Source organism: Pararobbsia alpina, from assembly GCF_902859895.1.
In the GTDB taxonomy this organism is placed as follows: Bacteria; Pseudomonadota; Gammaproteobacteria; order Burkholderiales; family Burkholderiaceae; genus Pararobbsia; species Pararobbsia alpina.
The window spans coordinates 1-55,472 of sequence record NZ_CADIKM010000033.1 but is presented as its reverse complement, the minus strand read 5'-3'; the positions used below and the strand labels follow the sequence as shown (position 1 = coordinate 55,472).

The following is a 55,472-nucleotide window of genomic DNA, read 5'->3' as shown; positions in this document are numbered from 1 at the left end:
CGGTTCTTCAACACTGCGTGAGCGGTAACCCGTTAGAGACAAAACTTTCAACCTTAAAAACACGACATTTCTATGTAGCCCCACCCCCGACATTTAAGAATGGCCTCGACAAAAGCTCCACAAGATGCATCGACATTCGTGCGTATCTGTAGCAGATGCTTGTGCTTCTCGCGCTGAACTGATGTCGAAAGGTAACTCGAAGTCTGACTTTCTCCGGTTTGCAATCTAACGCTTACCAGGCTTCTGGTCCGAGGATGGCAAAAGCCGCGAGACCGAGAGCTGCCTACCGAGCAGATTGACATTCGACGGCCTGGTCCCCGCAGGCCAACCTGACGAACCGTCGAACGAGGCACCGATTCAGAAGTTCATGTGGTGGGATTCAATGCCCGCTTCTGTCGCACGCCAGCGGCTCGTCATGCTGGGACTGAGCGTTATGCTCATGAACGGGCTCGAGACAGGCTGTTACCTCCGCGCCGAGGAAAAACACCGCTGCTGAGAAATACAGCCACATCATGAGTACAGCGAGCGACCCGGCCGCTCCGAACGACCCTGCCGTCCCCGCGTGGGCAAGATAAAGACCGAACAGATGCCTGCCGACGGAAAACAAAATCGCTGATACCAACCCGCCAATCAGCGCATGGCGCAGGCCAACCCTGACGTCGGGCAACCATTTGATGAGCGCGCCAAAGCCGGCGGTCATCACCACCAGTCCAAAAATCAACTGAGCAACGGCCGCGACAACCGTCAACGTAATGCTGCCCAAAACCGCGTGCCCCACTGTCTGTATCGCGGCGTCGAGGACTAGCGAGACGACGAGCAGGAAACCGAAGCCCATAACCAGCCCGAACGAAATCACGCGGGCGCGCAAGAGCAGTGCTAGACCGGAAATACCCTTCGGCGATTTGACCTTGAATACAGTATCCAGCGCGGTGTTTAACGAGGAGAAGGTGGCTGACGCACCGACCACCAAGAGCACGAGTGACAGCGAAGCGGCGATGCCGCTACCACTCGCTCGATGAGCGTGCTCAACGATAGCTTGCATGGCGCCCGCCGCTTCCGGACCGGTAATGTCCTTTATTTGCCCAAAAAGCCGACCCTGGGCAGCGTCCGCTCCAAAGAACCAGCTTGCAACCGCGAGGACGATGAGGAGTGTCGGAGCAAGAGAAAAGGCGGAGTAGAAGGCAATGCTGGCACCAAGCGTGGTGCACCGGTCATCTAGGAAGCCCGTAACTGCCCCGCGTGCAACGGGCATGAAACCTCGCTGGGCTGAAAAACCACGAGAGGCGCGTTCCGAGCTATCCATTTCGGCTCCTTCATCCAGAGTTAGGACCGAAAGCGCAGGCACATTCCCGAGATGGGCAGCGCGAGGTCGCACCGCGCTGTCGTTTGTTTGAACTGGCAACGGCATGTTCGGTAGTGCATGCGACCATGCTGCGCCTGAAGCTTTGTCGATCTTCCGCCCGCAAGACGCGCTCAGGCTTTAAGCCCCTCGGGTACTTTGCCGCCATTTTCCGCAAGCTTTTGCATGACCTGACGATGCAACCAGACGTTCATGGCGGCAGAATCTTCCGTGTTTCCGGTGTAGTGAAGTTCGGCGGCCAGCTGCTTGCGTGCATCCAAACTACTGTCCAGCTTGAGAAGCTTGAGGAGGTCGACAATGGATGTGCGCCAGTTCAGCTGTTGGCTGTTACCTTCCTGCATACGGGTAAGAACTGCTTCGACGTCGACCGTCGGCATCGGCGTGGCCGACGGCTGTGAAGGCTGCGCCGCAGCGGTGGATGGCGTCGACGGGGTGTTAGCTGGCGCTGCTGAGGGTGTTGACGTGGCGGCCGCTACCGGAGCAGCTGTGGAGGCTGAGGCTGCAGTGGCAGGATGGTCGTGAGGAAAAATCTTGTTCAAGATAGTTGAGAAGATACTCATTTTTCACTCCTAAGTATAAGGCCCCTTGCTCGGGCGCAATGGGCATGCCTGGCAATCCGTCGTACCGTTGTTTCGCGCGCTTGTAGCGCGAGGAGCACCCTGTGTTCAGCGTGACGAACCGATAGTTTTTAAAGGGCTGATTTTGCAGCGCAATCGATGTCGGCTCCCCTCTCCCGCTACACGACACTTTCGCTTCATCACTGGCGCACTTTTCTTGCAGTCGCACATGGTTGAGCCCGCACCGGCGAGCGCTTTCCGAGCATGCATTCCGCTTTTCGGTTTCCTGTTTAGCTGACGCCGCTTTGCGCGACTTGGTCGCGACCGCGCAGGCGTGGGCATTATTTTTGCGCGGCTACGAGGGGAATGGGGCGGAGTCGCTCGGGGGCGACACCGCTTTCCGAAAGCAGCATGGCCACGGGACGTCCGAACGTACGGGGGAAATCATGATAAGGATATTTGTCATACTGGCTTTAGGGGCCGGCCTCGCGGGCTGTGTTGCCCCCCAGCCGGACGGTTATGGCTACGGTGATCCCGGGTACAGATATGGTCCCGGCTATTACGCGCCGCGCACCGGTATTGGCATCGGCGTTGGCGGCGGCAGCATAGGCGGCGGTGTCGGTGCCGGTGTCGGCGTCGGTTTCTGAACCACCGCACCGGATACCGATTCGGCACGCCTCCCACCGATATTGTCACTAGCGGGGATGAGGTATCCAAAACAAAAATCCGTCGCCTACATTCAGGTGTCGGTTTGGACTCCCCTCTGCCTTATTGGCTGGAAATTTGCGCGCTTTCCCTTGAGGTTGGATCCACTGGTGGGCGATATGCGCCCCTGAGCCTGTTGATGTCGCTCGAGACGCGAATGTTTCCCCTATTGCACCGATTCGATCCGGGTTGCCTCGACGATGGTAGTGGATGACGCACGAGAGCAGACGACGGTGGACCAGTCGACGGCAGATACGCGAGACTGGGAAGCTTCTAGCCGACATCTTGTCGGCCCTTGCGTCCTTCCCAGATCAGACTCGCGTCGCCCGTCTGAGCAAAGCCCGCGTCATCATTTCTTCTTTACGACGCTGATCTGTCCATCGGACTCGAGGTACATTCGTTCCACCTCTTCGAGTGAGCTCGCTCCATTCTCTCTTAGCTTGGCCTCGAGCTCCTCATCGGTAATCGCCTCCCGGCGCATACTATCGTGCACCTTTCTTCCATGCGAAACCAGGAGCACTTTTTTGGCATTCGCGAACCGGTTGAACGCCGGCCAATGAAAGGCGGCTGCGTCAATAAGACGGTTCCACGCTATGAGGGTGGCAACTAATAGCCCGGCGTCAGCAAGACTATCGCCGTCGCCGGCCATTCCATTCTGTGCGGCGTCTGCGACGATGACGATAATAAGCAGATCGGCGATGCCAACGGAACCGATGTCCCGCCTTGCGACGAAGCGAAAAAGCAGAAAGAGCAGCCAGTACATAAACGTACCGCGCAGGATGATCTCGAGCGGCGATATGCCAAACGAGAAGAGTTCCTGCCAATATAGTGAGTCCATGGCCGTCTCCTGGTTTTGGCGGACGCGCGGCGCGAAGCACATCACTTGCTCGTGACCGTGGCTTGCCGCACCGACGGCTGGTTCACGCCATCAATATTGCATATGCGTGTTCCAGCAAGTTCTGCACCAAGACCGGAAGTCCAAAGGCTGCACTGTTCGCCCCCCAGGATTCTGATGCGCGAAGACAGTAGTATTGATACCGAATACCTCGGCACAACAGCATGGGCGGGCGCGATCCTCGGCATGCACCACGCACCTGCGCTTTACCGCTGCATAGGTTCACGATCCTTCAGCTACGGTCTATCGACAACGCAGGTACGTACCGGGGCCTTCTACAGCTCAAGCCGGTATGCGTACGCAGTATACGTGCGTGGTATTCCGGCTCGCGACGCGCGCGAAAGGCTATCCTGACACGCTGGGCTATGGCCCGCAGTTCGAGGCGGTCGTGCGCGCCTGGCGTCCCGAGCTCCTTATAGAGTACGGAAGTTCCCGCTGCCGCGTTTCCTTCGATGTCGCCCAAGTCAGCGCTGCAGCGAAGGCCGGCGGTGGCCGGCAAACACCACGCGTTGCAATTGGCTTTGCCCTATTGCCCGCATGACCGCGCAAAACTGCAAGCGACGGTGCTGCTGTTCTAGCCGCTTCGGGAGAGCGCCGCACCGAGTTCAAATGATCGGTTTGCCACCGGTCACCGCGATGGTCGCGCCAGAAACATAACTCGCTTCGTCGGAGGCGAGCATCACGTACGCGGCAGCGAGTTCGGCCGGCTGGCCGGGGCGCTTCATTGGCACCTGCAAGCCGAAATTTTTGACTTTCTCGGGTGGCATTGTCGAGGGGATAAGCGGCGTCCAGATCGGGCCTGGCGCCACGCAGTTCACGCGAATGCCCCTTTCTGCAAGCAGTTGCGCGAGACCGCCGGTGAAATTCTGAATTGCGCCTTTGGTCGTCGCATATGCGATCAGGCCAGGATTAGGCGCGTCGGCGTTAATCGATGTCGTATTCACGATCGCGCCGCCCGCCTTCATGTGCTTCAGCGCCGCCTTCGTAATGCGGAACATCGCACCGATATTGGTCGAAAACGTCTTGTCCCACTCGTCGTCGCTGATGTCTTCAAGACTGTCGTAACTCATCTGGTACGCCGCGTTGTTGACGAGCACGTCTATGCGCCCGAACGTCTCGATCGTGTTTGCCACCAGATCGCGGCAGTGCGTGGGGTCAGTGATGTCGCCAGCTAAGAGCAGCGCGCGGCGCCCCGCTTTCTCGACCCAACGCGCAGTTTCCATGGCATCGTTCTCCTCATCGAGATACGAGATGGCGACGTCCGCTCCCTCGCGCGCGTACGCGATTGCCACGGCGCGGCCAATCCCGCTGTCCGCGCCCGTGATCAGTGCGACCTTGCCGGCGAGACGCCCGCTGCCCATGTAGGTGTTCTCGCCGTGATCGGGTTGGGGGTCCATTGGCTCGGTGAGGCCGGGCTGTCTGTTCTGCTGTTGCTCGGAGAACGGCGGCGCAGGATAGGTGCCTTGGGTCATGGCGATTTCCTCGCGTGAATGGATTGGATACGCATCTACCAGCAAGCGACGGGCCTATCACGCCCGCAGGGTTTGGCCCCCTGAAAGCGGAGATACTCGCATTTGATGGCGGGCCAAATGTAAACGTGTGTATCGAGAAGCAGGCGCATGGACGGTCCTCCAATGACGCAGACCCTAAGGCAGTGGCGCATCGAGCAACGAGCGGTTTATCCGATTTACCGACGCCGACAAGGTTGAGACAGCAGATGGCATCCCCGTCCTTGGATCCATCCCATCGCTTAGTCGACGCTCACAATCTTGTCTTTCCCCGTGGGGAGCTCAAGCGGCGACTCCGCGTATGTCGGACGCGGGTGCCAGCAACAGGCCTGGTTGATCGGACCGGCCGGCACAATTCGCCGTGCGGCCGACTACAGAGGAAGCGCAAACTGGCCGAAGAACCGAACAATCGCCTGGGTCGCATGCGGACCTCGAACGTCGGTATGGCTACCAGCAGGGTGGCCTCCAGACCACGCATGACCGGGCCCGTGCACGAGCCACTGCTCGCCGGTTGGAACGCCTTCATGATCGCGAAAGACGCGTCGCGTATAGGCGTGGCCGTTCTCTGGGTTACCAGTGTGGGTCGACGCAGGCGGCTGCGTCTCGGGCGCGCTAGGCAGCTGCTGACTCATTGCGATGATCTGGTCGCTATTACGCGGATGCACGGTGTCGTCAGCATCGCCGTGAAAGACGATCAGAGGCACTGCGCGAGGTCGAACCCCATCGGTCAGCGTTTCGGGCAGGCGGGCCTTGACCATGCCGTCTTTCATCGCGCTGAGTGCCGAAAGGGGCTCGTCGGCGACCCCGAAGGCCACGCCCGAATGAATCGCGCCGGCTGCATAGAGGTCCGGATGTGTCACCGCGAGATTGACTGCCATGGCACCGCCGGCCGACATACCCGCGATATAGACTCGAGTTCGATCGACGTTGCAGGCCGCCATGACTTCACGCGTGAGGGCCGCGAGCATCGCCGTTTCGCCCGATCCGCGCATCTGGTCCGCGGGACGAAACCAGTTCCAGCACCTGAGCGGATTGGCACTTTCCGACTGCAACGGATAGACGACGATATAGCCCTTCGCTTCGGCGGCGGCGTTCATTTCGGTTCCTGCCGCGAAGTCGTCTGGGTCCTGTTGCGCGCCGTGTAGCATGACGATCATCGGTAGCGGCTCGCCAGTGTAGCCGCCTGGAACATAGAGTTTGAAGAGGTGCGTATCCTCCCCGTGCTCGAAGTGGCTGCTCAACCATCGAGGACCATCGGCGTCCGGCAAGAGCCGCTCGACAGTGAACTCATCCGCGCGCAATTGCACATCCGAGGCATCGCTGTCGTGGGGGGGCGCCTCCTTACGTACCGGCCGCAGTCGCACTTTCAGCGCGGGGCTGGCAACGGTCGTCTGTGGGTCGATAAAGAACGGCGCCACGAGCCGTAAAGGTCCAAGCATCAAAAGCGACCAGAATGTGTCGTTCGACGACTCGAGCGGATCGAAAGGGTTCATCGGTTTTCCTTAGGCGCGTCGGAGCGCAATAAAAAAACCGCCTGAGGCGGGCCCCGAAAACAATGGTGATGCACACAAAGGCGAGACGTTCATAATTGACGCTTCGGGCCGGCTTTGACAGATCTTGGCGCTGCCTCGGATGCCGCTCCTTCGGCAGTCGAAGCGCTTGCGTTGGTCGTCCTCTGAGAAGTTGCCCCGCTCGCTTCAAGTGCGCTCTCAGCCGTTTCGCTGGCAGCATCCGTCGTTTCGCTGGCAGCATCCGTCGATGCTGCGATAAGGCTCGAGACACGCTCGACCGGTTCCTGCAACGCCGACTGGCTCTGGCGTAGCGCCGATTCGAGTACGCTCTTCATGTCGATGCCGTACTGCTCGTAATAGCTGCGTGTCTCATTCAGGATATCGATTTCCGTCGCGCGGATGATTGACAGAAAATGCCGCGTATAGGCCGCCGCTTTCTCCGGAAGTTCGGCCGACAGGGTCGACTGCCAGCCCAGAAACTCGACGGGTTTCGCGCCAGAGCCTGCCTTCAAAATCGAGGTATTTTCTTCATACACCGTCCTGAGTGTCTGCACATTCAACTCGGTGAGTTGCTGGAGGCCGTTCATATATCGATTCGTCACGTTCATATATGTCTGGAAATTCGATCCTAAACCCGAGGAAGCCTGCTGAGAAAAATAAGGGAACATTTACCACTCCTAAAAATGTTTGTGCCGTGGCCAGGTAATTTCAGAACCCGAACGATGCACTTGCTGCGATGCAGCATGAAACCATCATACGGCAGTTTCCGGGATCGTCAAGCGCATTTTCAAAGTGTTTTGGATAACGAATTAGCGAAAAGTCCAGTGGGGCAAGAAGCCAATCATTCCATCAATACAATCGCGCTCCCGCAATGCTTCAATGTGAACTCGTGGAGCGCTTTCCGCACGCTGGAGCTATCAGCAGATGCGTGAATTGGGATTGAGTACAGCAGTTGCTCTAAGCATCATGCGGTCTAACTTATCAAGAAAGGGATTATGAAGACGGACAGCAAAATCACCTGTGCACTCGGCGCAGGAGCACTGGCTATCATGCTTGCCACTGCCCCGCTCGGTGCGTCCGCGCAAAACAACACTGGGGGCACGGCCAACGCATCGGGCACCATGTCTTCGGATAGTGGAGACACCGGAGCGATGCAGAAGAAGTTGTCGCCGGCGATGGGCAATAAGACGGCCAATCCCAATGATCCGAACACCGGCAATATCGGAAACGCGGGGGGTAGCGGCAAGGGCGGCGCCAACTCCGGCGGCGGGACCGGTGGGACTGGTGGCGGCGCGGGCGGGGCCGGGGGCGGTACAGGCGGGGTCGGTGGCGGCAAGTAAGGCTGCTTGATATCGGGTACCTCGGAGTAACACATCGAGGACCCCTTACTACAGGCTGTGTTATCAGAACGATCGTCAGGTTGGGCGAATTGCCGCGCACATGCTCGGCGAGATTGATGCCAGTCGCGCTGTTGGGCATATGTATGTCCGACGGTATCAGAGCGAAGAGATCGCCTTCGGCCCGCAGCTGCAGCGCCTTGTGCGCGCATCGACGGCATGTGTGACATCGCAGTCTATGAGATCACGGGCTTTCGCCAAGCGTCCCTTTCGCGCGGCGGTCTACTCGCTGCGCGAGCGGTGCCCTTCTATCCGTCCGCGACTAAGTCGATCGCATCTGAACGATCTTCCGTCGAAATGCGAGCGATCATCGACAAGCTGCGCGCGATGGGACCTGAGAATGCCGCGTACGACGAGCTATTTCTGCAACTGATGCGAGAAGTCATGCATCACGTCGCCGACGAGGAAACGGTGCTGCTACCTGCGGCCGAGCGCGCGCTAGAGCACGAGCTTCGTCCGCTGGGCGCGAAGATGACACGGCGCAGGCTTCAGCTATTGGGCCAACGCCCGCGGGAAATCGCTTTAAACACGGCGGGCACGTTACCGCTCGCAACGTTTTAATCGGATCGATGCTGCTGTACGGCGTCACGCATTGCCTACCGAAGTCGCGCAGATAGCGGCAGCCCCCGATTGATCACATGCCACCCAGCTTGGGCCCTGGCTTGGCTTGTCATGCGCGGACGCTCATCCTGGCGGCATCAACGCCGCCCGCCCCAGCAAGGGTTCACCACGAACAAGAGCCGTCGCTATGCCACTCATGTCAGATTGTTGTGCATTTAGGAGCCTTGCCAGTGTTATGGGGAGGAGAACCTGCATCTCGGCAAATAGACTTTTCGATTTTGAGCCCAATTTTTGTAGGCAGGGTTTGTGGGCGAATCGAAGATTCGTTAGGATTGGAGGTGACGCAACCTCAGTATATAAAATAACTAGTTTATGAAATTCGACGCTTCACCTTGGCACACGAACCCCGCTCGAGCCTTCAGGGTGTGGCAAGAGCACGAGGCTGCCGGCGCCGATCGAAGACCCTTTGCTGAGCGTTCGATCATCCAGCATTGCGCCATGTTCGATCGGTTCGCCCGCTATCTTGTCGAGCATGGAGTATCGCTGACCACGTTCGGCAACGATCACGTTGACTCCTTTCTGGCCCCGGGCGGGGGCTTCGCCGAAGACACGACGACGCGCATCCGGTACGCGAAACTGATCGACCGTCTGTGCCGTCATCTCGTAGACCTCGGCATCCGATCTGATAATCCGGGGTTTGACCTCTTGCGTCGTCTGCAGTGGCCAGACGAACCTGAGCCGGTATTCTTGCGGGAAGATGCCGACGCTCGCCTTCAGCTATCCATTCAGCCGGGAGTCACGGACGACGTCCGTCAGGTACGCAACAAGGCCGTTGTCGCCTTTCTGCTTGGCACCGGTGTTACAGCGACCGAGTTTCTGAGGGTGGCAACCGCAGATGTGAGGCTAGTAAGTTCACAACCCTATGTGACCGTGATCGCTCACGGCCCGCGACCGATGAGGACGGTCCAGATCGAACCGTTCGCTCTTCCGACCCTCGAGACATGGCTTCAAGTTCGAAGTGCAATCAACACCGACAGCCCCCTGCTCTTTCCAAACAAAAGCGGCAAACCTTATACCGTCGCCATGGTTGGCAATATCGTCCGCGACGCGTTGCTTGCTATCCACGTCCAAGCGGAAGAGATGAGTCCGCGCCTTCTGCGCAATACGGACTGCCGCCGGCGACTGCTGGCAGACTGCCCTCCCGACGAAGTGAGCTACCGGCTTGGTCTCGTATCATCGCGCACGGTCGAGCGGATGATTGCAACGCTTAAGGCCCGCCCTCATGACTCGTAGACCGCATTGATACTGCCAATCCTGTGCCACCTCTCGCCAACTGTGCGGCCTCGACCGCCGATCGCTTGCGGGTGAATCAACAGGCACAACCGATCCTTGGGAAATCAGTGTCGGCGAGCGAAGGGTCGCATGTCGGCCAAGTATGATCGGAGCCTGTGTGTCCGGAGCGCATCAACGTGCTGGATGACCAAGCTGAATTGCGGAACATGCACCGGCTGCTCGGTGACGTATCAGGCCTTTGTTCCTCGCCGCACCGAACGGTATCTTGTCGAGCAGTCCGCCATAGACCCCGGGCACCGATAACACGCCCGCGGGGCGGCACACTAAATCATCTCCCGCAGCGACCTGCGTAACGCATCATGAGCGCTATTTGCCACAAGGCAGATGTACAGAGAACACCGTTTCCGTCTCGTCGGATCGCGCGTCGATCTCGCTCCCATGGGCCTTGGCAATCTCGCGCGCGATATATAGTCCGAGCCCCAGGCTGCTGACGGAATCTCTGCCTTGATGGTACGGGCCACGCTGGAGTGGATCAAAGACGCGGTTGAGCGTCGAGCGATCGATGACGGCGCCAGCGTTCCTCACCTCCAGGAGGACTTCCGTGTCGCTACCGGTCGCTGTCACACGTACCGGCGCGTCTTGCGCTCGCGCTCCGTACTTAATCGCATTCAGAACCAGATTGCCAAGCAACTGCTGTAGACGTCGGCCATCCCAAACACTTTGCAGTTACCGGTCACGTCCAGATAGACCTGACGGTCCGGATGCACTACTCGCAACGGGTCCAGCTCATCGGCAAACAGCTGGACTAGGTCGATACTAGTCGGAGCGACGCTCCAAGAAAGTTCGACTTCGGGCGCTTCGCTTAGATCACAGTCACCATCTGTGGCTCAAGGTTGAGACTGGCCGCAGAGGTGCCGCTAGAACAGGACCAACGGTGGCACCGCCGGACGGCTCGCTCGCGAAGGGCCTTTTGACCATTGGATCCATCTTGTGATCCGCGCAGTGGTCTCAGCACTGAGTAGCGGGCCGACGGAGGCCGGACGCCTGTTGCGTCCTCGCGCGCCTGAGTTCTTCGACTCGCAGGAGGCGCGGGCACATGGCTTGCTTGTCGTCTGAGAGGACGCGCACCCAGCGGGCCCTCCAGCACGCCTTGAGAGGAATATGCCGTGAACGCAACACTTGCCTCCAGGCGGCCTGCCGAATTCCGCGAACCGGCGCGGGTTCCACCTGAAGCGGCCCATGCCGCACTGACGGGCAGCCTGTCCGCCCTGCCGGCGCACAGTACGGCGCCATCGACCGAAAACTCGCCGCGACAACACGGCACGGACACGCCCGTCAAACCCGTATTTACCGAGCCTGTCACGCAACTTGGCGGCGTCCTCGCGAATCTTGCCTTCGAACGCGACGATCCGGCCTCGGTCGGCAACGCATTGGCCACGCTGGTCGACGGTGGACTCGACTGTCTGCCGCTGCCCGGCCAGGGACGTACGCTCGAGCGCTGGCGTCTGCTTGCCGCGGTCGCCGAGCGCGATCTCGGACTCGTCAAACTGTTCGAAGGCCACACTGACGCGCTCGCGATCCTCACCGAACTGCGCGCAGTCTCGCCACCGTCCGGCAGCCGCTGGGGCGTCTGGGCGGCGGAAGCCCCCGACATGCGCGTGCGTATCGAGGCGCGCGACGGTCCCGCTGGCGGCGCCCCAAGCCTGGAGCCCGGCGAGGTTGACTTGTTCGGCACCAAGGGCTGGTGCTCGGGCGCGGTCTCGCTCACGCACGCACTCGTCACTTGTCGCGACCGCGCGGCGCGCCCGCAACTCGTCGCGGTCGCGCTTGACCAGCCCGGCGTCCGGATGTCGACGCGCAACTGGCATGCAGTCGGCATGGCCTCGACCGCGAGCGCCGAGGTCCACTTCGAACGTGTGCGTGGTCATCTGGTCGGCACACCCGGCGCCTACGTGTCGAGACCGGGGTTCTGGCACGGCGGCGCGGGTATCGCGGCCTGTTGGTTCGGCGCGGCGCGCATGCTTGCGCGCCACCTGCAAGCGGCCGCCAAGGAGAAGCGCGACGGGCATCGGGCCGCCCATCTCGGTGCGGTGGACGTCGCGCTCGACGGCGCCGCCGCCGTGCTGCGCGAGACCGCCGCATGGATCGACCGCACCCCGCGCGCGGATCCGATCCGGCACGCGCTGCGCGCGCGTCTGCACGTCGAACAGGCGACCAGCACGATCCTCGACCACGCGTGCCGCGCGCTCGGCGCAGGCCCCCTCTGCCGTAACGAAGCTTTCGCGCATTGCGTCGCGAACCTGCCGGTCTTCCTACGGCAGAGCCACGCGGAACGCGATCTCGCCGCGCTCGGCGACCTGCTCACACAACGGGAATCGGCCACGCTCGGATGGACACTCTGAACTCGCACATCCTCCCGGAACGCGACACGCCACAAGCCAAGTGGCAGGCCTGGGAAAGACTCGCCGCGTTGCCGGTAATCGCCCCAAGCCAGGTCGTAACGCCCGGTTCACGCGAGCCGCACTTATGAACGCCGGCCCCCAGCATTTCGATGCGCTGTTCGCGGCCAGCGATGACCCGTGGCGATTCCGTTCGTGCTGGTACGAACAGCGCAAACGGGTGCTGACGCTCGCGATGCTGACTCACTCGCGTTACCGGCGCGCGTTTGAGCCCGGCTGCGCGAATGGCGAACTCAGCGCCGAACTTGCGCTGCGCTGCGATTCGCTCCTCTCTTGGGACCTGAGCGAACGAGCCGTCGCGCTCGCGCGGCACCGGCTTACCGCGCATGGGCACGTGACAGTCGAACAAGGGGTGGTGCCCGACGAATGGCCGTCGGGTCGTTTCGACCTGATCGTCGTGTCGGAGATGGCGTACTACCTTTCGCCGGCCGATCAGGAAGTCCTTGCACGCCGTGCCGCCGATAGTCTCGAATATCGCGGCATCCTGCTCGCCTGCCATTGGCGGCGTCCGCTCGAGGATGGCACGACGCAGGGCGCTCCCTTGCATGCGGCGCTGCTGGCGGCCGGTGCATAGATCGGTGTAGAAATAGCGTCCCTGGATCTCAGGTACTGCGGCGCCTCGATATACATAGCCCCCGAGGATTGCGCAGCCTCCGCTTGCGTGGGTGTATTCGAAGACAGGGGGCGTCAGAGCCGTCGTATCGCAGGTGGCCGCGCCGACGCAAAACGTACCTTCGATTCTGTCCCAGCCATAATTCAGCCCGCCGCTTGTCGCCGGGGCGACGTTGACCTCCTCGCGCTCGGACTCGCCGACGTCCGCGATGTAGATCTGCCCCGTGATATCGAAGGAGAATCGCCACGGATTTCGCAGGCCGACTGCCCAGATCTCTGGCCGGCCGCCTGCGCCTGTAGCAAACGGGTTGCCAGAAGGTATCGCGTAGCCGTTGCCCCCCACGTCAATCCTCAGCATCTTTCCGAGTAAAGATGCTTTGTTCTGCGCATTACCGGCGGGATCATTCGAGCCACCACCGTCGCCGGGTGCCAGGTACAGCATGCCGTCTGGCCCAAAGGCTAGCTGGCCGCCGTTGTGATTCGATGCTCCTGGGTGCGGAACTGTCAGGAGCACCGTGCCGCTCGGATTGGCCACGTCAGGGTTGGCGGAAGAGACTTGGAATCGAGATACTGTGATCGCGCCATCGGCTGCGGTGTAATAGACATAAAACCGCCCGTTCGACGCGTATGCCGGGTCGAACGCCATGGACAGAAAGCCACGTTCGCCATCGGTCGAAGTCAGCGCGGAGATATCGAGATATGGCGTCGAGAGCAGCGTCCCGTCGCGGACGATCCGTATCTGCCCTGCTCGCTCGACAACGAAAAGACGGGGGTCATTGGCAGGCGCGGTAAGGAAAATCGGAGCGGTAAGTCCACTCGCTACCGGGGCCACGGTGAGGCGAAACGTTTCAGCAGGCCCATAGGCAATGGTGACTGCCGCCGAAGCGCCCGCAGTCACCGTAGCAGACTGACTTCGCTTAGTCGGGCTGTACAGCGAGGTGCCGTTCAGTACATGGTCAGCCGTGACGGTATAGGTTCCGGTCGCGAGATTCGCCAGCGTGTCGGATCGGCTCACTACCCGGCTGAACCCGCCAGGTCCGGCCACAGATACGTTGGCGGCCGTATCAGTCGGGAGGCCAGTTACCGAGAGCGACAACGCGCCCGCAGTCCCGCTCCCTCCCGAGCTACCAGAGCTTCCTGCAGCGCCTGAGGCTCCATCTCCAGAGCCATCGCCTCCACAGGCGGCCAGGAACAAAAGACACATACCGAGAACACGACATGACGCCCCACGGAGGAAGGAAATCATGACTAGCTCCTGCGAAGGAATTGTCCGGAATTGATGCGTCCGTTGCAGGTTTTACATCGCCAAACGTTTCTGAAAATCACCTGCAGTAGGCAGTACGGGCCTGCTTGCTCGCCCGAGCAACGAGGACGCAAGTATTTGGCCTAGCGGTACCTGAAGCCACGCGGATTGGTCTTCGCGGCGCAGCCCAGTCCTCGATGACGGACAGATGAGACAAGTTGAATTCCGTCGTGTCCTGCCCTCTCTTGCACGAGATCACGAAATGTGTCGCCTCTTCAGCAAAGCGAATAGCATGATCATTCAACTTATGGGTAATCCTGAAACCTGAAGGCCAAGGTTTCTCGGAGGCACTGATGAGACCGATCTCTTTTGCGCGCGCGGCATCGATCGCGGCCCTTGCGGGCTTGTTCGCGACGGCCGAGTCGGCGCAGAAGGCGCCGCTGCCTGACGGCGCATCGATGGTCAAACCGCCGCAGTCACCCGCGAGCGGCGTGGACGCGCACAATCCGGATAACATGCCGATCAAGCGACCGGAACAGCCAACTAACGATCCGATGTCGCGTCCGCCGCCCGCGAGCGGGCCAACCCCGAAGTAGTACGAGCGCGCGGCGAGAGCATCAAGTCTCGCGAGTGGCTCACCCGGGACGCGAGGCTCGTACTCTTCCGTTCGGCTGTTCTGCTCCGTCATCCAGCGCGCCGAAACACCCAATGCGCGGTTTCACCGCCCCAGCGACGAACGGGTCCGTCTGAAGGCTATGCAATCGATCCTCGAGATCGGGCTCAAGTCTGTCGCGCTGCTGAACGCCACGAACCGAGCCCCGAAGCGGAGCCATCGGAAGCCCGACCTCGCCATACGGTTTAAGACGTGCGCTTGCGCTCGCTGAACGAAATGCCGCCTCTTGACTTGGAGTCCGGTGAAGACTCCACGATCTGCACGACAACCTGCTCGGCGTCGACACCGAAGTTGTCGACCACGACTTTGGTAATCCCCGACATCAGCGCTTTCTTTTGCTCGGCTGAGCGCCCGGCTACTGCGTAAACAATGATTTCTGGCATAACGATCTCTAGCGGGTTGGCAAGGAATTGCAGCCGTAATCATAGCGGCACCGCACGGCATGCGCTTGAGCCTGTGCCGCATACCTTCGCGACGGGTCGAATCGAGGCCCTGTGTCAAGCACCTGGTGGGTCAACGTCGAGACTGTGATCCTGCCATAGGGCGGAAATTGTATCCCCCACGTCTTCTGACAGGGCCGCCGGTCTGTCTGCGGGGAGTCTGTAGCTTGCCGATGCGGCCCACTCTGTACCCTTTCGCTGGCCACCGCTTGCGTACGATGCTTCATGCGGAATGCGGGTGGCCCTGACGCGATGCCCCGCACTCCCCTGTCCCGAAGTGAAAAGATACCCTGCGATCCAACCATCGAACACCATGCTGACCTTTGACGACGCTCAACAGCGGCTCGTGCATGACGCGCCCTCGCCGACACGCACCGAACTGATTTCCATCTATGGCGCGGCGGGCCGCGTGCTAGCGGAACCGATCCACGCGGTGCTCGACCTGCCGGCTGCAGACAACAGCGCTATGGACGGCTATGCGATCCGCCACGCGGACTTCCAGGCGGGCCAAGCGCTGCCCGTGCAGGAACACTGCTTTGCCGGTGAGACGCCGGCGCCACTGGCGCAAGGCCGCGCGACGCGCCTCTTTACCGGCAGCATGATTCCCGAAGGCGCGGACACCGTCGTCATGCAGGAGCATGCACGCGAGATCGACGGCGGCGTCGAGATCGACGCGGTACATTGCGCTGGTCAGCACATTCGCAGACGGGGCGAGGATATTCGCGAAGGCCAGCTCCTGTTGCCGGCCGGGACCTTCGTGCAACCGGCACAAATCGGGCTCATCGCGGCACAAGGGATCGAGCAGGTCAGGGTCTTCGCCAAGCTGGAGGTGGGCATTCTGACGTCAGGTGATGAACTTGTCGAAGCCGGCAACGTCCGGGCTCCCCAGCAAGTGTTCAACAGCAATGCGCCGATGCTTTCGGCGCTCGTCGAAGGCATGAATGCGAGAGTCTCCCGTGTCCTCCTATCGCGGGACAACGAGTTCGAGCTGCGGTGTGCTTTTTCGCAACTGCTGACTCAATGCGATCTGGTCATTAGCGTCGGGGGCGCTTCAGTCGGCGAGAAGGACTTCATCAAGCCCGTGCTCGAATCGATCGGCGGCTCGCTTGCATTCTGTAGAGTCCTCATGAAGCCCGGCAAGCCGGTTTTTGCCTCCTACGTCGCGGGCAAGCCCGTGATCTGCCTGCCCGGCAACCCCGGTGCCGCATTCTCCGTGTTCGCGCTGCTGGTGAGTCCGCTGATCAGGCACATGCAGGGTCGCGCCAACGTCTTCCCCCCCGTCTCGCGCATTCCGTTGCGCGGAGTGACACGTGGTGGCGGGGATCGAGACGAATTCCTTCGTGTGCAATGTCGTCCCGCCGACGACGGGCAAGCGGAACTCGTTCCGTTCGCGGAACAGGGCGCCGGATCGGTGAGCTCGATGGCCTGCGCGTCTGGTCTCGCTCGCATTCCAACCGGAAGCCAGTTTTGCGCCGGAACGAGCGCCGCTTATTACGACTTTCGCCATTGGCTGGAATAGCGATTCTGTCCACCTTGCCCCTGCCGTCAACCTGGACCGAACCGACGGTCCGCAAGGTGACGTTGGCTCGAAACGAAATTCCTGCCCGTGAACGGGTGGAGGCGCGGTTGACCTTCGACATCAATTGATGCAGCGCACACCGCCGCAACCTGCACGATTCCAGGCGGACGCCACTCTGGGAGACCGATTCAACGGCTTGAGGGATGGGCAGCTTTTCCCGCACGCATTCGCCACTCGAAAGGAACGGGACCTGTCTGCTTGCGGTGGAGCGTTCTATAGTAAAGAAGCCGCCACTCGTCGATTGGCTGAGAACCGTGGGGCAGCATTGCGCCGACTTGCTCCGGCAGACGAGACGGACTGTGCGACGTGGGACCAGGAAAAACGGTGCCCAATTTCGTCGTCGAACAACCTTCTAGAAGGAGCTTCATCATGCTGCAAGCTAGCGAAATCCAGAAGCGTTTCACGCATCTGGAGCAAACCATTGAGAAAGCTTCACAGGCCTGTCACGCCGATGCTACGCTGCCCAAGGAGCTTATGGACTGCGTTGATCAGCTGGACAAGAAGTCGGAAGGCGGAAAGAAAATAATGGAGTCGAAGGACGAAAAGCGCATGCGTCAATGGATAGACGAGCTGGAGCAAGTCGGCGACCGTGCGGATCAGGCGTGCCAACGTGCGCCCAAAATCAATGCGAAAGTCAAAAGTGCAATCACCTCGGTTCATGCCGAACTTTCTGATTTAAAAAAACAGTTGCATTAGTCTGCTTTTTGGGCGGGCAGCCCTGACGCGGCCTGACACGAAGGTAACGTTAGCCGTTGTGTACCAATCCGTGTCGCTCGCCCATGGCATGTTTTTTGGGAGATCAAATGCCCGCCTTTCACGAGAAGCACATCCTGACCACACTTCACCCCGCCCCGCGCCTATTAGTTCCGTAACTCAACGACGCACGTCTGATTGCGTGGGTATCTGCAATCCGCTAAAGAGTCGGCTCTATTCACCCCACGGCGAGAAATCGTCGAAAGCGGCAGCGTGCGCGACTTGATCGCGAATTCGCACTCGCGGATCGGGCGGCAACTGCTGCCGATCAGGCCGAGCTTGGCTCCGGTCGCCCATCACGCTTCGCTCGCGCTCGAGGTTTACTATGGCGCGCAGGCCGCCGTGCGGGCCGACTGGATCAGCCTCGTTGGCGAAACATTGCACGCGCGGGTATCGGTCCACGGCGGCATCATCGAAGACATCCGCGCGCGGACTGCCGGACGCCTGCAGATCAGCCTTGCGTTTCATCAAGGTGTTCATCACGACACGGCGACCGTGATCCGCTACCTCGAATCCCTCGGCCTCGCGGCGACCGTGCTACACGCGGTCGAGCCGTCGCCCACCGCCGCTTTCCCGGCCGAATTCGTCTCGGAGGCCGCATGAGCGCGCCGACAAACGAAACGCTGGTGCTCGGCAACGACACGCCGTGGTCCCAGGTCCACACGCTGCTCGGACCGGCCTACGCCGAAACCTGGTTGATGGTCGGCGTGGTAATGGTCTTTACCGTGCTGATCGGGGGCCTGCTCGGCATCCTGTTGTTCAATACGTCGCAGCGGGGCCTGTTCCCGCACAGGCTGACGAACCTCGCGATCGGCTGGATCGCGAATATGGGCCGTTCTCTGCCGTTCCTAGTGCTGATGGCCGCGGTGATTCCCGTTACGCGGGTCATCACGGGAACGACGATCGGCATTCCCGCGGCCGTCGTGCCGATGGTGCTCGCGGGCATCCCGTTCTTTGCGCGGCTCGTTGAAAACGCGCTGCGCGATTTGCCCGAGGACGTTTCCGCGGTCGGGCTCGTCTCGGGAGGCTCGACGCTGCAGATCATCTTCACCGCACAAATCCATGAAGCGCTACCGAGCCTCGTCTTGGCGATCACGCTCAACGTGATCTCGATGATCGAATACTCGGCGATCGCCGGCACGATCGGCGCGGGCGGGATCGGCTATCTCGCGGTTGTCTACGGTTATCAGCGCTTCGACAACAACATCATGATCTCGACGATTGTCGTGCTCGTGCTGACCATCCAGCTTGTCCAGTACACGTGCACCAGGAGTCGGCATACGCGACGCCGGTACACGACCAAGTCCGAACGCAATCTGGAGATGAATCCCCTGCGCCCTTGGTTATTCTCTATTTCGCGAGCGGTTCAACAGAAACGACCTCGGGCGCGCCATCCGCACCCACCTCACGCAGCTTGACTCGCCAATCAGGATGCCCGGCATAAGGAAACTTCGCGAGTGCGCTTTTCACCAGATACGGCGTCGCACCCGTGGCATCCTCGTCGCCATCTCGTTCGGTAGTCGAAACCTTGTAGACTTCCCGGCCGTTCGCCCAATCGAAAAATCGAAGCGTGAGCGAGTGCAGGTAGGGTCCATGTCCAACAGTGGGCCTTACCTCGAGCGGCACACACCCCACCGCGTCGGTTCCCTTGTTGGCCACGTTTGTGCCGGACCCGCCGCAACCGCCCTCCTTGATGCCGACGGAAACTGGATGGGTGTCATAGGCGATCGACAGCCGGTAGTGCGGAAGGGGCGCCGAGTCTGGCGACGCCGCGACAAAACCGTATCCGGCGAGTTCGTCCCGCACGCGTTCTTCGTATCGCTGATGGGCAGGGTCCGTTGCCTGCAAGGAGGTGCGCGCGAGACTATAGGTACGCCCGGGTTCAAGCGGACCTGGTGCACCGGAAACCCGCGCGTCCGTCTGCACGTACGCACATCCCGTCAGACTTGCCACGACGACCGCAATGCCACAGGCAAGTAAAATCCTCACGTCGCCCCCACTTCAGTGCGGCCATCATCCGGCGTTTCGTCGAGCGACGGCAAGGACACCGTGAATGTGGTGCCCTGACCCGGCACACTCCTGACCCGTACCTCACCGCCGTGACGCGTCACGACGATCTTGACGAACGCCATGCCGAGCCCCGCCCCACCGACTTCCGGCCGATCGGCCGTGTGAAACCGCCGGAATCGCTCGAACAAATGCTTCTGCTGTTCGAGCGGTATGCCATACCCCTCGTCTCTGATCATACATTGCACATACGTGGGCAGCGCCGGGTCTTCGACGATCCGGCAGGCGATCCGCGTGTCCGGAGGACTGTATTTGATCGCGTTGTTCAAAATGTTCACCAGCGCGCGGGTCATCAACGAGGGGTCGACGTTGACCCACGCGGCGCCAGCCTCGACCGGCGTGTCGATGTGGATGCGTTTCGCCTGCGCCTGCGGCCAGACTTCGTCGCAGGCGTCGATGACGAGTTCGACGAAGCTCACGGGCTCGAGCTCATACCTCTGCGACTCCGCGCGCTCGAGCTGGACAAAATCGTCAGCAAGCGTAAGCGCACGTTGCGCATAGCGTTCGATACGATCCAGCAGCGCCCGCGTATTGTCCGACTCGATTCGCGGGCGTTCGAGTTCCACGAGCGCAAGGATCGACGCCTGCGGTGAGCGCATGTCGTGCGACAGGAAGCGCAGCGCGTCTTCGCGCCGCCGCTCGGCGGCATGCAGTTCGGTCACGTCGACCAGCCCAGCGATCCAGCCGGTGCGCGAGCCTTCGGCGTTCGTGCAGGTCGCATAGCGCAAGAGATGATCACGCCCTTCCCGATCGCGTACCTCGACGCCGTCCTTCATCACGTCCGCATAGCCACGGGTCGGATCGAGCGCCGCGGGCCACAGCAAGTGCGCGGCTGTTGCGGCCGAGGCGTCGATCGTCTTTACGAGTGTCAGAATCTCGAATGCCGCCGACATCCTGCGGCCTTCGGGCGACGGTTCGCCGAGCGCCCTGAAATGGGCCTTCGCCGCCTGATTGGCAATCAGCACGACACCGTTCAGATCGCTGACGAGTATCGGCGCGGGCACGCTGTCGAGACTGTCCCAGACAAAACGCTTCATGTCCTGCATGCGTTGCGCTGCGCGCGCCATCAATGCCATGTGACGTTCAAGCTCGTCGCCGCCGAATTCGTTCTTATGCGGAACATCGGGCAGCAGATTAGGCTCCTCGGCGAAACGCTGCAATTCCCTGCGCAGATACGACATCGTCATCTCGAGCCGTCGCCAACTCCAGATCGGATACACGACAACGAGTCCCGCAATGGGGGGCACCGGGGACATCCACAGGTTCCGGTAATAGAGCAATGCCGCGCTGCCGGCAAGGGCCACGACGCACAACCCGACGGTCAAGGCCAGCGAGCGCCAGGGCGAGAGCATCAGGAAACCTGCGAGCAGGACTGCCAGCAGCAACAGCGAGACGATGGCAAGCCATGCCCCGCTCGACTGATCGATCGCACGCGCATTCAACAGCATATCCAGCACGTTCGCATGAGTGAACACACCCGGTAACGGTCCGATCTGGCCCGATACCGGCGTGGCAAACCGGTCGTACAAACCCGAGGCCGTCACGCCGATCACGACGATCTTGCCGTGCAGATCGATTTCAGGGGCCTCGCCCGCGAGCAGGCTGACGAAGGACACTGTCGCATACGATGCGGATAGCGGGCTGAACGGAATCAGAAAGCGGACTTCGTCCGCGGTCATTGGCATCCGAAAGTCCACGCCCTTGAAAAGCCGCCTGGGCAACAAGCCGGGGCCCGTCCCATCGGGAAGCGCACCGCGCGCGACGTTCAACTGGTCCGTCGTCACCAGCGCCCCGCGCGTGAAGTCGCGATAGACCGGCATCATGAGCTGCGGCCAGCGGGCATCACCTTCGAAGAGTGCGACGCTGCGCACGATGCCGTCGCCGTCGACTTCCAGATTGATGTGCCCCAGTCCCGCGGCGGCGCTCGACAACTGCGCCTCCGGTGTGACGACCTCCCGCCCGCCACCGGGCGTCACGGGACTCAGCAGGACCGGAAGATAGGTGGGCGTCGCCGCGAGTGCAGCCGCAAGCTCGCCATCGCCCTCGGCGGGCTCGGTGAACAGCACGTCATAGACGACCGCTGCGGGCTGGGCCTTGGCGATCGTATCGAGCAGCCTCGCATGCGTGCTGCGCGGCCAGGGCCAGCGGCCCAGCGCCGCAATGCTCGCGTTGTCGATCGTCACCACGACGATCTCGGACGAAGGGGCGAGAGGACGAAGACTGAGCAGGTGATCATAGACGAGCCGGTCGACACTCGTCGTCATGCGCCAAGCGGCCCCTGCCACGATCACGATGATGCCCAGGCAGACGACCGCCAGCCACTCGACGATAAAGCGGCGGCGCACCGACCGTCCAAGACTCGGGGGAGCGTCGAAGTCCATGCTCGAGGGCGGCCCGGTCAGCGGGCGGCGAGATGTGAAATTGTGTGTCAATAGGCAAGCGTAAACGACTGCACCGCACTGCCCGTCTCGTCGAAACGCCCGTTGTCGAATCGCTCGGCGATCACAGTCCAATAATAGACACCGCGCGGCAGGTCCGTGACGACGATCTGCCGGCCCGCGAGATCGGTCTTGTCGAAAATCGGGTTGTGCAAGTCCGGCGTGCTTGCAAGCACGAAGCGAAAGCGGGTTTCGACGCCTGTTTGGCTCATGAGCCAGCGGAACTGATAGTCGTGGCTTCCCGGCTCCGGGACCGCCGACGCCGCAAGCCCAAGGTGCCGACGCTCGAACGCATAGACCTGCGACAGCCCCTCGAGCCCTTGGTCGTCGGTGCCCGACACCCGCACAAAATAGGTACCGTCCGCAAGCTCGTCGAGCGCGGCGCGCGGCTGCGCCACATGAAGCTCGCACATCACGTCGAGCATCCCCGCATCGCGCCCGATCTGCACGCGGTAGGTTGATGCAGCGGCGAGCGGCACGAGGTCGAATACGACATCCTGTGCATCCTGCAGTCTGGCGGGATCGACGAGCGTGGGAGCCGCGAGCAATGCGACCGGCTCCCCTGCCCTCGCCTCGCCATGGGTCACGCTGCCGAACCGGGCCGGTATGAGTTGTAGCGCGGACTGTCTGGCGGCTAGCGCATCGACGCCGACCGTTCCGTCGAGCACTTCGACTGTGGTCGCCTTGCTGTCCCGAAGATAATTCACGCGAAACCGGGTGCCGCGGACTCCGGCCGCGACTGACGGCGAGCGGATCTGAAACTGGTCGCCGGGCTTCGGTGCGTGCATGACCTCGCTGTCGACTTTGCCCTGCCGCAGATTGATCACTCGTTCTGTCGTACCCGTGAGCGCCGTCTTGCGCAACGTGCCGAGATCGATCGAGCTGTTCTGTGACACGCTGACGTGAGACCCGTCGTCGAATTCCAGCGTGACGAAGGCGCCCTCGCTCGTGCGTATGCGGTCCCCTTCGGAGAGCGTTGCACCCACATTGAGCGGCATCAATGGGCCCTTGCGGAATGCACGTTCGACTCGCCCGCTCGTCGCCACGACGCGCGCCGCCAGATGATCGCGCTGCAGTAGCGCAACCGGCAGGCGCAAGGTGATGCCGGGCCGCAGGCGGCGCGGTTCCCTCACAAGATTCATGCGCCGAAGAACGGTCCAGTCGCCCGGATCGAGCAGGTATCGTGCAGCGATGCCGTATAGGCTGTCACCCGGCCGCGTCACGTAGGTCGCGGTAGCCCGCTGCGTCTGCAGGACCGGTTTTGCGGCACCGGTGGCTGCGTGCGACACCGACGGCAGCGCGCCGAATATCGGCACGAGCACGGGTACCAACACGGGTACGAGCGCGGCAAGCATGCCCTGGACACCGCGCTGCAAGGCACGCCCATTCGACGCGACCGAATGGGTCATACGGCCTCCGGTTCGACGGTCTCGAGGCGATATCCGTAGCCGTAGATCGGTGTCAGCCGATAACCGTGTTCGGGACGCAGCCCGAGTTTCGTGCGCAGCATCGACACGTGAGTGTCCATGGTACGCGACGGGATGTCGATGGCCTGTTTCCATATCCTCTCGAGGATATGGGCGCGCGACAAAGGCCGGTTCAGATACTAGAACAGCAAAAGCGCGAGCTCGAACTCCTTTTGCGTGAGTATCGCCAGCTGTCCTCGTACCCGTACCTGACGGGCCTTCAGATCGAATTCGAAATCGTCGTAGACTTCCCTGATCGCCGCGGGGTCGTGTGGATACGCGCGCCGCAGCAGCGAACTGACCCGCGCAAGCAGAAGCGCGCCCGACACGGGCTTGACCACGTAGTCGTCCGCGCCGAGGTTGAGCATCGAGGTGACGTCACTCTCGTGGCTGCGACTGGTCATGAAAAGCACGGGCAGGTGCACGGAAAGGCTTTGCCGCACCCAGCGGAGGACTTCGTCTCCCGCCATGTCCGGGACGTTCCAGTCGAGCAGGAGCAGGTCGAACGTCTCGCGGCGTAAGTGCTTCACGAGCACACCGCCCGCTGAAAACGGGTGACAGATATGTCCCGCCGCCGACAAGGTCTGACACGCGAAATCGGTCTGGGCAGGATCGTCGTCGAGCACTGCGATTCTCATCGTCCGGTGGGTCAACGTGCTCTTGCTGGTTTCTGTCTCGTCCATGTTCGATTGGCCACCTTCCGGCGTGGGAATACCGCGCTCAAATAGTCGAGTCCCTCACCTGCAAATACGTTCATTGCCAAAGCCCACGCGTTTTTTCCCAAAATCCGGGTAACCATCGTCCAGCCTTTGCATGCGGCTTTGACACACCCACCCTGTGTATTTGCTTAGGTAAGCATATCCCTATACTCGCATGACGCGCTGCTTGGGATTAGTCGCGTGCGTTGCTTCAAGCAGAGGTCGTTTGGCTTGTACCCCGTTTGGCCGCGTGGCGCATCAGCAGCCGTGTGTTGCGCCTGCTGTTCCGGTTCCTGCCAGGCACCAGCCCATACTCGATCATCAGTGCCTTTGCGGCTTCGCTTTCTTTTCTCAGTCGGATAATGAGTCGCTGCAGGTCCGTGCTATTCGTCATCGCTGTTACCGATTGCAACGTGGCTGTGAACAATATATCGGGTTTTGTGAAGCACTCATGTAGCGGGTGATTCCGGCGACATCAGCGCGGCCCATGGGCTCGCGATTTCTTGCGTCGCGACGCAATCAGGCGCCTTGCTGGAATGAGGGGGCTGGGTCGGAATACCCCACGCACTCAACAGCGGATTGAAATCGGCGTCGCTGCGCCTTCCAGGCGATCGGCCGGCAAGCGGGTACCGCGGCGGAGCGGCGATCTTTCGCGTCATGCAGCACCTCACGAATGGAACTGGAAGCATACGTTCGACGGACTGCCACGAGTTTCAAGGATCGATAAATCCCGCTAGAAAAACGTCAAAGATTGCAAGGAGACCAGGCTACGCACGCATCTTGCGCACGGATGCGGGGTGGTCGGTCAGCCTTGGCATCGCCGCCACACGTTCGCTCCGACTCATTGGATATTCGATCGCTTGAAGGGCCAGTCCTCATACTCCGAGAGCCTGAGCCGGAATCGCGCAACATTCCCGAGATACAGGCAATCGAGGTCCGACTGAACCGCATCTACGAAAGAGGGCATGTCGTGCGCGGCGACGAAGCTTTGTGCAAGCGCTTCGACTTCGTGCCGGCTGCCATGAAGCTTGCCCCGGATGACTTCCTGGACGGTTTGAATCAAAGCCTCGCGATACTTAAGCCGGAACGTATTGGGTTCGCCGACGGATGGCCGGATGGCCGGATAACGCTGACGCGAGCGCTCGAAATGTTCGGCGACGCCCTGCCCCCTTCCCTTCGCGAGCTTTTGTTCGTTCATCACGCACAGGAGGTCCGCCGCAATGTGCGCCGCAGCGAGTCCCGTGATTTCGGCGTGGTCATAAGCCGGGGCAACCTCGACGACGTCGGCACCCATGAGATTCACGGGTGTCATCGACCGGATGATTTCAAGCGCCTGGGCCGAAGTCAGGCCGCCCGGCACGGGTGTGCCCGTTCCCGGCGCGAAGGCGGGATCGAGGCAGTCGATGTCGAATGTCAGGTAAGTGGGTGAATCGCCAACGATCGACAGGATGGTCTCGATCGTTCTTTCAACGCCGTGTTGATGGACCCAGGGCGCCGACAGCACCTTGATCCCCATCGTATCGTCGTTCCACGTCCGGATACCGACCTGGACAGAGCGGGCAGGATCGATCAAGCCCTCACGCACGGCCTTGTAGAACATCGTCCCATGATTCAGCGAATCGGGCTGCTCGTCAGGCCAGGTGTCCGTATGAGCATCGAAGTGAATCAGACTCAGCGGTTTGCCATATTTCTCGGCATGGGCGCGCAGCAGCGGATAGGTGATGTAATGATCGCCCCCGAACGTCAACATCCGTGCGCCCGAAGCGAGGATGGTCCGCGCGTGGGCGACGATCGCGTCGCGGATCGTCAGCGGATTGTGCGCATCGAACCAGCAATCACCGTAGTCGACGACCTTGAGGGTCTCGAACGGATCGACGCCCCAGGGAAACGGCTTGAGTTCGCTGAGCTGTGCCGAGGCCGCTCGAATCGCCGCGGGGCCAAAGCGGCTGCCCGGCCGAAAGGTCGTGGCCAGATCGAGCGGAATCCCGGACACCACGACATCGACGCCCGCAAGTTCCCTTGTCTGCGGCCGGCGCATGAAGGACATGATCCCCGCATAGGTCGCATCGGGCGGCATGCCGGACGCCGCGGAAGACTTGGGTGCTCCGCTGGACGACGAAGACAGCGAGGTGGGACTGGCGGACATTCTGAAGACTCCAATCGGTTGGACTGCGCTGGCGTATTTTTTCCTTCAGACGATAAGGAATTTCATCATGGCTGGCACTGTACACGACCGGATGGGCGACTTGTGTGTCGCGGCGCTGCGGCGGGCATTTATCTTGCTCGCAACAGCGACGCCTTCATCAAGGCGGACTTTGGTAATTGTCAGCAGTTCTGATCTGCGCGAGCCGTTGTGTGGCACATAATGGAACGGCTGCACGCCGCGTTGCAAACGACGGTGAGGTTCCTTTCGCGCAGCGCATTCTCTATTTTCTGGTGCCGTTCGTTCAACGGCATGCACAAGCATCCATCCATCAGGCGAGCTCGGCCGCCGTCGCAAAGGAGAATCGACATGACCCTTGGCTACAGCAAACCCCTCTACATTCTGCCTTTCGATCACCGCGCTTCGTATATCAGCGGGATGTTCCACCTCAAGGCGCCGTTGACCGACGATCAGCATGCCAAGGTATCGGACAGCAAGCGGCTGATCTATGAAGGCTTTCAGCACGCATTGAAAGACGGTGTTCCTAAGGAAACCGCCGGCATTCTCGTCGATGAAGAGTTTGGTGCAGAGATCCTTCGTGATGCGGCGAAAGGGCAGTACATCACCGCGATGTCGACCGAGCAAAGCGGCTCGCCGGAATTCGAGTTCGAGTATGAAGATTTCGCGAGTCACCTCGAGGCGTTCAAGCCGACTTTCGCGAAAGCGCTCGTGCGTTACAACCCCGAGGGCGACGCGGAACTGAACAAACGTCAGACCGCGCGGCTCAAGGCACTCTCCGACTATTGCGCCGAACACAAGCAGCCCTTCATGTTCGAGTTGCTGGTGCCGGCGACGCAAGCCCAGTTGGCAAAGGTCAACAACGACAAGAACGCCTACGATACGCAGCTTCGTCCCATACTGATGCGCAAGGCGATCGAGACGTTGCAGGAGGGTGGAGTCGACCCGTCGGTCTGGAAGATTGAAGGCCTGGATTCACGTGACGATTGCCTGAAGATCGTTGAAACGGCACGGCGTGGCGGGCGTTCGAATGTCGGCTGCATCATTCTGGGCCGAGGTGCGGACGACAAGAAGGTGGCAAGCTGGCTCAAGACGGCTGCGGCGGTTCCCGGCTTTATCGGCTTCGCAGTGGGCCGCACGAGCTTCTGGGATGCGGTAGCCGATTTTGAAGCGAAGAAGATCAGCCGCGAAGAAGCCGCTGCGAGGATCGGTAAGCGCTACCGGGAATGGGTCGACATCTTCGAACGCGCACGCACGTCGGCACGCGCCGAAGTCCAGTAATCAACGCACAGAAGTACAGAGGGGCGGTGGCCTCACCGCCCGTCGTGGCACGCTTGCCACCCAAGCCTGCCCAGCATAGTCACGCTGAATGTCATTCGCCACGCTCAAGGCAGCTCAACGAATGTGTGTCGCTGCTCCTAGCATGGCCGGGATATCGAGGCCCAAGAGATCGCCGATGTGCTCGATCGTCACGTCCGGCGTGGGGAATGAGGCGAGCTGCTTTGCATCGAGCGCATAGTGTCCCTGCCGCGGGAAGACGGTTGTCAGCTTGCTGCCCCAGGCCGCCTTCATCGCCGCCAGAATCCGCACCTTGTCGTCGATCATCACATAGCGCGTGGCCGGATGGTGTTTCGCGACGGCATCGAGCATCTGCTCCTTGTGGATGTAGATCAGGACATTGCCACCGACAGCTTCCCACAGACCGGAGCGCTGGATCTTGCGCGGCTGGAACACCACGTCCCCATCCGAAAGAATCACGGTCGGTCCGATCTTGCTCAGATGGTGGATCACATCGAGCGCCCGTGGATACAGGCGGTCCGAAAAAGGATAGTCGACCAGAAACGATGACATCAACAGCAGGCGGGGATTGTCGGGATCTTCGTTTCGCAAGCGCTGCAAGGTGCCAAGATAGTCGGTGTAGCCGAGTTCGGCGCGCAGGTCTTCGAAGATTTCGAAGTAACGCTTGCGGCATGCGGTACCGAGTTCAGTTTGCAGATGCTCGCTCAGATCCTGCGAAACACGATCGTTGTCGAGCAAAGTATTGTCGACGTCGATCAGGAAAACAACCTCGGACGGGGCGGCGGAAGGGGCATTCATGAGGCGGGCTCCGGAAGTATGCACGCGGGATCGCGCTCGAGACAGCGGGACGACAGCAAGTCTAGCGCGAACCTGGTGTGGCATGCTAAGCGGTCGTTTCCCTCGAACCGCCCCCTCAGCTTTCACCATTCGCCTTTCTCCGCCCTCCCGCCTTCTCTCAGGCCGGCGCCGCGCTCGACGTGCTATCGATCGCGCCTTTGGCTTCCCGCGCTTTGCGCAATGCGGCCCGCTCCTGCTGCTCCTTCTCGAGCAGACGATCGATGACTCGCCGCGATCGTACGCCGCCTGCATCGATATTCAGGTTCAGGATCCGACGCTGCGGATTCGCCGACAGATTGCGTTGCTGCGCTTCGAGGATCGCGAGGTCTTCCGAGAATATCTTCGCCTGGCCTTCGCGGATACGTGCGGTCAGCTCGGCATCCGCCGGCTTGAAATTGCGCGCCATGCCCCAGAAGTACCACATCGAGGTCTCGGTTTCGGGTGTGATGAAGTCGACCACGATACTGCCCGCCCGATACTTCGGATCCGCGTCGAAACCGCCATGTCCCGCATGCGCGACGCCGACGTCGATCAGCACATGGCTCGGTGGTGTAAAGCGGCAGATCTGCCAGCGGTCACACGGCACATCGTCGGCCAGGCCATTGCCTCGCAAGGCGGCGGCCCAGAACGGGGGCGCCTTGATGTTCTGCATGAAACGGCGGGTAACAACATGGTCGCCGTCGACCTGGGTGTCGGGCAACGCGTGCTCGATTTCCGGCTGGCCGATGCTCGTCGCATGCACATACGTCTCGTGCGTGAGATCCATCAGGTTGTCGATCATCAGCCGATAGTCGCAATGCACGTGATAAAGACCGCCACCATAGGCCCATTCGGGATCTTCGGCCCAGGCCAGATGATGCAGCTTGCCGGGATCGGCAAGTTCGGCATCTCCCGTCCAGACCCAGACAAAGCCATAGCGTTCGACGACCGGAAAGCTGCGAACCGCCGGAAAACGGCGAATCGCCTGAACGCCGCCCGGAAGCTGACCGGGCATGCTTGCGCATTGCCCATCGCCACCGATCGAGAGACCGTGATAACCGCAGACCAGATGGCCCTCGCGCATGAAGCCGAGCGAAAGCGGCACGCCGCGGTGCGGACAGAAGTCCTCGACCGCGGTGACCTTGCCTTCGGGGCCGCGAAAAAATACGATCCTCTCGCCGCAGATCTGCCGGCCGAGCGGCTTGCCCTCGATTTCGTCGGGCGTACACGCGACGTACCAAGTGTTCTTCAAATACATGTCTTCCTCCATCGGGTGTGGGAGACTACGGTGCCACGGCCTCCGCTTCGGCCGCGGTCTGTGACGCGGCGGGTACGTTCGCCACGTCCGTGAGAATACGCGGCTGGAGCAGCAGCGCGATCAGGCCGCTCCAGCCAGTCTGGTGCGAAGCCCCGACGCCTCGTCCGTTGTCGCCGTGGAAGTATTCGTGGAACAGCACCAGGTCGCGGCAGGCGGGATCGGCCTGCAATAGCGGATAAGCGGCCATCACCGGGCGCCGTCCGTCCTTGTCGAGCAGAAACAGACGCGTGAGACGCTCGCTCAGCGCGCCCGCCACGCCCTTGAGCGAGCGCTTGGCACCCGAGCCGGTTGGATATTCGACCTTGAAGTCGTCACCGTAGTAACGGTGAAATTCATAGAGCGATTCGATCAACAGATAATTGACCGGCATCCAGATCGGCCCACGCCAGTTCGAGTTGCCCCCGAAGACCCGCGAGTCCGATTCGGCGGGCAGGTATTTGACACCGAAACTGTTACCGTTGTGGTGATATTCGAACGGCAAATCGCGGTGCACGCGAGACAAGGCACGCACGCCATAGTCGGAGAGGAATTCGCTCTCGTCGAGCATCCTGCGCAGGAGTGCCTTCATCCGGTGGCCGCGCAGCAGCGACAGCAAGAGCTGATTGCCGCCCTTCGGCTCGTTCCAACGTGACACGAGCTTCGCAAGATCGGGCCGATGCATGAGGAACCACTTGAGCCGTTCGCGAAGCATCGGCAGGTGGCCATGCAGGCGATGCTCGAGTACATGGACCGCGAACATCGGGATCAGCCCGACAATCGATCGGACCCGCATCGGTACGGTGTTGCCATCGGGCAGCCTCAGGACGTCGTAAAAGAACTGGTCGCTCTCGTCCCACAGGCCGGTCTCGCATGTATCGCTCCTGCTGACGGCCTCGGCGATATAGAGAAAGTGCTCGAAGAACTTGACCCCGATATCGACGAACACTGCGTTTTCCTCGGCGAGTTCGAGCGCGATGCGCATCAGGTCGAGCGCATACGAAGCCATCCACGCGGTGCCGTCGGCCTGATCGATCCGGCCGCCGGTCGGCAGCGGCGATGAACGATCGAAAATGCCGACGTTGTCGAGCCCGAGAAAACCGCCCTGAAAGATATTGTGGCCGTCGACATCCTTGCGGTTCACCCACCACGAGAAATTCAGCAGCAACTTGTGGAAGATGCGTTCGAGAAAATCGCGATCGCCTTTGCCCGTGAGCACCCGGTCCATTTCGTAGACACGCCATGCGGCCCAGGCGTGCACGGGGGGATTCGCATCGCTGAGTGCCCACTCGTAGGCAGGGATCTGTCCGTTCGGATGGAGATAGCGATCCTTGACGAGCAGCAGCAACTGCTTTTTCGCGAAATCCGGGTCGACCAATGCAAACGCGGCGGCCTGAAACGCGAGATCCCATGACGCGTACCAGGGGTACTCCCATTTGTCGGGCATCGACACGATGTCGGCGTTCGACAGATGGCGCCAGTCCGAATCGCGTCCACGCTTGCGGGCCGCCGGCGGTTTCGGCTGCGACGGGTCGCCGTCCAGCCAGCGCGCGACGTCGAACTGGTAGAACTGCTTGGACCAAAGCATGCCCGCGAGCGCCTGGCGCTGGACGAGCCGCGCATCGGGATTTTCGATACCGGCTTGCAGCACTTCATAGAATTCGTCAGCCTCTGCCTGCCGGCGGCGGATCGTCGCATCGATGTCGAGTTCGGCCGGCCACTGCGGGCCGGCCGCGCGCATGCGCAGGTAGACCGTCGCTATGCCATGCGCATTGAGATCGAAATGGACACGCGCGCCGACGCGCGTACCCCGATCGCGCCGGATCGCCTCTTCGCGCCCAGCGACGAGATAGTCGTTGAAGCCGTCCTTGAAGGGGCCTTCGCCGGTGCTGCCGAACAGGCGCCGCACATTGGTCTCGTTTTCGCAGAAGATCCACTCGACGGGTTGCGCGGCCGAACTCGATGCGGTCACCACCATCGGCGCATGAGTCGGGTGCAACGCATGAACGCGCTTCTCACCGTCAACCTCGTCGATAGTCATCGAGGCTTTCTCGAGCTTCGTATCCCACGACCAGACATTGCGTGCCCAGACCTGCGGCAGCACGTCGAGGGACGCTTCCATGTCGCCGCGGTTCTCGACCGTGATGCGCATGACGATGTCGTCGGGACCGTGCTTCGCATACTCGACCGTCACGTCGAAATAGCGCTTGTCGTCGAATACGCCCGTGTCGAGCACTTCATATTCCGGCATGTCGGCGCCGCGCGCCGCGTTCTCGGCGACGAGGTCGGCGTAGGGAAATGCGGCATGCGGATATTTGTACAGCATGCGCATATAGGAATGGGTCGGCGTGCCGTCGAGGTAGAAGTACAGTTCCTTGACGTCCTCGCCATGATTGCCCTCGGCGTTGGTCAGGCCGAACAGGCGTTCCTTGATGATCGGGTCATGTCCGTTCCAGAGGGCGAGGGAGATGCACCAGTCGAGCTTGTCGTCGCCGAAACCCGCGATGCCGTCTTCGCCCCATCGATAGGCGCGGCTGCGTGCATGATCATGCGGCAGGTAGTCCCACGCTGTGCCGTGTGGGCTGTAATCCTCGCGTACGGTGCCCCACTGGCGCTCGCTGAGGTAGGGTCCCCACTGGCGCCAGCTCGCGAGTTCGGGGGAACTCAGGCGGCGCCCCTCCACGGTCTTGAGCAGTTGGTTAGGACAAAACGTCGGCATGGCATTTCCCCTGTGCTGGCGGACGGAAACCTGAATTTAACCCATCCAGGCAGTCAAGTCTGTGAATGTCGCGCGATGGAGGTCGCGCCGTGAGCGGCTCGCGCTACCCGGCGAGCAGCTTTTCAATACGGATCAGTTCGCCGAGCGACCAGGCCTGGAATGGCGCCCCGCGCGGGGTATGCGGCGCATCGCCGTCGGCGATTTCGGATACATGGCCCAGCCCGGCGGTGCGCAAGTGCGCGCGCAGCGGCTCGAGAAAACGCGCGGCGGCTTCGTTGCGGCTCGCGGCCGACGCGTCGCGCACGCGCAGCCATGCCTCGACGAACGGTCCGCTGAGCCAGGGCCATACCGTCCCCTGGTGATAAACGCCGTCCCGCTGGAGCCGGTCCCCCTCGTAGCGGCCACGGTAGCCAGGGTCGCGCGGCGACAGGGATCGCAGGCCAAGCGGTGTGAGCAGTTCAGCCTCGACCTGGGCGACGACACGCTGTGCGTTCTCGCCTTCGAGCACGCTGAACGGCAAGCCGCCGACCGCGAAGATCTGGTTCGGCCGGATGGCCCGGTCGAGCTTGCCCGACTCATGATCGACATCGACGACATCGAACAGTCCACCCCCGTACGTATCGATGAAACGCTCGCGAAATGCATCGGCCGCGCGCTGCTCGAGGGTGCGCCAATCCTGAGTCCACACGCCCGCAACGCGCAGTGCATTGATCCAGAGCGCCTGTATCTCGACCGGCTTGCCGATGCGCGGCGTCACGACCCAGTCGCCGACCTTCGCATCCATCCAGGTCAGTTGGACGCCGGGCACACCCGCGCGGATCAAGCCGTCGGCATCGGCTGCGATAGCGAAACGCGTACCGCGCGAGTAAGCGTCGAGGATCGCGCCGACGGCGTGCCGGAGGCGAGCCTGCGTCTGCGTGCCCGCGTGCCCGGTTGCCAGGTAGTCGTGCACCGCGACGATGAACCAGAGCGACGCATCGACCGAGTTGTACTCGGGTTCGCCCCCGTCGTCGGGGAAGCGATTGGGCATCATCCCCTCGGAGAGCACGCCGGCCCAGCCGAGCAGGATCGCCTCGGCTTCGGCAAGACGCCCGGTCGCGACCATCAGCCCGCGCATCGCAATGAAGGTATCGCGCCCCCAGTCCGTGAACCACGGAAAGCCCGCGAGCAGCGTTTGCCCCGATCCGCGCGCGACGAGATAGGCATCGGCGTCGCACGCCATCTCCGTAGTGAAGGTGCGGCGGCGATCCCGTTCGCGGCCGGCGAGCATGCCTGTGTGGGTCACCGCATCGTCATCGAGCACCCTGCCGGTTCTCAGGACGAGGACCGCCTCGCCTGTTCCGAGATCGAAAGAGAACACCCCGGGCGAGGCAAGATCCTCGCTATCGTCGAGGCCTCGCGCCAGCTCGGCCCGGTAGAAGAACCGGCGAAACCAGTCGGGCGCGTGGTCGTAGCGGCCATTGCTGAGCGCGGTGATCGCCGGAAGGCCGCTGTAAGGTTGCCACTCGATATTGCCATCCCCTCTGCCATCCCCTTCGCCTGTCCCGTTGCTCGCCCCGTCGCCTGCTCCACTGCTTGTCTTATCGGTCTTATCGCTTGCCCCATCGCTTGAAGTCGTCGCTCTTGCACGGTCCTTGCTACGAAAACCAAAGTCGAAGACAGGGTTCTCATGGTGCAGGCCGTGATAGTCGCGGCCCGATAGCAGGAGACGCACTTTGAGCACACGCCCTGTGCCTGCCGGACTCGATGAAACGGGCACCGTCTTCCAGCGCAGCACCGTTTCGCAACTGTCCTTCGCGACAAACAATTCGAAATCGACCGACTCGGCATCGCTGATCGCAAATCGCCAGGTCGGCCAAGGCGCGCGCTCGAATGCACGAAGCCGGGATACGCCGTCCGGATAGACGACGTCGGGCAGATAACGCTGCGTCGACAGGAAAACCCGGCCCTCCGGCGTTTCGAGCCAGGCCTCGAAGCCGTTGACGAGCACATAGCGTCCGGTCGGTGGCGTGGTCGCACTTAGCAGGAGGGCGTGATAGCGGCGCGTGCGCTCCCCGCCCACCGTTCCGGAAGCAAACCCTCCGCAACCATCGGCTTCAAGCCACTCGGCCTCGAGATCGAGTTTTGCGCTCATGAAGGTCAACGCTGGTCATGCGCGGGCGTGCCGCGCGGAACTCCGATGTTACGTCAGCCTGGTCCAGTCCGGATGCCGGCGACGCCCATCGGCGCGTAGGCCGAGGCAAAGTTCACGGTGAGAATCGGTTGGCTATTTCAATAGCTTGCTACCGAATTAAATATTATCTTAAAATGCGGCGATGCCAAACATTCACGACCTCCGACTATCCGTTACGGGCGGCCTCGTCCGGATTGCGCGCCAATGGCGCCGCGCGAGCCACCACGTGCTCGCGGGCTACGGCGTGTCGGAGGCCTGCGCGACGCCGCTGCTGATGATCGGCCGGCTCGGCGAAGGTGTCCGACAGCGCACGCTTGCCGAACATGTCGGCATCGAGGGGCCTTCGCTCGTGCGCCTGCTCGATCAGTTGTGCAGCGCGGGCCTCGCCGTGCGCCAGGACGATCCCGCCGATGGCCGCGCCAAGACAATCTGGCTGACCGACAACGGCCGCGCCTTGCGCGCCCAGATCGAAACGGCACTGATCTCACTGCGTGCCGAAAAGCTCAAGGGCATCAGCGCGGCGGATCTTGCCGCCACGCTGCGCGTGTTCAAGGCGATCGAACTGGCCGCCGGCCAGGATCGCGCGACCGACGACTGAATCGCGAGTTCGCATGGCCCTGCCCACCACCCGCGACTGGATTTTTTCGATCAAGACTTTCAGCGCTTCGATGCTCGCGCTCTACATTGCGCTCAAGCTCGAATTGCCTCGCCCGTACTGGGCCATGGCGACGGTGTACATTGTCTCGAATCCGTTCGTCGGCGCCACCACGTCGAAGGCGCTCTACCGGACACTCGGCACGATGCTCGGCGCAGCGGCGTCGGTCGCACTCGTGCCGCCGCTCGTCGAGACGCCTTATTTGCTCAGCGCCGCCATTGCGCTGTGGATGGGCATCATGCTGTATCTGTCGATTACCGACCGCACGGCCAGGGCCTACGTGTTCCTGCTGGCCGGTTATACGCTGCCGCTGATCGCCTTTCCGACCGTCACGGACCCGACAACGGTATTCGACGTCGCCATCACGCGAACCGAGGAAATCGTGCTCGGCATCTGTTGCGCGAGTGTCGTCAACATGACGATCCTGCCGAACCGGCTCGCCCCCGTGCTCGCCGAACGGACCCGCGCATGGTTTCGCGACGCCGCTTTCTATGCAACCGAAACGCTCGCGGGACATCCGATCGACAAGGACATCCTGACGTGCCGGCAGCGCATGGCGGTGACCCTCAACGGGCTCGAGCTCCTGCTGAGCCAGCTCAGCCACGACCATACGCGCCCGGACATCGTGCGGCAAACCCATGAGCTGCGCGGCCGCATGGGCATTCTGCTGCCGATCATCTCGTCGCTGTCCGATCCGCTGCGGGTGCTGCGCGAAGGCGGCTTCGCGGGTAAGGACGCAGTGAATACCGTCGTCGCCGACATTGCCAAATGGATCGACGCGACCAGGCAGCAGCCGGATGCGCAGTCCGAACTCGACGTGCACCGCTCGGCCGAACTGCTGCGCGCCGCCCTCGCGCGCATCGAACCGCCGCGCGACGCACTGCATTCCTGGGAATTTGCACTCGTCTCGAGCCTGCTCGTACGTATCAGGATGCTGGTCGACCTGTGGCAAGACTGCATCTGCCTGCACCAGGCGATCGCCGCCGACGACATTGCGGGGTGGACGCCGCAATTCAGACATTGGCGCGTCGGCGGCGTGGCACGGTTCTTCGATCATGGGATCCTGAGCTTCTCGACCCTCACCGCCATGGCCGCCGTGTTTCTTGCCAGCGTGCTCTGGATCGAGTCGGGCTGGCAGGACGGAGCGGTGGGCGTCTCGCTTGCGGCGGTCGCCTGCTGTTTTTTCGCGGCGCTCGACGATCCCGCGTCCGGAGTATTCAAATTTTTTGTGTCGGGGGCGGTCAGCATCGTCACGGCCGGTCTCTACCTGTTTCTCGTGTTGCCGAACATGCACGACTTCACGATGCTGGTCATCGTGTTCGCCGTGCCCTTCATCTGCGTCGGCACCTTGATGCCGCATCCGCGATTCAGCCTGATGGCCACGCTCGTCGCACTCAACACAGCGACGTTCATCAGTATCCAGAGCGCCTACGAAGCCGATTTCCAGGTCTTTCTCAACGGCAATACATCGGCCCTCGTCGGCCTGCTGTTCGCCTATGTGTGGATCCGTGTCACCCGCCCGTTCGGTGCGGAACTCGCGGCACGCCGGCTGATCCGCTCGAGCTGGGGAGACGTCGTGAGCGCGGCCTCGCCGGATCCGGTGCCCGCTCCCCAGCCGATGTCCGCACGCATGCTCGACCGGCTTCTGCAACTGCTGCCGCGCCTGCCCGTGGATGACGAGGCCCACCCCCTGTCGAGCGACAGCTTCCGCGACATGCGCGCCGGTCTCAATACGATCGACCTCAAGATCGAGCGCGAGCAGGTCTCGCCGTCGCTGCGTCCGGCGATCGACCGGGTGCTGCAGGCCCTACGCGAGCATTTCGAGAACCGCATTGCACGCAATGCGCGCATCACCCCGCCGACCGCCCTGCTCAACGCTATCGACGCGGCGCTCGGCGACGTCGTGCGGGCCTCGCTCGCGGGCGCTTCGCTCGATTCGATGCATACCCTGATCTCGCTGCGCCTCGCGGTGTTCCCAAATACGCCACCGCCGGCGTCCCTGAACCTCGAGGCACGGCCTTGAACGTCGTCCCTTATTGCCTGACGGAGCGCTCCGATGATCGGTGAAGTCGACATCCTCGGCGTGTATGTCCCCGCCATCCTCTGGCTGATGGGCATTGCCTATGTGGTGAGTCTCGCGATTCGCAAGCTGCTCGGGCGAACGCGTTTCTACAACATCGTCTGGCACCGTTCGATGTTCGACCTGGGCCTCTATGTGATTGTGCTCGGCGCGGTCGTTACGCTCACGCGTCGTTGACGTTTCCCCAATAGGTGTTCTGGTCTCCAACGTGAAAAAACCTCTTCTTTCCGCCACGCTGTTCGCACGGGTCGCCCTGACACTGGTCGTGGTCGTGATCGCCGCCTTTGTGCTCTGGCGCGTGGTCGACTACTACACGTTCGCGCCGTGGACGCGCGATGGCCGCGTCTCCGCCAATGTGATCCAGGTCGCGCCGGACGTCTCTGGCCTGATCCTGAAGGTCAACGTGGCCGACAACCAGGCAGTCAGGCAGGGCCAGGTGCTTTTCGTGATCGATCCGGCGCGCTTCGAACTCGCGCTGCAGCAGGCCCAGGCCAACGCGCTGCAACGCAAGGCGACACTCGATCAGGCACGCCGCGAATACGCGCGCAACAAGACGCTCAGCGACCTGGTCGCGCATGAAGTGCTCGAGGTCAGCCTGTCGCGCGTGCAGGCCGCCGAAGCCGCCTATGCCGATGCGCAGGTTGCGATCGGCGTCGCGCAGCTCAACCAGCAGCGTGCGACCGTGGTCAGTCCGGTCGACGGATACCTGAGCGATCGCGCGCCGCGCGATGGCGAATTCGTGACAGCCGGGCGTTCGGTCATGGCGATCGTCGATACGAACTCGTTTCGCGTCGACGGATACTTCGAGGAGACCAAGCTTCACGACATCTCGATCGGTCAGGGCGTGACGATCCATTTGATGGGCGATGACCGTCCGCTGCATGGCCATGTGCAGAGCATCGCCGTGGCAATCGAGGACCGCGATCGCGCGCAAGGCAGCAACTTGTTGCCGAATGTGAACCCGGCGTTCAGTTGGGTCCGGCTCGCGCAACGCATCCCGGTGCGTGTGAAACTCGACGAGATTCCGCCTGGCGTCCGTCTGATCGCAGGGCGTACGGCGACCGTGTCGATCGATCCGCTTCCGGGCAACAAGCGCTCGCATGCAAGTGGAAGCGCGCCATGAACGCCCCGTCTTACAGGACAGCCCTCGCCTCACTGATGCTCGGTCTCGCCGCATGCACGGTCGGTCCGAACTATGAGGTGCCGAAGGACGCGATGGTCAATGCGCCGGGCGCCGCCGGTTCCCTGACGGACGCACACGGTGCCGAGGTCACCGAGGATGCGGTGCCCTCGAACTGGTGGCGCCTCTACAACGACCCCTTGCTCGACAGCCTCATACAGGATGCACTGCGTTCGAACACCGACCTGCGTGTCGCCGCGGCCAATCTCCAGCGTGCCGGCTTCGTGACGCAGGAAGCCGCGGCGCAAGGCGGATTCTCGGGCGGGACCAGCGGCGCGCTCCTGCGCGCGCAGGAATCGGCGCAGGCCTTCCTCCTCACCGAAAAAGTCCCGGTCCTCAACGAAGGCGACTTCGGCATCAGTGTCTCGTACCAGATCGACCTGTTCGGGACGATCAGGCGCGGGGTCGAGGCGGCCGACGCCAACCAGCAGGCGGTCAAGGCGGCGGCCGATGTCGCACGCATCACCGTGGTCGCCGATGTCGTGCGTTCGTATGTCGAGAACTGCGCGGCGGGCGATGAGCTGGCCGTCGCGCAGCACTCGCTCGATCTGCAGAGCCAGAGCCTCACGCTGACCCGGCGCCTGCGCGAGGCGGGCCGCGCGAACGGGCCCGAGGTCACGCGTTCGCAGACGCAGGTGGCCACGCTGGCCGCTGACATCCCGCGCTTCCAGGCTCGCAAGCGTCTTGCGCTCTATCGCCTCGCGATGCTCACGGGCCGCACGCCCAACGACCTGCCGCCGGCAATCGGCACGTGCAACAAGACACCTCGTATCGAGCAGGCCATTCCGGTTGGCGACGGCGCCACGCTGCTCAAGCGCCGGCCCGATATCCGCGAATCGGAGCGCAAGTTGGCCATGGCCACCGCCCGCATCGGCGTGGCGACTGGCGCGCTCTATCCGACCATTAGCATCGGCGCGTCCGCGGGCGTGACGGGGATCGCCGAGGATCTCGGCGAGCCTTCGACCGCGCGCTGGAATGTCGGCCCGATGATTTCCTGGGTGTTTCCGACCAACGGCCAGCGCGAGCGCGTGCACGAAGCCGAAGCCTCGAGCTCGGCGGCGCTCGCGCAATTCGACGGTGTCGTGCTCAATGCGCTGCGGGAGACCGAGAGCAGCCTTGCAAACTATCAGGCGGATCTCGCGCGCGCGGATGCACTCAAGGCCGCTCAGGCATCGGCCCGCCGCTCGGCCAATGAAATGCATCGCTTCTATCTGGCCGGCCGAGAGTCGTCGCTGGCCGACCTCGATGCGATGCGCACGCTGAGTACGGTCGACTCCCAGGTCGCCGCCGCCGACGCGCAGGTTGCGATCGATCAGGTCAACCTGTTCCTGGCGCTGGGCGGAGGGTGGGAGTAGCGTGGAGCGATCCGGGGGCGTTCAGTAACCGTGCCTCCGGTCGACCACACCCGTGACCGTTTCGCCCCGCTCGAGCGCTCGCATCTTCGCCGCCATCTGCTCAACGCCTTCATCGATCAGCGTGATGGCCGAGATATGAGGCGTGATCTCGATGCGCGGTTCATCCCAAAAAGGATGGGCGACTGGCAAGGGCTCGTGCGCGAATACGTCGAGCATCGCACCCGCGATCCTGCCGCTGCGGATCGCGCTGAGCAGATCGGCCTCGACCACATGCGCGCCACGGGCGATATTGACCAGATAGGCACCGTGCGCAAGCCCATCGAAAACCCGGTGTCCTATCAGGCCGCGCGTCGACGGCGTGCTCGGCAGCAGGTTGACCAGCATCTTCGCGCCGGCCAGGAACGGCTCGAGTCCCGCTTCGCCCGTATAGGTGTCGATGCCCTCGATCGACTTTGCCGTACGGCTCCAGCCTCGCACCGGCCAGCCGGCCTGCGCAAGCGCGCGTGCAACCGCTGCGCCGAGTTGGCCGAGGCCCATGACCGCAATTGGAAAGTTCGCGGGCCGCATGGCCTCGAGCGTCGTCCACCGGCGCGCCGCCCGTTCGCGGTCGTATTCGTCGAAACGGCGCATGAAGCGCAGTGCCGCATACATCACATATTCGACCATCTGCGCGGCCATCCCCCCGTCCTCGATCCGGATCAGGGGTACCGATTCCGGTAGCACATCGGGCTCGCGCTTCGCCATCTCGAGGATCGCATCGACGCCCGCGCCGAGGTTGAACACGGCCTTGAGGCCGGGCCGCCCCTTGAGTACTTCGACCGGAGGCCTCCAGACCGCGGCATAGTCGGCCGGTGCTGTATCGCCCGGCTGCCATACTCGGACGGACGCTTCAGGCAGTGCGCGCGCAAATGCATGAAGCCAGGGCGGCGCGCCATCGCCGTGCAAGCAGAGCAGCAGTTCCATCAGTTTCGATCTCTGGGTCGGAATGGGACAAACCGCTAAGGTACACGAGTGTCCTGTCACGAAGCTTCACCCGCCCACGACGATCGGCCATTCGTTATGCGAGCGGCGCACCGGTGGATTCGCGCAGGGTCATCTTCGGGGAAATCACGAGCTGTCTGGCGACGCCGTCATAGCGTTTGGTGACACGCTCGATCAGCGTTTCGGCCGCGCGCTCCCCAAGCATCACGATCGACTGCCCGACGGTCGTCAGCGCCGGAAAGAAGAACCGGCACAGTTCGATATCGTCGAAACCCACGACTGACAGTTCGCGAGGCACCGCGATTCCGCGCTCGGCGGCGGCGCGCAGCACCCCGAGCCCCATCATGTCGTTGGTCGCAAAGATGGCCGTCGGCCGAGCCCCCTCGAACAGTCCGACCGCGGCACGGTAGCCGCCTGGACTCGTATAGTCGCTCTGAACGATCGGGCAATCGTCGGGCGACACCCCCGCCTCCAGCAGTGCGCGACGAAAACCCGCGACACGTGCCTGCCCGACCGCCATGCTCTCGAGTCCCGAGATGCACGCGATCCGGCGGTGCCCGAGATCGAGCAGATGACGAACAGCCATATAGGCGCCCACACCGTGGTCGATCTGCACGAGATCGGCTTCGACGCCGGACACTTCACGATCGACGATCACCACGGGCAGATCGATGAGGCGCAAGGATTCGGCAAGCGTCGCTTCGTCGCCGGCCGAGGCGATGATCAGGCCGTCGATGCGTCGCTCGATCAGCACGCGCAGATACTTGCGCTGCTTCTCGGCGTTGTCTTCGGAGTTGCCGAGGATCACGCAATAGCCGTGACGCTCGCAGTAGTCTTCGATGCCACGCGACATCTCGGCGAAATAGGGATTCGTGTTGTTGGGCACCAGCACGCCGATGGTGGAGGTGGTCCGGGCCTTGAGCGAGCGCGCGACGGCACTCGGCACGAAGTTCAGTTCCTTGATCGCGGCTTCGACCTTCACGCGCACATCGCTGCTGACCGGACGCGTATTGTTCACGACGTGCGATACCGTCGTGAACGACACGCCCGCGCGCGCGGCAACATCTTTAATGGTGGCCATGCTCGACTCGGAAAGAATTGCTCTGCCCGATTGTGGCGTGGTGCGGCCTCAAGTCAACTGCGGCGTGCCCTTCTGTGCAATAGAAGACAAGGTGGAAGCTTCTAATCTCTGAATAAGGTAATGGACGGCCTGATCAGTGGGATGTGCAGCGCGCGGCCCGCGCACGATGCTTCGTGCGGCAACCCTCCTCAGCGTCTGCGTCGTTCGTTGAGACGGCTTGCAAGCAGATCGAGAAGCTCGTCGATGTCGACCGGTTTGAGACGATAGTCGTCGAAGCCGGCCTGCCAGGCACGCGCAATGTCGTCCGCGGCACCGAGGCCCGTGAGAGCGATCAGCAAGGTGTCCCGCGTCAGAGGATTGGCGCGCAGCCGCTGCGCGACTTCATATCCGTTCATGCGCGGCATCGCGATATCGAGCAGGACCACATGCGGTCGAAACCGCTCGGCCTTTTCGATTGCAATCGGTCCATCGAACGCGAGTTCGACGATATAGCCGGCGAAGTCGACCAGCATGGCCGTGCCTTCACAGGCGTCGACATTGTCGTCGACCACGAGTACCCGGAGCGCATCGCGGCGCATTTCCACCCCTTGCGGATCGGCATCCGGGGCAAGCGGGTCCAGTGGCCGCAGGGGCGTCGGACCGCCGCGCTGCGACCCGCCGGGTGTCGAGCTGTCGACCGGCTCCGTGTTCAGCAATCCGGCTCTCATGAGCATGGCCACACCGGCGCGCCGTTCATGACGAGCGGCTGATGCTGCATCCTGCCTGGGCTTGCTATGTCGCTGCTGTTGCTGCTGTTCCTGCTTCTCATGCTTTCTCCTACCCGCACATGGTGGCCCGCGCTCTTCTATCTTCTATCGACCCAAAGAGCCCCGCTCATCGGCCGGCTCTTCGACTACCGGGTCGAACCCGATCAGCCGAGGAAAAAAGCAAAAGCCGTACCGGGTGACTTATCCCCACGGAAACCCTTACCGCCTTCGCTCGGGACAAACAACAAAACGCCCTTCCTCCTTACCCAACGCCCTTGACGGTCCGAATGCGCGGCGCGTGCCGGACTCCCCCGCGACGCGGTTCTTACACGGCATTCGCAAGAATTACGTAACGACGTGCAGGTAACAGTCCGCCATTTCGCTTATCATGGCCACGCGCGGTTTTACCTGAGTCGGGTCACGAGCAAGGCACTCGCCACCGTGAGATACGACGGCCTCGATACAGAGCCTGGACTGCCGCGCGAGTTGCCGCACAACGCATGGAGACAGCGATGGCGACGAAGGCGACAGAAACCGCGACCCGCAAGCAACCGGGGCGCTGGTGGCGGCGTTGGATGGTCATTTGCCTGGTGTGGGCAGTACCGGTCGTCGCGCTGGGCGTCAAGGAGATGGTCAGCGAGATGCTGTATGACTCGGCTGATCTGAAGGTCACACTCGATCGCTGGGTGCTCAGTGATCCGCAACACAAACTGCCCGGTTCCACACATTGCACGGGTACGCTCGAGGCCGCGCGCGCGGCTGGGTGTCCGGCTGTCATCGTCGACGCGAATCTCGCGCTGCGCAATGAGGCGATCGCCGAAGTACACACGCGGCGTGTGACGCAAGTCGCCGGTTTCTTCGAGGCCGCCATTTTCTACTGGGTCATGCCCTGCGTTTTCATTCTCGCCGTCGGTATCGTGCTTGCATTGATACGCCGTGTGCTGCGCCGCCCGCCGTCGACGCCATCGGCCGGGCCTCCCGGCTCGGTCGGAACCGCCGAGCGACCCCGGTAAAGTTTTCAAGGCTGGCGCAAATACGGCGGCCAGACGACCCTAGGCGGGTACAAATTACGGTCTCCCTCAGCAAACCGAGTGTGTACCCGATGCGGTTTCTCATGGCGGAGTGTCGGCGGATCGGTACGCAAATCGGGCTACCGGCCCACGCTGCAGCAGCTTCCTACAGTAGGCCTGCCCGAATGCCTACGACCATGACGCGGCGGCGCACAAGCCTTTGTGCGCTAATGGCACGGTAAGTGCTCTATACCTCCCGAACGAAATTGTTCGATAAGTGTTGCGTATCGACTAAGACGCCTCAAGCGTGAACGGTTCGATGTTGGAAAGCACTCAACCCTGACGGAGGTCACGATGCAAAGACGGGATTTTTTCCTAAAATCAGGCTTGGCGGTCGCAGCACTCGCAGTCGGCCTCGCGGGCTGCACGGCTACCACCAATACGGGCGCGAACAAGGACGCGGCGCAGGAGCGTCAAAGCATCGACTCCCAGGTCGACGCCACGCTGGGCAAGCTCTATACACAGGTCAGCGGCTCGCGTGAGCTCGTCTCCAAAGCGCGCGGCATCCTCGTATTCCCGAATGTCGTGAAGGCCGGCTTCATCGTCGGCGGTGAATATGGCGAGGGCGCGCTGCGCGTGGGCGGCACGACGAGCGGCTACTACAGCACGACAGCCCTTTCCGTCGGCCTGCAGGCCGGTGCGCAATCGAAGGCTCTGATCTTCCTGTTCATGACACAGGACTCGCTCGATACCTTCCGCAATCGCGATGGATGGTCGGCGGGCGGGGACGCCTCGGTGGCCGTGCTTAAACTCGGAGCGAACGGCGCGGTCGACACCACCACGGCCACCGCACCCGTTCAGGCTTTCGTGCTGACCAATGCCGGACTCATGGCCGATCTGTCCGTCGACGGCACGAAAGTCTCGAAGATGAAGTTGTAACGGTTTGGCCCGACCGGTTTGCGTGGCTGGGGGCCGTCAAGCGCAAACCGGTCGCCCGGGCCACCCTGCCTGACTGTCCGGAGAAGATCCGGAAAATGCCAAAGCCCGCCGAGTCATGTGCTCGAGCGGGCTTTGTCATGAAATTGCCTGCGACCTCCGTGCCGGCGACTTGTGTCTCTGACCTGTGTCTCTGACTTATGTTCCGGCCTTGAGCCTCACCAGACCGATGCCTCAGGGATTCGGCGCGCCATCGACCACTTTGAAACGTGAACGCTTCTGCGCGCGAATCACAGTGTTGTACGCATCGATATACTGTTGCGCCATGCGGCGCGAGGTAAAGCGCCTCTCGAAGCATTCGCGCACGCGTTCGCGCGACAGCGTATGAATGCGGTTGACCGCCGCCACTGCACCGATCTCATCCTCCACCACGAAACCCGACACGCCTTCGTCGATGACTTCCGGTACCGAGCCGCGATTGAATGCGATGACCGGGGTCCCGCAGGCCATCGCCTCGATCATCACGAGGCCGAACGGCTCCGGCCAGTCGATCGGAAACAGCAAGGCATGCGCGCCCGACAGGAAGGTGGCCTTGTCCTTGTCGGCGATCTCGCCGATATACTCGACGTGCGGCAGATCGAACAAAGGCTTGATCTCGTTTTCGAAATACTCGCGGTCCGCCGCATCGATCTTGGCCGCGATCTTGATCTTCATCCCGCACTTCTCGGCGATCCGGATCGCGGTGTCGACACGCTTTTCTGGCGAGATCCGACCGAGGAAGGCAAGGTACTGCTGCTCGACCGGCTGGGGCATGTACAAGGTCTCGGGCAGACCGTGGTAGACCGTCGTCAGCCATTTGGCCTGCGGCAGCGGATGGCGCTGGTTATCGGAGATCGAGACGACTGCGGCATTACTGAAGACATCGAACACCGGCTGCTGTTCGGGCAAATCGAGACGGCCGTGAAGGGTCGTAATGAAAGGCGTCTCCTGCCTGCCAAACAGCGAGAACGAGTAATAGTCCATGTGGAAATGGAGCACGTCGAACTGGTCGGCCATGCAGCGCACGCGTTCCATGAGCAGCATATGGGGGGCGATGCGATCGCGGATGCCCGGGTCCAGGCGCAAGGCCCGGGGCCAGACTGCTTCGAGTTTGCCACTGGTCTGCGAATCGCCGCTCGCAAACAGTGTCACCTCATGCCCGAGCTCTACCAGTGCGTCGGTGATGTAGGCCACCACCCGTTCCGTACCGCCGTAAAGTTTCGGAGGTACCGACTCGGTCAGCGGCGCGACTTGCGCGATTCTCATTTCATGTCTCCTATACAAGCCGGCCAGCCCGGATTGCTTGCCGATTCAAAGTCGGCAGTTTTGACATCTTCCCCTATTTGAAGGAAGGCGATGCCAGTTGGCACACAACTGCCATGCAATGGCACCCCATGCCCTCTAGCGAAAACCGTTCCCGGCACAGTATTGTGCCCTGGCGAATTCTGCGGGCGTCTTTTTTGCTCGGCGCCCCGAGGTGCATCAGTTGGAGGCCCGGCAAGCGTAGGTGGCGCCGAGACCCAGCGCGACGACCGTGCTCGCGTTGTATTCGAGTTTGTCGCCGTTGTGGTTCGCCCAATGGCGCACGGCATTGGTCATTTCATCGGGCGTGGTACCCGCCGGCAGGCAGAAGTACTGGCCGACGAGCGGCCCCGTGGTGCCGCCGATCGCCTCGATCGTGTTGTAGGCGCCGTCCGCGGCACCTTCGATATAGGCTTGGCATGCGCTCTTGGATGGCACATCCGACCGGTTGCACAGCTTGACGAGGTCAGTTCCCGTAAACGCGGCCGCCGTCAGTGGCAAACCCAGCGCACAGGTGCAGAGCAAGGCCCGCAGCATGGATAGTCCTTTCGTTTCGTATTTGGTTTTATCAGGGCCGTCGCCCTCTTGTATTCGTCTACTGGGCCGCGGATGCGCCTGCCCCCGTTACCGCACTCGCTCCTGCGCCAGGTTTGCCTGAGCCCAGGTTTGCCAGGCGTTTCGACAGACCGTCGGCGATATCCGAATGATTGTAGCGTTTGGCAATATCGATGACGTTCAATCCGAGTTGATTTTTAATCGTCATATCGGCGCCTTCATCGAGCAGGAGCTTGATCGTCGTGTCGTGGCCCGCCGCAGCGGCCATCATCAACGGTGTCGAACCGTTCGGCGAGCCCGCGTCGATATAGGCCGAATGGTCGAGCAGGAGCTTGACGATTCCGTCGTCGCCGGCGCTTGCCGCGTAGTGCAGCGGTGTCCAGCCTTTCTTGTTGACCTCGGCATCCTTGTCGAGCAGCGCCTGGACCATCGGCCGGTCCTGATTGATCGCGGCGAGCATCATGGCGTTCTCCCCAGCCGAATCGACCGCGTCGATATCCGTGTCGGGATTCTCGAGCAATGCCGCCACCACGCTGTCGGCCTTGTACTTGGCCGCATAGACGATCAGCGGCATGCCCTGCTCGACTGAATTCGGGCTTTCGCCCCGCTTGACCAGCTCCTTGACCTTCGCGCCATAGTCGAGCTGAGTGGCACGCAACATTTCACCACTCATCTGGGGGGCCGCGGGTGCGGGGGCCGTCTGGGCAAACGTGACTGAGGCCATGCAACCGAGTAGGCAGGCGATCGACAGCGAGCGGGCAAGCTTCATTGACTACCTCAAATAAGTTCAGCAGATAATTGATTTTACAGGAACTTCTCTTCTACGCCTCGACCGCGCTCGGGAACAGGCGGAAGAAGTTCTGAGTCGTCGCCGCGCCAAGTGCCGCCTCGTCGACGCCGCGCAGGCCGGCAATGAACCGTCCGACATGGCTGACGTGGGCAGGTTCATTGGTTTTGCCGCGATACGGCACGGGCGCCAGATAGGGCGAATCCGTCTCGATCAGCAGGCGTTCGATCGGCATGCGGCGTGCAACGTCCTGGACGTCGGCCGCGCTCTTGAACGTCACGATGCCCGACAGCGAGATATGGAAGTTCAACGCCAGGGCCTGTTCCGCGATTGGCCAGGGCTCGGTGAAACAGTGCATCACGCCGCCGGCCTGGTCGGCGCCTTCTTCGCGCATCAGCCGGATCGTGTCTTCGGATGCGGCGCGCGTATGGATGATCAGCGGCTTGCCCGCCAGGCGCGAGGCGCGGATATGCGTGCGGAAGCGCTCGCGCTGCCACTCCATATCGTCGATCGTGCGGCCTTCGAGACGGTAGTAGTCGAGCCCGGTCTCGCCGATCGCCACGACCTTCGGATGGGCGGCGAGCTCCACCAGTTCGGCCACGGCGGGCTCACGCACATCTTCATGGTCCGGATGGACGCCGACCGAAGCGAACAGGTTGTCGTGCTGCTCGGCCAGCGCAAGCAGGGCCGGGAAGGTTTCGAGATCGACACACGCAAGCAGGGCATGGCTGACCTGCTGCTCACGCATATGGTCGAGCAACTCGGGCAGGCGTTCGACGAGCCCTTCGAAATAGATGTGGCAATGTGAATCGACAAACATGGATGGTTCCGTTCGTTCTTGCGATCAAAGATCGGTAGTGGACGCCGGCCCGCGGCGTCGATCGGTTAGTCGCTTAGTCGCTTAGTCGCCTGGTCGCTTGTCAGTCAGCCGCAGGCCCACGATCACGAGGTCGCGCTCGATCCCGTCGAGATTCGCGACCCGCGGCAGCACGCCCCATTCGCTGAAGCCGAAACGGCGAAACAACTTCAGGCTCGACTCATTGTGACCAAAGATAAAGCCGAGCGCGCTTTGAATGCCCAGCCCGGGCGCGCATTCGAGCGCGTGGGCGAGCATCGCGGTGCCCACGCCCTTGCCTCGCGCGTTCTCATCAAGATAAATGCTGATCTCGGCCGTCGCCAAGTAGGCTGGACGGCCATAGAAGTCGGAGAAGCTGAGCCAGCCAGCCACTTTGCCGTCCAGTTCCGCCATCCAGAGGGGGCGGCGCCCGGGCCTGTGGGCCTCGAACCACGCGAGACGGCTCTCGACCGACACCGGTTCGAGGTCGGCCGTCACGAGCCGCGAAGGCACCGTGGAATTGTAGATGGCAACGATGGCCGGCAGGTCCGCGAGCGTCGCATCCCGAAAAGCCAGGTTCATCGAGCGAAGTCCTCCAGTCGAATCTGTAAATGGATCGTGTACATATTGCAGCGCCGGGTGACCCGCGAGGGCCCTTCAGTCCACCTCGTACAGTTTCCGGTACTCCGCGAACAGCGACTCGAACACGAGCCGGGTGTTGAGCGGATGGTTCTCGACGGCCCGCTGGCTCACGACCGTACGCCAGAACGCCGCGAGCGCGGCCGGCTCGACCGCGTTCGCGCAGCGCTCGAGTGCCTTGCCCGCATCCGGGAAATAGCGTGGCCGTCCTGCACCTTGCTGGGCACCGATATCGTAGAGCCAGCGCTGTACCCAGCCGAGTACCAGCGGCACCGAGACTTTCTGCAAGGTCTCACCACAGGCAAACGCATCGCAGCCCGCGCCCGCGGCAAGCTGGCCGAGCGTGAAGCGGCGCAACGTCGCATGCTCGGCATCGCGCGCGATCGCGAGTGCCGCGAGCGGCGCACCGCCCGCCTCTGCGAGCGTCTGGGCCGCCTGTTTGGCCCCTCCCTCGATGCCTTGTTCGACGATCCATGCGCGGGCAGCGACCGGATCGGGTGTCGCAAGCGGCCATTGCCGGCAACGGCTGATCACCGTCGGTAGCAGTCGGTCGATCCGCTGGGTCACGAGCAGGAAGCAGACCCCCGCAGTGGGCTCCTCGAGCGTCTTGAGCAAAGCATTCGAGGCTGCGGTGTTCAGCGCCTCCGCGGGATAGAGCAATACGACCCGGGCACCGCCGCGATGCGAGCCCAGCGCGCAGAAATCGAGCAGCGCACGAACCTGCTCGATCTTGATCTCCTTGCTCAGGGTCTTGGTCTTCTTGCCGCTCTCCTTGCCGTCGTCCGCGTCGGCGACATTGTCGCCCGCGCCCCCGCCGGCCTGTGCGCCACCGGGATTCTCGGCCGCCACGTTTTCCGGACAGACCATCCGGAAGTCCGGATGGTTGCCCTGCGCAAACCAGGTGCAGGCGACGCAATGACCGCAGGGTTGCCCGTCCGGCTGCGGGGTCTCGCATAGCAAGCCTTGCGCGAGATGGCGTGCGAAATCGACCTTGCCCGTGCCGGCCAGCCCATGGAACAGCAAGGCGTGCGGCCAAGTGGCTCTCAAGCCCTGGAGTCTGTTCCAGTCATCGTGCTGCCAAGGGTAAATCATTCAATAAATTTATAAAAATCAAATAATTGCTGGATATTTCTCATGCAATCCATTATGTACAGCGCCGGCGATCGGGCATTGCCGATGGCATTTCTTCTACTGAATTATCCCCAAAATCAATCGATTAAGATTGTTTTTGAAAGTACCTGAAGAAATTTCATATCGAGCTAGTCGCAGATTCATCATCCATGAAAATCATAGGCTTGCTATGACTTTCTCAAGTTTTTTCCGAATTTCAGCAATGGCTTCCGTGGCGTCTACGATCGCAAACCGCTGCGGTGCCGCCGCTGCCCGGCGCAGGTATTCAGCACGTGTACGGGAAAAGAAACTATCGGATTCCCGCTCGAACTTGTCCGGTTCGCGTGCCGCGCCACGCCGTGCGCTCGCCGTTTCGGTCGGCACGTCGAACAGCACGGTCAAGTCGGGATCGAGCCCGGCCTGGACCCAGACCTCGAGGGTCGCAAGCTTGTCGAGAGACAAGCCCCGTCCACCGCCCTGATAAGCGAACGTGGAATCCGTAAAGCGATCGCAGAGTACCCAGTCGCCGCGCGCGAGCGCCGGCTCGATCACGCTCGCGATATGCTCGCGGCGGCTCGCAAACATGAGCAGCGCCTCCGTTTCGAGATGCAGCGGCTGGTGCAGCAGGATATCGCGGAGTGCCTCGCCGAGCGGCGTACCGCCCGGCTCGCGCGTCATCACGACCGCCGCGCCCGCGGGAACGCGCTCGGCTGCCAAGCGCGCGCGGAACCATTCCAGATGGGTCGTCTTGCCGGCGCCGTCGATGCCTTCGAATGTGATGAATTTCCCCCGCCGAACCGTCATTGCTTACCCCGGATGTATTTGTCGACCGCGCGATTATGTTCGCTCAGGCTGTCGGAAAACTCGCTATGCCCATCGCCGCGCGAGACGAAGTACAGCGCCTGGCTGGGTGCCGGATTGACCGCCGCGATCAGCGAGGCCATGCCGGGCAGCGCGATCGGCGTGGGCGGCAAGCCCGTGTGCAGATAGGTGTTGTAAGCGGTATCGGTCTGCAGGTCATGCTTGTGCAGCCGGCCTTCATAGGCGGCCCCCAGCCCGTAGATCACGCTCGGATCGGTCTGCAGGGGCATGCCTTTCTTGAGCCGGTTCGAAAAGACAGCGGACACGAGCGGCCGGTCGGCCTTCGCGCCGGTTTCCTTTTCGACGAGCGAGGCCATGATCAATGCCTCATAGGGTGTCTGGAACGCGAGATTCGGGCCGCGCGCGGCCCAGGCCTGGGCGAGGCGCTCCTTCCCCTCCCGGTACGCACGGCGGAAGATCGCGATATCGCTTTCGCCCTTGTCGAACAGATAGGTATCGGGAAAGAACAGACCTTCGGCCTGGCTTTCGGATGCGCCGAGCGCCGCGAGCAATTGCGCATCCGACATGCTCGCGCTGTCGTGCTCGAGCGCCGGGTCGTTGTTCATCTCGGCGCGCATGCGCGCGAACGTCCAGCCCTCGACGATCGTGATGGCCGATTGGTTGACGTCGCCGCGTGCGATCTTGAGGAGAATGTCGTACGGTGTCAGCCCGTTCGTGAACTCATAGTTGCCCGATTTGAGCGCGGTCGTCTGCTGAAGCACGCGCGCGAGCGCCTCGAACAGCCAGCGATTGACCGGTACGCCCGACGTCTCGAGCTGTTCCGACACGCTGCGTGTCGAGCTGTGCGGGCGAATCGTCACGTCGAGCGGGCTGCTCGCAAGCACGAGGGGCCGGTTTGCCCAGAAGTAAAAGGCGCCCCCCGCCGCAGCGATGAGCACCAGTGCGGCGATCAATAAATTTCGTAGAAAGGACATGCGACCAAAGGGGTTTCCGAACGGCCCATATAATACTTGCTTGCCTCCGATAGATCACCGTCAGGTGCTTATGACCACCGCTGCCAATTCGACCTTCCCCCTCAATGCGGCAGCCGTGCAAGCGGCCGTTGCCTCATCCGCCCCGAGTCCGGGCCTGGGTACGGCCGCTCATGCGGCCTCTCATGCGGCCACTGAGGCGTCCGCCAGTTCGTCCGTCCCACGTCCGGTCGCAGGCGCGGGCGACAGTTCCGGCATCTCAGGTTCATCGTCCGGTGCCGCCAACCGCGTACCCGAACGTGCCGACTTCGACCGGATCACGGCGGGCGGCGCATTTGCGGTGCTCGATCAGCTTGCCGTGATCGATGCGGCCGGCGCCGACGCGGGGTCGTTCCTGCATACCCAGCTCAGCAACGACGTCGAGAACCTCGATTCGGGCGCCGCGCGGCTCGCCGGTTATTGTTCGCCCAAGGGGCGGCTGCTCGCGAGCGTGCTGGTCTGGCGTGCCGACCAGACGATCCGCATGCTTGCCTCGGCCGATCTGTCGGCCCGCCTCGTCAAGCGCCTGTCGATGTTCGTGCTGCGCGCGAAGGCCAAACTCGCCGATCTCTCCACGACCCATATCGCCATCGGCATCGCCGGCGAGGTGACCGCGGTCCTGTCGCGAATCTTCGCCGTGCTGCCCGACACCGTGCACGGCGTCGTGACGACCGAGGCCGGCAGCCTGATTCGCGTGCCCGACGCGCCGGCCGGGCGGGCGCGCTTTTTGTGGGTCACTTCGCGCGAGCAGTTCGAGTCGCACCGGGACATGCTGGCCCAACAACTCGGTGAAGTACCCGCTGCCCTGTGGGACTGGCTCGACATTCATGCTGGGGAGCCCCGGATCACCGCGGCGACCTATGAGCAGTTCGTGCCGCAAATGATCAATTTCGAAGTGCTCGGCGGTGTCAACTTCAAGAAGGGCTGCTATCCGGGTCAGGAAATCGTCGCACGCAGCCAATACCGCGGCACCATCAAGCGGCGTGCGATGCTCGTGCATACCGAAGCGGCCAGCGCGGGTGACGAAGTATTCGACTCCGCCGACCCCGGGCAACCATGCGGCATGATCGTCAATGCCGCGCCCGCACCCGGCGGGGGCGTCGACTGCCTGGTCGAGATCAAGCTCGCCTCGCTCGACAGCGCGAGCGTGCATGTGGGCAGCGCGCAAGGCCCCGCGCTGACCTTCCTGCCACTGCCTTACGTATTGCCGAGCGAAGCCTGAGGCTGCCCCGTGGAGGGGGCGGGTGCATCGGACAAAGTGTTATCGGACAAGGTACGGATCATCTCGATGTGCGGGATGCCCGCTTCCTCGAACGGCTCGCCCACTGCCGTAAAGCCGCAGGTTTCGTAGAACGGCATGGCATAGGTCTGTGCATAGAGCCGGGCCATCGGTTCGCCGCGCTCTTTCGCGACCTTCACGAGCCCCTCCACCAGCAAGCGTCCAAGGCCGCCGCGCCGTGCGCTCTTCACGACGGCGACACGCCCGATCCAGCCGCCGGCAAGCAGGCGTGCCGTCGCGACGGGCTCGCGCACCGGCGCGGTCCGATACGCGACGACATGGACCGAGCTCGCATCTTCCTCGTCCCATTCGAGTTCGGCCGGAATACCCTGTTCGCGAACGAAGACGGCATCGCGGATACGGGCCGCGTCCGGGCCCAGTTGCTCCCAGTCCCCGGAAACGAGTTCGATCGAGGATGCTTCGTGCATGTCAATCCCAAAGTGTGGTTAAGCTAGTCTTGCTCGAAGGCCTTTCTCAACGCCTCGACTGCATCGGCATGAGCCTGCGCGACCTCGGGTACGAAGCGGCCCATCTTGAAGAACTCATGGACCATGCCTTCATAGACCCGCAGCGTCACCGCATTGCCGGCCGCGCTGAGCTTGTCGGCGTAGGCGCGGTCCTCGTCGACCAGCGGATCGAACTGCGCCGCCGCGATCCACGCCGGTGCGACCCCGGCGAAGCTCGCAGGTGCGTTGAGCGTACCGTCCAGCGGAGCGAAACGCCAGTCGTCGCGTTCGGCGCGGTCATGCACATATTGCGAAAACATCCACTCGACTGTCTCGCCCGATAAAAAATAGCCGTTCCGGTACTCGGCGTGGGAGGCGGTCGCCTGATGCGCGCCGACACCCGGGTAGATCAGCAACTGAAGGATGAGCGGCCATCCCGCGTCGCGCGCGAGCACCGCGCAGACGGTCGCGAGCGTGCCGCCCGCGCTGTCGCCTCCGACTGCGATCCTCGCTGGATCGATCCCGAGTGACAGTGCATTGGCGAACAGCCATTGGAGCACGTCGAACGCATCCTCGACTGCAACGGGGAATTTGTGCTCGGGCGCAAGCCGATAGTCGACCGACAGCACCATGCAGCCGGCATCGCGCGCCAAGATTCGGCACAGCGAATCATGTGTGTCCACGCTGCCGACCACAAAACCGCCCCCATGGAAGAAGAGCAGCGCTGGCGCCGGCCGAGTCCAGTCGGGAGCGCTGGGCTGATAAAAACGCACGCGCAGCGGGGTACCGTCCCTCGCTGGCACCGCCAGGTCCTCGACACCCGCGAGCGGTGCGGGCGGCAAATCGAGAATCGGCGCACTGCGGGCATACGACGCGCGCGCGGCGGCCGGCGTCAGGGTGTGGAGTGGGGCAAATCTCGAACGGGCAATCGAATCAAGTAGTTGCGCGATTTTGGGGTTCAGCGGCATGGGGGGCGGTCGACAAAAAAGGCGGCCGTATCATCGCACGGCCGCGCTTGCGCGTGCATTAGCAGGCTGTTGGAATATGAGATCGGGCGAGTTTTCCGCCCACCAACGTAGTGCCTACGCTGCTAATTTCTCTTTCTCGAGCCCGGCCACGCCCACCGATCCTTCCGCACCTTCTTGCTTAGGTAGTTCTTTTCCATCCAAGAATTTTCGATACTGGCATCGCTTATTTGCTCGGTACGTGTTGTCCAAGTTGCCGCTCGCCTTGACGGCGAGCGCCTGGTCCGATGTGATCGTGCCACGCCGGTTATCGACACTCGATGCCGTCACTGTCGCCTGTGCGTGGGTACCGATCGTGCCCCCGCTGTTGTCGAGCGTGCCGGTTGAGAGCGTCAGCGCACCGGTGCCCGCCTGCGTTATTGCGCCATCCGCGTTCGTGAGGCTGCCGGACTGAAGCGTGACGGTCTGGCCGTTGCTCGAAATCGTGCCACCGGTATTGTCGATCGCACCTGACGTGTTCAGGGTCATCGCGCCCGTCGCGCCATTCCCGGTCTGCGACACGGTTCCGCCGTGATTGGACAAGCTCGCCGCCGACAGCGAAAGCTGCCCCGCTCCGACCTGAGCCCGATCGGTCGACACCGCCCCGCTCGCCTGAACAGTCAACCCACCGTTCGTCTGCAGCGTGCCCCCGTCAGCGCGAGATTGCCGCTATCGCCTGAATCGCCCGAATCGCCCAACGCGCCGAGGGTCGTGAGCGAGGCGGAACCCTTGGCCAAGGTTTGCGCGCCGTTCATCGCGATACGGCTGCCGGAGAACGCCAGATTGCCACTCGCCGTGTTCTGCCCCGTCGCACTCAATGCGCCGCTCGTCATGACGTTCAGATCGCCCGCGCCCGTCAGCTTGCCATGGGTGTCGACACCTGCCGCCAGCGTGCCCGTCGAATCCACCGTCGAGCCGGTCACGGTCGTGCTGCCCTGTGCGG

Annotated in this window: 50 protein-coding genes and 7 pseudogenes; 23 read left to right on the top strand and 34 right to left on the bottom strand. The window is 62.3% G+C overall.

Annotated features, from left to right (window positions below):
• Nucleotides 1-199: 199 nt before the first annotated feature.
• A pseudogene (locus tag HV670_RS32310) lies at nt 200-382 on the top strand (phospholipase D-like domain-containing protein); the annotation flags it as partial.
• Here the strand turns inward: HV670_RS32310 and HV670_RS23045 are convergent.
• Nucleotides 380-1,303: a YihY/virulence factor BrkB family protein gene (locus HV670_RS23045; protein WP_175107325.1), complete on the bottom strand. Its 924-nt coding sequence runs from the start codon at nt 1,301-1,303 to the stop codon at nt 380-382. The pseudogene HV670_RS32310 and the gene HV670_RS23045 overlap by 3 nt on opposite strands.
• A 170-nt stretch (nt 1,304-1,473) precedes the next feature.
• Entirely contained in the window at nt 1,474-1,920 is a 447-nt protein-coding gene (locus HV670_RS23040; RefSeq protein WP_175107324.1) for a DUF3597 domain-containing protein, read from the bottom strand.
• Nucleotides 1,921-2,363: 443 nt separating this feature from the next.
• Here HV670_RS23040 and HV670_RS23035 point away from each other — a divergent pair, with 443 nt between their 5' ends.
• Nucleotides 2,364-2,564: a hypothetical protein gene (locus HV670_RS23035; RefSeq protein ID WP_175107323.1), complete on the top strand. Its 201-nt coding sequence runs from the start codon at nt 2,364-2,366 to the stop codon at nt 2,562-2,564.
• Between the two features lie 407 nt (nt 2,565-2,971).
• On the opposite strand, the gene HV670_RS23030 is transcribed toward HV670_RS23035, so the two are convergent.
• A complete protein-coding gene (locus HV670_RS23030) occupies nt 2,972-3,460 on the bottom strand; it encodes a DUF421 domain-containing protein (protein ID WP_175107322.1) in 489 nt (162 codons plus the stop codon).
• A gap of 367 nt (nt 3,461-3,827) precedes the next feature.
• Between HV670_RS23030 and HV670_RS32305 the strand changes: the two are divergent.
• Nucleotides 3,828-3,938: pseudogene (locus tag HV670_RS32305) on the top strand (DUF7673 family protein); the annotation flags it as partial.
• 184 nt (nt 3,939-4,122) lie between these two features.
• Here the strand turns inward: HV670_RS32305 and HV670_RS23020 are convergent.
• The 3 genes from HV670_RS23020 to phaP form a co-directional block, all read right to left on the bottom strand.
• The gene (locus HV670_RS23020; protein WP_175107321.1) at nt 4,123-4,989 is read right to left on the bottom strand and encodes an SDR family oxidoreductase; all 867 of its coding nucleotides are present in this window, start codon (nt 4,987-4,989) and stop codon (nt 4,123-4,125) included.
• A gap of 407 nt (nt 4,990-5,396) precedes the next feature.
• Nucleotides 5,397-6,518, bottom strand: coding sequence for an extracellular catalytic domain type 1 short-chain-length polyhydroxyalkanoate depolymerase (locus HV670_RS23015; protein WP_175107320.1), 1,122 nt, complete (start codon nt 6,516-6,518; stop codon nt 5,397-5,399).
• An 89-nt stretch (nt 6,519-6,607) separates the two neighbouring features.
• Nucleotides 6,608-7,204, bottom strand: coding sequence for a TIGR01841 family phasin (gene phaP / locus HV670_RS23010; protein WP_281362448.1), 597 nt, complete (start codon nt 7,202-7,204; stop codon nt 6,608-6,610).
• Between the two features lie 75 nt (nt 7,205-7,279).
• Here phaP and HV670_RS23005 point away from each other — a divergent pair, with 75 nt between their 5' ends.
• The 4 genes and pseudogenes from HV670_RS23005 (at nt 7,280) to HV670_RS22990 (ending at nt 9,787) form a co-directional block, all read left to right on the top strand.
• Nucleotides 7,280-7,468 (top strand): hypothetical protein, encoded by a 189-nt coding sequence (locus tag HV670_RS23005; RefSeq protein WP_175107318.1) that lies wholly within the window; start codon nt 7,280-7,282, stop codon nt 7,466-7,468.
• A gap of 117 nt (nt 7,469-7,585) precedes the next feature.
• Nucleotides 7,586-7,876, top strand: coding sequence for a hypothetical protein (locus tag HV670_RS23000; RefSeq protein WP_175107317.1), 291 nt, complete (start codon nt 7,586-7,588; stop codon nt 7,874-7,876).
• A 303-nt stretch (nt 7,877-8,179) separates the two neighbouring features.
• A pseudogene (locus HV670_RS22995) lies at nt 8,180-8,550 on the top strand (hemerythrin domain-containing protein); the annotation flags it as partial.
• 316 nt (nt 8,551-8,866) lie between these two features.
• Entirely contained in the window at nt 8,867-9,787 is a 921-nt protein-coding gene (locus tag HV670_RS22990; RefSeq protein WP_175107316.1) for a tyrosine-type recombinase/integrase, read from the top strand.
• Nucleotides 9,788-10,018: 231 nt separating this feature from the next.
• Here the strand turns inward: HV670_RS22990 and HV670_RS30620 are convergent.
• Together HV670_RS30620 and HV670_RS22985 are read right to left on the bottom strand one after the other, a co-directional pair.
• Nucleotides 10,019-10,111: pseudogene (locus HV670_RS30620) on the bottom strand (zinc-binding dehydrogenase); the annotation flags it as partial.
• Between the two features lie 42 nt (nt 10,112-10,153).
• A complete protein-coding gene (locus HV670_RS22985; protein ID WP_246257842.1) occupies nt 10,154-10,477 on the bottom strand; it encodes a sensor histidine kinase in 324 nt (107 codons plus the stop codon).
• A 476-nt stretch (nt 10,478-10,953) separates the two neighbouring features.
• On the opposite strand from HV670_RS22985, the gene HV670_RS22980 reads away from it, so the two are divergent.
• The gene (locus HV670_RS22980; RefSeq protein WP_175107315.1) at nt 10,954-12,189 is read left to right on the top strand and encodes an acyl-CoA dehydrogenase family protein; all 1,236 of its coding nucleotides are present in this window, start codon (nt 10,954-10,956) and stop codon (nt 12,187-12,189) included.
• A gap of 124 nt (nt 12,190-12,313) precedes the next feature.
• A complete protein-coding gene (locus tag HV670_RS22975) occupies nt 12,314-12,820 on the top strand; it encodes an SAM-dependent methyltransferase (RefSeq protein WP_175107314.1) in 507 nt (168 codons plus the stop codon).
• 54 nt (nt 12,821-12,874) lie between these two features.
• On the opposite strand, the pseudogene HV670_RS22970 reads toward HV670_RS22975, so the two are convergent.
• A pseudogene (locus HV670_RS22970) lies at nt 12,875-14,062 on the bottom strand (PQQ-dependent sugar dehydrogenase); the annotation flags it as partial.
• Nucleotides 14,063-14,454: 392 nt separating this feature from the next.
• Here HV670_RS22970 and HV670_RS22965 point away from each other — a divergent pair.
• Entirely contained in the window at nt 14,455-14,697 is a 243-nt protein-coding gene (locus tag HV670_RS22965) for a hypothetical protein (RefSeq protein ID WP_175107313.1), read from the top strand.
• Between the two features lie 262 nt (nt 14,698-14,959).
• Here HV670_RS22965 and HV670_RS22960 read toward each other — a convergent pair whose 3' ends face one another.
• On the bottom strand, nt 14,960-15,157 hold the full coding sequence (locus HV670_RS22960; RefSeq protein WP_175107312.1) for a tautomerase family protein: 198 nt from the start codon (nt 15,155-15,157) through the stop codon (nt 14,960-14,962).
• Between the two features lie 370 nt (nt 15,158-15,527).
• Here HV670_RS22960 and HV670_RS22955 point away from each other — a divergent pair, with 370 nt between their 5' ends.
• The 4 genes from HV670_RS22955 (at nt 15,528) to HV670_RS22940 (ending at nt 18,964) form a co-directional block, all read left to right on the top strand.
• Nucleotides 15,528-16,733, top strand: a complete 1,206-nt coding sequence (locus HV670_RS22955) for a molybdopterin molybdotransferase MoeA (RefSeq protein ID WP_175107311.1) — start codon at nt 15,528-15,530, stop codon at nt 16,731-16,733.
• A 429-nt stretch (nt 16,734-17,162) separates the two neighbouring features.
• A complete protein-coding gene (locus HV670_RS22950; protein ID WP_175107310.1) occupies nt 17,163-17,489 on the top strand; it encodes a hypothetical protein in 327 nt (108 codons plus the stop codon).
• Nucleotides 17,490-17,759: 270 nt separating this feature from the next.
• On the top strand, nt 17,760-18,149 hold the full coding sequence (locus tag HV670_RS22945) for an NIL domain-containing protein (protein ID WP_175107309.1): 390 nt from the start codon (nt 17,760-17,762) through the stop codon (nt 18,147-18,149).
• Complete coding sequence (locus HV670_RS22940; RefSeq protein ID WP_175107308.1) at nt 18,146-18,964, top strand: methionine ABC transporter permease; 819 nt, start codon at nt 18,146-18,148, stop codon at nt 18,962-18,964. The genes HV670_RS22945 and HV670_RS22940 overlap by 4 nt, the downstream gene beginning before the upstream one ends.
• On the opposite strand, the gene HV670_RS22935 is transcribed toward HV670_RS22940, so the two are convergent.
• The 5 genes and pseudogenes from HV670_RS22935 to speB form a co-directional block, all read right to left on the bottom strand.
• Entirely contained in the window at nt 18,897-19,535 is a 639-nt protein-coding gene (locus HV670_RS22935; RefSeq protein ID WP_175107307.1) for a DUF4136 domain-containing protein, read from the bottom strand. The two genes, HV670_RS22940 and HV670_RS22935, sit on opposite strands and share 68 nt — an antisense overlap.
• Entirely contained in the window at nt 19,532-21,994 is a 2,463-nt protein-coding gene (locus tag HV670_RS22930) for a CHASE2 domain-containing protein (protein ID WP_175107306.1), read from the bottom strand. Before HV670_RS22930 ends, HV670_RS22935 begins: the two co-directional genes overlap by 4 nt.
• A 47-nt stretch (nt 21,995-22,041) precedes the next feature.
• On the bottom strand, nt 22,042-23,460 hold the full coding sequence (locus HV670_RS22925; RefSeq protein ID WP_175107305.1) for a FecR family protein: 1,419 nt from the start codon (nt 23,458-23,460) through the stop codon (nt 22,042-22,044).
• Nucleotides 23,457-24,155, bottom strand: a pseudogene (locus tag HV670_RS22920) (response regulator transcription factor). The gene HV670_RS22925 and the pseudogene HV670_RS22920 overlap by 4 nt, the downstream one beginning before the upstream one ends.
• A 1,237-nt stretch (nt 24,156-25,392) precedes the next feature.
• A pseudogene (gene speB, locus HV670_RS22915) lies at nt 25,393-26,292 on the bottom strand (agmatinase); the annotation flags it as partial.
• A gap of 435 nt (nt 26,293-26,727) precedes the next feature.
• Here speB and HV670_RS22910 point away from each other — a divergent pair.
• Complete coding sequence (locus HV670_RS22910; RefSeq protein WP_175107304.1) at nt 26,728-27,657, top strand: 2-deoxy-5-keto-D-gluconate 6-phosphate aldolase domain-containing protein; 930 nt, start codon at nt 26,728-26,730, stop codon at nt 27,655-27,657.
• A 114-nt stretch (nt 27,658-27,771) separates the two neighbouring features.
• Here HV670_RS22910 and HV670_RS22905 read toward each other — a convergent pair whose 3' ends face one another.
• From HV670_RS22905 to HV670_RS22890, 4 genes are all read right to left on the bottom strand, one after another.
• Nucleotides 27,772-28,473: an HAD family hydrolase gene (locus tag HV670_RS22905; RefSeq protein WP_175107303.1), complete on the bottom strand. Its 702-nt coding sequence runs from the start codon at nt 28,471-28,473 to the stop codon at nt 27,772-27,774.
• 157 nt (nt 28,474-28,630) lie between these two features.
• The gene (locus tag HV670_RS22900) at nt 28,631-29,749 is read right to left on the bottom strand and encodes an aromatic ring-hydroxylating oxygenase subunit alpha (RefSeq protein ID WP_175107302.1); all 1,119 of its coding nucleotides are present in this window, start codon (nt 29,747-29,749) and stop codon (nt 28,631-28,633) included.
• A gap of 25 nt (nt 29,750-29,774) precedes the next feature.
• A complete protein-coding gene (locus HV670_RS22895; protein ID WP_175107301.1) occupies nt 29,775-32,504 on the bottom strand; it encodes an MGH1-like glycoside hydrolase domain-containing protein in 2,730 nt (909 codons plus the stop codon).
• 103 nt (nt 32,505-32,607) lie between these two features.
• Nucleotides 32,608-34,638 (bottom strand): amylo-alpha-1,6-glucosidase, encoded by a 2,031-nt coding sequence (locus HV670_RS22890; RefSeq protein WP_175107300.1) that lies wholly within the window; start codon nt 34,636-34,638, stop codon nt 32,608-32,610.
• Between the two features lie 181 nt (nt 34,639-34,819).
• Between HV670_RS22890 and HV670_RS22885 the strand changes: the two genes are divergently transcribed.
• The 5 genes from HV670_RS22885 to HV670_RS22865 are packed head-to-tail and all read left to right on the top strand — an operon-like array spanning nt 34,820 to nt 39,947.
• Nucleotides 34,820-35,275 carry a MarR family winged helix-turn-helix transcriptional regulator gene (locus HV670_RS22885; protein ID WP_175107299.1) on the top strand — a complete coding sequence of 152 codons (456 nt, stop codon included), beginning with the start codon at nt 34,820-34,822 and terminating at the stop codon, nt 35,273-35,275.
• A gap of 13 nt (nt 35,276-35,288) precedes the next feature.
• Nucleotides 35,289-37,355, top strand: a complete 2,067-nt coding sequence (locus tag HV670_RS22880; RefSeq protein ID WP_175107298.1) for an FUSC family protein — start codon at nt 35,289-35,291, stop codon at nt 37,353-37,355.
• A 33-nt stretch (nt 37,356-37,388) separates the two neighbouring features.
• Nucleotides 37,389-37,589: a DUF1656 domain-containing protein gene (locus HV670_RS22875; RefSeq protein ID WP_175107297.1), complete on the top strand. Its 201-nt coding sequence runs from the start codon at nt 37,389-37,391 to the stop codon at nt 37,587-37,589.
• A 31-nt stretch (nt 37,590-37,620) separates the two neighbouring features.
• The gene (locus tag HV670_RS22870; protein WP_246257841.1) at nt 37,621-38,535 is read left to right on the top strand and encodes an efflux RND transporter periplasmic adaptor subunit; all 915 of its coding nucleotides are present in this window, start codon (nt 37,621-37,623) and stop codon (nt 38,533-38,535) included.
• On the top strand, nt 38,532-39,947 hold the full coding sequence (locus tag HV670_RS22865; protein ID WP_175107296.1) for an efflux transporter outer membrane subunit: 1,416 nt from the start codon (nt 38,532-38,534) through the stop codon (nt 39,945-39,947). Before HV670_RS22870 ends, HV670_RS22865 begins: the two co-directional genes overlap by 4 nt.
• A gap of 21 nt (nt 39,948-39,968) precedes the next feature.
• Here the strand turns inward: HV670_RS22865 and HV670_RS22860 are convergent, their stop codons facing one another.
• The 3 genes from HV670_RS22860 to HV670_RS31915 all read right to left on the bottom strand — a co-directional run bounded on the left by HV670_RS22860 (nt 39,969) and on the right by HV670_RS31915 (nt 42,722).
• Nucleotides 39,969-40,910: a 2-hydroxyacid dehydrogenase gene (locus HV670_RS22860; protein WP_175107295.1), complete on the bottom strand. Its 942-nt coding sequence runs from the start codon at nt 40,908-40,910 to the stop codon at nt 39,969-39,971.
• 94 nt (nt 40,911-41,004) lie between these two features.
• On the bottom strand, nt 41,005-42,009 hold the full coding sequence (locus HV670_RS22855; protein ID WP_175107294.1) for a LacI family DNA-binding transcriptional regulator: 1,005 nt from the start codon (nt 42,007-42,009) through the stop codon (nt 41,005-41,007).
• Nucleotides 42,010-42,197: 188 nt separating this feature from the next.
• A complete protein-coding gene (locus HV670_RS31915; protein WP_175107293.1) occupies nt 42,198-42,722 on the bottom strand; it encodes a response regulator in 525 nt (174 codons plus the stop codon).
• A gap of 545 nt (nt 42,723-43,267) precedes the next feature.
• Here HV670_RS31915 and HV670_RS22845 point away from each other — a divergent pair.
• Entirely contained in the window at nt 43,268-43,768 is a 501-nt protein-coding gene (locus HV670_RS22845) for a hypothetical protein (RefSeq protein ID WP_175107292.1), read from the top strand.
• Nucleotides 43,769-44,119: 351 nt separating this feature from the next.
• Nucleotides 44,120-44,704, top strand: a complete 585-nt coding sequence (locus tag HV670_RS22840; protein ID WP_175107291.1) for a BPSL1445 family SYLF domain-containing lipoprotein — start codon at nt 44,120-44,122, stop codon at nt 44,702-44,704.
• Between the two features lie 231 nt (nt 44,705-44,935).
• Here HV670_RS22840 and HV670_RS22835 read toward each other — a convergent pair whose 3' ends face one another.
• The 8 genes from HV670_RS22835 to mltG form a co-directional block, all read right to left on the bottom strand.
• Entirely contained in the window at nt 44,936-46,006 is a 1,071-nt protein-coding gene (locus HV670_RS22835; protein WP_175107290.1) for a glycosyltransferase family 4 protein, read from the bottom strand.
• A gap of 216 nt (nt 46,007-46,222) precedes the next feature.
• Nucleotides 46,223-46,579 carry a Rap1a/Tai family immunity protein gene (locus HV670_RS22830; protein WP_175107289.1) on the bottom strand — a complete coding sequence of 119 codons (357 nt, stop codon included), beginning with the start codon at nt 46,577-46,579 and terminating at the stop codon, nt 46,223-46,225.
• 58 nt (nt 46,580-46,637) lie between these two features.
• Nucleotides 46,638-47,366, bottom strand: a complete 729-nt coding sequence (locus HV670_RS22825) for an ankyrin repeat domain-containing protein (RefSeq protein WP_175107288.1) — start codon at nt 47,364-47,366, stop codon at nt 46,638-46,640.
• Nucleotides 47,367-47,418: 52 nt separating this feature from the next.
• Nucleotides 47,419-48,204 (bottom strand): TatD family hydrolase, encoded by a 786-nt coding sequence (locus HV670_RS22820; protein WP_175107287.1) that lies wholly within the window; start codon nt 48,202-48,204, stop codon nt 47,419-47,421.
• An 81-nt stretch (nt 48,205-48,285) separates the two neighbouring features.
• The gene (locus tag HV670_RS22815) at nt 48,286-48,801 is read right to left on the bottom strand and encodes a GNAT family N-acetyltransferase (protein WP_175107286.1); all 516 of its coding nucleotides are present in this window, start codon (nt 48,799-48,801) and stop codon (nt 48,286-48,288) included.
• A 75-nt stretch (nt 48,802-48,876) separates the two neighbouring features.
• Nucleotides 48,877-49,950 carry a DNA polymerase III subunit delta' gene (locus HV670_RS22810; protein ID WP_175107285.1) on the bottom strand — a complete coding sequence of 358 codons (1,074 nt, stop codon included), beginning with the start codon at nt 49,948-49,950 and terminating at the stop codon, nt 48,877-48,879.
• Between the two features lie 195 nt (nt 49,951-50,145).
• Nucleotides 50,146-50,772: a dTMP kinase gene (tmk, locus tag HV670_RS22805; RefSeq protein ID WP_175107284.1), complete on the bottom strand. Its 627-nt coding sequence runs from the start codon at nt 50,770-50,772 to the stop codon at nt 50,146-50,148.
• Nucleotides 50,769-51,764 carry an endolytic transglycosylase MltG gene (gene mltG, locus HV670_RS22800; RefSeq protein ID WP_175107283.1) on the bottom strand — a complete coding sequence of 332 codons (996 nt, stop codon included), beginning with the start codon at nt 51,762-51,764 and terminating at the stop codon, nt 50,769-50,771. The genes tmk and mltG overlap by 4 nt, the downstream gene beginning before the upstream one ends.
• 70 nt (nt 51,765-51,834) lie before the next feature.
• On the opposite strand from mltG, the gene ygfZ reads away from it, so the two are divergent.
• Complete coding sequence (gene ygfZ / locus HV670_RS22795) at nt 51,835-53,022, top strand: CAF17-like 4Fe-4S cluster assembly/insertion protein YgfZ (RefSeq protein ID WP_175107282.1); 1,188 nt, start codon at nt 51,835-51,837, stop codon at nt 53,020-53,022.
• Here the strand turns inward: ygfZ and HV670_RS22790 are convergent.
• The 4 genes from HV670_RS22790 to HV670_RS22775 all read right to left on the bottom strand — a co-directional run.
• Nucleotides 52,998-53,507, bottom strand: a complete 510-nt coding sequence (locus tag HV670_RS22790) for a GNAT family N-acetyltransferase (protein ID WP_175107281.1) — start codon at nt 53,505-53,507, stop codon at nt 52,998-53,000. The genes ygfZ and HV670_RS22790 overlap by 25 nt on opposite strands.
• A gap of 23 nt (nt 53,508-53,530) precedes the next feature.
• Complete coding sequence (locus HV670_RS22785; protein WP_175107280.1) at nt 53,531-54,493, bottom strand: alpha/beta hydrolase; 963 nt, start codon at nt 54,491-54,493, stop codon at nt 53,531-53,533.
• Nucleotides 54,494-54,607: 114 nt separating this feature from the next.
• Nucleotides 54,608-55,153, bottom strand: a complete 546-nt coding sequence (locus HV670_RS22780) for a hypothetical protein (protein WP_175107279.1) — start codon at nt 55,151-55,153, stop codon at nt 54,608-54,610.
• On the bottom strand, nt 55,150-55,472 hold a 323-nt coding region (locus HV670_RS22775), incomplete at its 5' end, for a hypothetical protein (RefSeq protein WP_175107278.1). The genes HV670_RS22780 and HV670_RS22775, both read right to left, overlap by 4 nt.

Excerpts from the sequence above, each read along its gene's own strand:
- HV670_RS22990 (WP_175107316.1), top strand. The coding sequence starts at position 8,867 with ATGAAATTCGACGCTTCACCTTGGCACACGAACCCCGCTCGAGCCTTC.
- HV670_RS22830 (WP_175107289.1), bottom strand. The coding sequence starts at position 46,579 with ATGCTGCGGGCCTTGCTCTGCACCTGTGCGCTGGGTTTGCCACTGACG.
- HV670_RS22965 (WP_175107313.1), top strand. The coding sequence starts at position 14,455 with ATGAGACCGATCTCTTTTGCGCGCGCGGCATCGATCGCGGCCCTTGCG.
- HV670_RS22785 (WP_175107280.1), bottom strand. The coding sequence starts at position 54,493 with ATGCCGCTGAACCCCAAAATCGCGCAACTACTTGATTCGATTGCCCGT.
- HV670_RS22825 (WP_175107288.1), bottom strand. The coding sequence starts at position 47,366 with ATGAAGCTTGCCCGCTCGCTGTCGATCGCCTGCCTACTCGGTTGCATG.
- HV670_RS22975 (WP_175107314.1), top strand. The coding sequence starts at position 12,314 with ATGAACGCCGGCCCCCAGCATTTCGATGCGCTGTTCGCGGCCAGCGAT.
- HV670_RS23005 (WP_175107318.1), top strand. The coding sequence starts at position 7,280 with ATGAAACCATCATACGGCAGTTTCCGGGATCGTCAAGCGCATTTTCAA.
- HV670_RS22845 (WP_175107292.1), top strand. The coding sequence starts at position 43,268 with ATGGCGACGAAGGCGACAGAAACCGCGACCCGCAAGCAACCGGGGCGC.
- HV670_RS22885 (WP_175107299.1), top strand. The coding sequence starts at position 34,820 with ATGCCAAACATTCACGACCTCCGACTATCCGTTACGGGCGGCCTCGTC.
- HV670_RS22950 (WP_175107310.1), top strand. The coding sequence starts at position 17,163 with ATGCTGCAAGCTAGCGAAATCCAGAAGCGTTTCACGCATCTGGAGCAA.
- HV670_RS22815 (WP_175107286.1), bottom strand. The coding sequence starts at position 48,801 with ATGAACCTGGCTTTTCGGGATGCGACGCTCGCGGACCTGCCGGCCATC.
- HV670_RS23015 (WP_175107320.1), bottom strand. The coding sequence starts at position 6,518 with ATGAACCCTTTCGATCCGCTCGAGTCGTCGAACGACACATTCTGGTCG.
- HV670_RS23020 (WP_175107321.1), bottom strand. The coding sequence starts at position 4,989 with ATGACCCAAGGCACCTATCCTGCGCCGCCGTTCTCCGAGCAACAGCAG.
- HV670_RS23045 (WP_175107325.1), bottom strand. The coding sequence starts at position 1,303 with ATGGATAGCTCGGAACGCGCCTCTCGTGGTTTTTCAGCCCAGCGAGGT.
- HV670_RS23035 (WP_175107323.1), top strand. The coding sequence starts at position 2,364 with ATGATAAGGATATTTGTCATACTGGCTTTAGGGGCCGGCCTCGCGGGC.
- HV670_RS22960 (WP_175107312.1), bottom strand. The coding sequence starts at position 15,157 with ATGCCAGAAATCATTGTTTACGCAGTAGCCGGGCGCTCAGCCGAGCAA.
- HV670_RS22840 (WP_175107291.1), top strand. The coding sequence starts at position 44,120 with ATGCAAAGACGGGATTTTTTCCTAAAATCAGGCTTGGCGGTCGCAGCA.
- HV670_RS22905 (WP_175107303.1), bottom strand. The coding sequence starts at position 28,473 with ATGAATGCCCCTTCCGCCGCCCCGTCCGAGGTTGTTTTCCTGATCGAC.
- HV670_RS22820 (WP_175107287.1), bottom strand. The coding sequence starts at position 48,204 with ATGTTTGTCGATTCACATTGCCACATCTATTTCGAAGGGCTCGTCGAA.
- ygfZ (WP_175107282.1), top strand. The coding sequence starts at position 51,835 with ATGACCACCGCTGCCAATTCGACCTTCCCCCTCAATGCGGCAGCCGTG.
- mltG (WP_175107283.1), bottom strand. The coding sequence starts at position 51,764 with ATGTCCTTTCTACGAAATTTATTGATCGCCGCACTGGTGCTCATCGCT.
- HV670_RS22890 (WP_175107300.1), bottom strand. The coding sequence starts at position 34,638 with ATGAGCGCAAAACTCGATCTCGAGGCCGAGTGGCTTGAAGCCGATGGT.
- HV670_RS22895 (WP_175107301.1), bottom strand. The coding sequence starts at position 32,504 with ATGCCGACGTTTTGTCCTAACCAACTGCTCAAGACCGTGGAGGGGCGC.
- HV670_RS22930 (WP_175107306.1), bottom strand. The coding sequence starts at position 21,994 with ATGGACTTCGACGCTCCCCCGAGTCTTGGACGGTCGGTGCGCCGCCGC.
- HV670_RS22910 (WP_175107304.1), top strand. The coding sequence starts at position 26,728 with ATGACCCTTGGCTACAGCAAACCCCTCTACATTCTGCCTTTCGATCAC.
- HV670_RS22790 (WP_175107281.1), bottom strand. The coding sequence starts at position 53,507 with ATGCACGAAGCATCCTCGATCGAACTCGTTTCCGGGGACTGGGAGCAA.
- HV670_RS22865 (WP_175107296.1), top strand. The coding sequence starts at position 38,532 with ATGAACGCCCCGTCTTACAGGACAGCCCTCGCCTCACTGATGCTCGGT.
- HV670_RS22925 (WP_175107305.1), bottom strand. The coding sequence starts at position 23,460 with ATGACCCATTCGGTCGCGTCGAATGGGCGTGCCTTGCAGCGCGGTGTC.
- HV670_RS23040 (WP_175107324.1), bottom strand. The coding sequence starts at position 1,920 with ATGAGTATCTTCTCAACTATCTTGAACAAGATTTTTCCTCACGACCAT.
- HV670_RS22880 (WP_175107298.1), top strand. The coding sequence starts at position 35,289 with ATGGCCCTGCCCACCACCCGCGACTGGATTTTTTCGATCAAGACTTTC.
- HV670_RS22810 (WP_175107285.1), bottom strand. The coding sequence starts at position 49,950 with ATGATTTACCCTTGGCAGCACGATGACTGGAACAGACTCCAGGGCTTG.
- HV670_RS22855 (WP_175107294.1), bottom strand. The coding sequence starts at position 42,009 with ATGGCCACCATTAAAGATGTTGCCGCGCGCGCGGGCGTGTCGTTCACG.
- HV670_RS22940 (WP_175107308.1), top strand. The coding sequence starts at position 18,146 with ATGAGCGCGCCGACAAACGAAACGCTGGTGCTCGGCAACGACACGCCG.
- HV670_RS22955 (WP_175107311.1), top strand. The coding sequence starts at position 15,528 with ATGCTGACCTTTGACGACGCTCAACAGCGGCTCGTGCATGACGCGCCC.
- HV670_RS23030 (WP_175107322.1), bottom strand. The coding sequence starts at position 3,460 with ATGGACTCACTATATTGGCAGGAACTCTTCTCGTTTGGCATATCGCCG.
- HV670_RS22835 (WP_175107290.1), bottom strand. The coding sequence starts at position 46,006 with ATGAGAATCGCGCAAGTCGCGCCGCTGACCGAGTCGGTACCTCCGAAA.
- HV670_RS31915 (WP_175107293.1), bottom strand. The coding sequence starts at position 42,722 with ATGCTCATGAGAGCCGGATTGCTGAACACGGAGCCGGTCGACAGCTCG.
- HV670_RS23000 (WP_175107317.1), top strand. The coding sequence starts at position 7,586 with ATGCTTGCCACTGCCCCGCTCGGTGCGTCCGCGCAAAACAACACTGGG.
- tmk (WP_175107284.1), bottom strand. The coding sequence starts at position 50,772 with ATGACGGTTCGGCGGGGGAAATTCATCACATTCGAAGGCATCGACGGC.
- phaP (WP_281362448.1), bottom strand. The coding sequence starts at position 7,204 with ATGTTCCCTTATTTTTCTCAGCAGGCTTCCTCGGGTTTAGGATCGAAT.
- HV670_RS22875 (WP_175107297.1), top strand. The coding sequence starts at position 37,389 with ATGATCGGTGAAGTCGACATCCTCGGCGTGTATGTCCCCGCCATCCTC.
- HV670_RS22900 (WP_175107302.1), bottom strand. The coding sequence starts at position 29,749 with ATGTATTTGAAGAACACTTGGTACGTCGCGTGTACGCCCGACGAAATC.
- HV670_RS22860 (WP_175107295.1), bottom strand. The coding sequence starts at position 40,910 with ATGGAACTGCTGCTCTGCTTGCACGGCGATGGCGCGCCGCCCTGGCTT.